The sequence below is a fragment of the Clostridium bowmanii genome (assembly GCF_018861315.1).
GTDB lineage: Bacteria > Bacillota > Clostridia > Clostridiales > Clostridiaceae > Clostridium_AD > Clostridium_AD bowmanii.
Window position 1 is genome coordinate 1 of record NZ_JAHLDL010000036.1, and the last position, 48,918, is coordinate 48,918.

The following is a 48,918-nucleotide window of genomic DNA, read 5'->3' on the forward strand; positions in this document are numbered from 1 at the left end:
ATAACCATTATCTGAGAAGATAATCAAAAAATCGTGTATTTATGCAATATACGGAAATTTTTCTCGGATAATCATATTTCTAGGATAATGACTAAAACAAAGACACCGTGTAATTCCTTCAACCTTTTCATATCCAGCATATGCATCACTTACGTGATAACCATGAAAACCTCCAAGGAACTTCTTTGCATGATCACCCGAACGGCTACTAGTATATTTATATAAAATTATGGGAGGGCCTTCACAGTTGCCACCTCTATGTATCCAAATGTAAGATTTGCTTGATGCCTTTTTCCCCTCCTCATGATTTACCTGCCAGGTTGTTTCATCACCCATGATAACACTGCATTTCAACAATTGCTCGTGCATTTTCTCATATAGAGGCATAAGCCAGTATTCAGAACTGCGTATCACCCAGTTCGCCATCATGTCTCTCTTAAGTTCAGCACCCATTCTTTTAAAATCTTTTTCCTGGCGATATAGTGGTACTGACATCATATACTTTTGATACATTACCCATGCTACGCATGAAGGCGATGCAAAAGAGTGCGAAAGCACAGGTGCTGGTACAGGCGCGCAGGATATAGAATCATATGGATTAGTATCATTTTTCCCACATTCAATGCATTTGTATACATATTGGACGTAGTCCTTCATTACTAACTTTGCTGGGATATATTCCATTTCAGATCTTACTGTTTTCTTTCCAATTATCTTAAGTTCACTGCCACAGATTTTACATATAGCTTCTTCAGCATTAAGTACACATTCAATTACCTCATGTGGCAGTGCTTTAATCAACTTGTCTCTGTCACCTTTTTTTCTTACAGGTCTCTTATGTTCTTTAATATTTATAACTTTATTTTCGGTTTTATCTAAGATTTCATCAATTAGTTCACCAAAAAGGAAACATTGCCCATATACCTGTGGTGTTTTCTCACTCGATGCTCCAAAGCGCTGTTTTGATGCATGTAACACTGCTTGAGTGAGAATCTCAACGTTGTGCTCCAATAAAATCACCTTTTCCTGCAGTGTTCTGTTTTCATTTTCAAGTTGTCTAATACGTTGATTTTTTTCATCAAAAGACTGCATTTAAAAGGCTCCTTTCCGGTTAATTTATTAACTATATTATACCAGAAAAACGGCTAGTTTACTAGCTTTATGATGATATTAAAAAATTATATTTTCAGTATTAACATCTTCTCTATGTACCTTTTTTTGATCAATTTGTAGCCCTTCCAAAAGCCACTCCATTTGACGCTTTGTTATATCTCTTATTTCCCCCTGATTCTTTGGCCACTGAAATTTCATATCATCAGAAAGGAATTTTGTAACCAGAATAAAGCCATTTCGATCCCAGCGTAATGCCCTAAGTGAATTATGGCGCTTATTGCAGAATAAGAAAACACTTTTACCAGAGTAAGGATCAAGTTTAAATTTTAATGAAACCAATGCAGAAAGTCCGTTTTGTTGCTTGCGAAAATCTGTTGCACCAAGAGCAATATATATGTGATCAGCCTCATCGGCTATATGATGTATCATAGTTCCTGCAGAACTTTCATTAGTCCTGCTAAAGAAGTTTGATTGAAATTGCTTGGAACTGTTACCTTTATATTTTTAATAAATATCTGGAAATGATTTGATTTATCTGAATTAGTTAATGCCTCGTCGGCATTTGAAAGGATTGGAGTGATTTCAGCAAATGTCATTTCGTTGTCCGGATTTTGTTTTTCACTTATTTTATGATTCCAATAATGATACTTACCTTTGCTAATTTCATTGTTTTTACACCATTCTGAAACTGACATTCCGCTTTTAGTTCTTTTATTAATTATTTGCTTCCAGAGAAGCAGGTCTTCAGCTGTAGATCTCAAAATAAAACCTCCCATCGATTACTTTATCAAAGTATACCAAATGGGAGGTTAATTTACATTACGGTGTTTGTTCCATCGCTTACCATCAAAAGAGATATTATGAACATACGGTTTAGTACCCCATAAAGAAAAACCCATCCATTTCAACCACTATCCAAACACAAAAGATAGCAAAGCCCTTAATAAAGTTTTCGCTATCTTTTATCTGTATACTAATCATATAGTAATTGCATGCTCAACATATTTTTTATACAATTCAATGTTCTTGTCTTTAAAGTAAGATAGTATTCTATTACTACAAACAAACTTTTCTTTTTCAATACCTATATACACAGAATAGCTACTCCAACGGTAATTTTCAGGCCTTTCAACCATTTTCGCTCTTACTGGGTTCAAATGTATATATCTACTTGTTTCTATAACATAAGAATCTTCTTCTATGAGTTCTGAGCCATATCTTGCCTGAAAAAGGTGTCCAACATACATATATTTATTATTAAAATACTTTGCGTAGAATCTATTGACCCTCATCATTAAATCCTTTATATGCTTATCCTTTGTTTGAACTTGAAGATGCACATGATTTGTCATTAAGCAATAACTTAGTATTTCATATTGATTTTCTAAAAATTTCACTGCTTCTTTTACGATTATAATATAAACTTGATAATCTTCATTATCTCTAAAAATATCACTACGTCTATTTCCTCTACATGTTATATGATACATTGCATTTGGATACCATTCTCTTAATTTTCGTGCGCGTTTTAATTTTTCTTTTTCCTCCATAGATATCTCCTATTTTTTTATTTATTAAAATTATATCCTTTTTAAATTGATATAATCATTCTTAAATAGTAAAAATATTCGACATAAACCACCAGATACCAGGTTACATTCCTCACACCCACTCAGTTTTGTTTAATAAACATCTGAAAGTTCCAATTGTATGCTTTCTTTTTTATCTGTGATTTTATTACTCTGCATCACATCTCCATTAGGTACATTTTTTGAAGGAAGCATAACTATAAACTTACTTCCCTTACCAAATACACTTTCAACATATATACTACCACCATGTAATTCTACAATTGCTTTAACTAAACTGAGTCCAATACCTGTACCTTCTGCATTTCTAGATAGCGATTTATCCACCTGTTTAAATCTATCAAAGATAACATCTAATTGATTTGCTTCAATACCAATGCCATCATCTTTAACTGATATTTGAACGAATTCATTCTTATCTTTAATATCTACTAATATTTCACCGCCCACATGCGAAAATTTTATGGCATTTGATATAATATTTAATACTATCCGCTCTACTTTTTCTGGGTCACAATTAATTATTTTTTCCTCTGTATCCGTATCGAAAATAATATTTAACCCTTTGATTTTAGTAAAATTAGTTACAGACATAACTATGTCCTCTACAACTTCCACTATGTTATTATTTGATAAATTCAATTCGAAAAAACCAGCTTCAATTTTTGATGAATCAACTATGTTATTAATAAGTTTCGATAATCTGAAGCAATTTTGCTTCATTGAATCAATATATTTAATAAAAGAATCCTTCCATTTTTCTAATGAATCACTATTACAATACATATTTAATAACTGAACTGTTGCATATATAACATTTAGAGGTGTTTTAAGTTCGTGGGATATGTTAACAATAAACTCTTCCTGTGATTTTAATGCTTTCTCCATAATTATATTAGACTTTATTTCAGCTGTAACATCTACTATTAAAATTAATATTTCTTGTAGTTTTCCATTTACTTCAAGCATTGGTTCAAAAATAATATTCCAATATATCTCATTCCCATTAACCAAATATTTTTTTCTATTCAAATACTTAGTTTTCTTTTCTTTTAACACTTCATTAACAATTTGGGAATATTCGGTTGTTTGGAATATTTCGAACAAATATTCTATCCTACTTCCATTTATTTCACTGATTGATTTGATATCAGATCTGAACAATTTAGCGATATTAAATGCATTTTTATTTAAATTCACAATTTTTAAATCTGGACACGATAATCTAACAACAGGCAAATCAAAAGTATCTACCATCCTGTTTAAGAATTCATACCTGCTTCTTATAGCTTCTTCATGTTTAAAATAGTCTGTCATGTCTCGGTTACAAAGTACCCCTAAAGTAAATTTTCCCTCACTGTCATAAATAGGTGTTCCACTAACATCTACTTGTAATGTTTTACCAGCAAGTTTTACTACCATCCTCATATTTTTGAATTTTTCACCCCTCATAATCCTACGAGATGGTGTATTTTCCGAGTCAAGTTTCCCTCCTAAAGCATCAAAAAGCTCAGCTTGTTTATACCAATCACTTGTCTTAACTGTGTGTTCATAAAAGGGCGAAAACATCTCTCTTTCTGATTTGTTATATAATATATATTTCTCATCATTATCAAAAATAGAAATACCATCAGCTATATTTTCTATGATAGCTTCTAATTCCTTTTTCTGTTCTTCGATTTTTCTAGACTGCTCAATTGTTTCAGTAATATCATGAAAACACGATACTACCATTGTTAAATCTCCATTCGTATTATAAATTGGAATTGAACTAATTTCCACAAAATACTCATTATTAGGCTGCCTTATAAACATCTTAACGTTTTTTACTATTTCACCTCTTAAAGCTCTAAGAGAAGGAAAATCTTCTAGTGATATTTCATTTCCTGCCATGTCAAATATTTTAGTGTTTTTAAAAGCACCCGCTAAATCATTTACTCTGTCCAATTGATAAACTAGTTTTATTGCTTCTGGATTTATCCTTATAATTTCACTTTTATTATCAACAATCATTACTCCCCCAGATAAGTTTTCAATTATACTAATAAGTTGTGTGTTTTGTTGCTGTAACTGTTCCTTCTGCTGCTGGATTATCTTGTTTTGTCGTTCTATACTTTGATTTTTTAAAACCCTTTCAGTAACTTCACAAGTGGTTACAAATATGTATTTAATCTTTCCGCCTTCGAATATAGGTGTTCGTATAGAATCCCAATAAGTTATTCCTCTCTCAAACTCATCAAATTTAAATTCTTTTGAATAGCTAGTCTTTTGTGTTTGAAGAAGAGTGTTCCAAATAACTTCAATTTGGCTTCCTGCAAATCCTGTTACAATTTCTCTAATAGATTTACCTATGCTATTTTCCTCTTTATTAAAAGATAAACCTTGAAAATTAAGATAACTTTCATTAGCTTTAAGCAATATTAAATCAGGTACACTGTAAACAGCTGCACCGGATATGTTTTCAATAAATGTTTGTTCTACAAAAATGAGCTTATCATTAAGCCTGGATTTTGATTTCTCAACAAAAACATATTCTTTTTGATTTGTTATTTCACTATTAATAAGAGTTATATTCACTTCTCTTGGTTCAAGGAATTTTGTAAATATAAACCCTGTATAATCACTATTGATATTATCAAGAAGTATTTGCGAACTAATTTTTAGCATATCTCCTATTTCTATAAGTGACTTACCTATCAATTCACCCAATGCATACCCTGTGAACTCAATAAATTCTTTATTAACATCTGTTATAATACTATCACGCGAATACAAATACGGTTCTATTATTGTGCTATTAAACTCATACTCCAAGATGGCACCTCCCACTATATATATATATATACCCAAATAGGTTTCATGCATAAAATATTGAGCATTACTAATAGACTGTTTTGGGCATCATTTCACATATATTATATTCTTTCCTTAATAAATAGTCTACATCCGAGTTGTAGCGCAACTATATATTAATATTTAGTGTGCTCTTTTTCGTCTTTAAATTACATATATAAACAAAGTTTTTTACACTACTTGTATTTAATGATTTATATTGGTAAAATAGTAATTAGCTTCTGATATTTAAGAAGAATATTTAAGCAAATTTGCACGATTATATGAGATTTCTCACGAAAAAAGTAGAATAATCTTTGTCCAAGCCTACTTTTCGGTCAAAGCTTATTATAATAAGCCACTTTCTTAAATAAAATAAAAGAAATGAGATGATGTTTAATAATGAAATTTTCAAAAAAATTACTATTAGTATTATCACTAATTGTACTAGTTTTATCATTTGCAGCTTGCAAAAAAAAAGTTGCTACTAAACCAGTAGCAGCCACAACACCAAAGCAAACGGAAAGTGTGACTAGCAAAAAAACAGAGGATACTACAAACCCTGTATCAGGATCCATTTCTGATAATCTATATAAATATGAGGTTTTAATAAATGGTATCAAATATTCACTTCCAACTTCATTTTCTACCTTTGGAAAAAATAAATGGGTTGGTACAGACTTTGATAAAAGTACATTAGAACCAAATCAGTATAAGCTAGAGTATCCCAAGAATGGTGAACAAACTATGATGATTCAGATAGCAAATTTTGGCATGGATGTTTCACCAGTGTCAAAATGCGATGTTGGTGGAATTAAAATAGACTCGTTAAATAAAAATCAAGCGACCATCTCCATTGCAAAAGGAATTACTATAGGCTCTACATATGCTCAAGTAATTGCAGCATATGGCAAAGCAACAGACGAATATAAATCAGATACAATAACTAAATTAACATATAAATCTGGTACATATTCAAATTATGAGATTTCATTTGATACTAATATGAAGAAGGTATATAGTATTGAACTAGAAAATTTAGTACAGCCTGAAAAAACTACATCTACATCTGCTGATACAAATCTTCCAGTAGCAGTTAAAAATTATAAAGCACCTTCAAGTGTAGGTACGGATTTATTCTCATTTCAAGTAAAATATGGTGGTAATCTTTATAAATTACCAATACCAATTGCTGAACTCGTAAAAAATGGTTGGGTACTTCAATCAGATAATAGTAAAGTGATTGCTGCAAAATCAAGTGCCGTGGGTGTGGAATTAAGAAAAGACAATCAGGTGCTAAGAACTCAGATTCAGAACTATAGTGACAAGGGCGAACCTTTAAAAAACTGTTTTGCTACTTATGTTGAATACTACAACAACGGTGCAGTGATTCATTTAGAATTGCCAAAAGGTATTTCAGAGAAATCCACCATGGCTCAAGTCACTGCAGCTTATGGTAAACCTACTGAAACAGAAAAAAGCTCAACCTTTACCTATTATACATATGGAAAAATATTTGAACAAGTTGTCTTTATGACTAAAGGTGGAAAAATCGAAAAAATCGAGGTACAATATTCACCAAAGACTTTAGATTAATGTAATACAAACAATTATTTTTTTTCCAAGTAAATAGAGTGTAAGCTAAATTAGCTTACACTCTATTTTATTATGTTATAAAAGTTTATTTTGCGGTATTGCTCTGAGCACTTTTCATAGCATCTTGAAGCTTTTGATTTATTGTATCAGCTTGCACCTGAGTAAAGTGAATATGCTGCCCCCTTTACTATCTTATCTGAACTGATCACTATTGATTGATAATCCTTTGTAGGTGTAACTGTGCCCACTGAGTTTCCTTTGCTGTCTTCTAATTTTATATTAAAGGTTCCTCCCTCAAGGGCTATAGAACCTTTTGAAGCATCTGTATCATTTTAGGCTTTAATTCCATCTCCAGCAGCTTCGATTGCTATAGTTCCAGCATTAACTGCCACTATGTCTTTTCCCATTTGCCACTAATTACATAGACCCCTGCTGCTGTTATAGTGATTTTACTATCTTTTACTGTTGCTCCCGTACCTTTCAAAGTAGCACTGGTTCCAGTTAGCAGTTTTTAGAAGTTTTATTAGCTCCAAAGTTTACAAATTTAAGTGCAAACATCATTATACAAAGAGATGCTGTAAATAAGATACCATATCCAAAAAGTCCCACCCCTACTGCAAGTCCCGATGAGGTTGTAAAAAGCACATAAGATATATCCTTTGAATCACCAGGGACACTTCTAAACCTAATAATCATCAAAGCACCTGCCAGGCTAAAAACTCTTGCAACATTACTGCCTACCAAAAATACAATTATAGCTACAACTGTGGGTATAATAAACAAAGTAAGAACGAAGTTCTGAGAAAATCCTCCTTTAGTAGAAATTTTCATATAAGTAAAACTTATTATTGCACCTAAGATAAATGATACAATTATGGTTAATATGGCATCTCTTAATAATATTTGTTTATTATTTAATGATAATTGTCTATTACTTAACAATAGATTCTCATATTCTTTTCCGTATTTAGAGAAGCTCATTTTATATATCTTGTATTCAGAAAGCAATTTTGTTAACCAAATTGGAATATTGTTTTCTGCTTTAACTTCCATTTGTAGTAGTAATATTTAAAAATTGTGTGAACATTATGGTCAATAATAATTGATAAATATTATTAGCTAATTACCGAAATAAGGCATAGAAATGGAGATCAATACCTCCTTTTCTATGCCTTATTTACGTAGTGCTGTTGTTTTAACATAACCCAGTTCACTTTTTAAGCAATTGGCGCAATAAACCGCCAAATAGATTCATAAGCTTTTTCCCACAAGCCCCTCTTGGCATAAGTTTCAATATCGAATATTGTACAGTCTTTGACATCATTTAAAAATGTATCACGACATTTAATTGCAAAATCATTATTATATATAAATACATTAACCTCATAATTAAGGCTAAAACTTCTAATATCAATATTTGCAGTGCCTACTGTAGAAACATGATCATCTATAACAAGTGTTTTTGCATGCAAAAAACCTGAATGCAAATATACCTTTACACCACACTCTAAGAGTCTCGAAACGTTTAATAGTGAAACAGCATAAATAGATTTTTTATCAGGTATACCAGGTAGCATGATTCTAACATCCACACCACACGCTGCAGCAAGCCTTAAGGATTCTAATATGGTTTTATCTGGAATAAAATATGGTGTCTGAATATATAAATACTTTTTTGCAGAAGTAATCATTTTAACATAACCATCTTTTATAGTGTCATTTTTAGTACTTGGTCCACTTGAAATTATTTGTACTCCTAAATTTCCTTCTTCAATTGGAGTATACATACTTTTTAATAACTTTTCATCAAACATCAGTTTAGCTTTATTCTTCTTTCTAAAGCTTTGATTTTGCAAAAATACCAAATCAGTCCAAAACCTTGTTTGAAGTGATAGTACACTGTTCCCGGTCAACCGTATATTTGTATCCCTCCAAGGTTTATTTATCTTTTTCAAGCCAAAATATTCGTCTCCCACATTAATTCCACCAGTATAAGCAATTTCCCCATCAACAATAACTATCTTCCTATGCAATCTATAATTGACAAACATAAAACTTTTTAACAATGAAGGCAAAAATCTGTATACGTGTCCCCCAGCTTCTTTTAAGCCATTAAACTCACTCTTATGAGTATGTAAAGAACCAATAGTGTCATATATTAGTGTTACTTCTACTCCCTTACTTGCCTTTTCTATTAAAATAGAAAGGAATTCACTACCAACATTATCTTTTGCTTTAAATATGTAATAGAGTACTTCAATACTTTTTGTAGCATTTTTAATATCTTCAAACATGCGAGAAAAATTTTGCTCTGCACTTATTAAAAGTTCTACATTGTTATTTTGAGTAAAATAACTCATTGCATTTTTTGAGTTCAATGTTATTAAATCTATGTACTTTTCAGTTTCTACTTCTTTAAATTGTATTTTATTTCTTGCGATATCATGAATTTGTTTATCAAGAGCTTTATTGTGCTTTTCTTCGATTTCATTCATACCATATTTTTTTGACATAACACGCATTCTGTATTTATTGCCAAAAAGGAAATATAAAATAACCCCCACATAAGGTAGAAAAAAGAATACTAAAAGCCAAGCAAATATAACTCTGGTATCACTTCGTTTAACAAAAATTAGTGTTAAAACAGATATAATATTAAATGCGTATATAAGTATTAAAACAATAGTAGATAAATTCATGTTACTCCCCTCTTGATAATATTTATTTTAATTAGAAATCCAAAGTTAAATAACTGTCTTGTTAAGAAAAATATTACATTACCTCATACGAATTAGCAAGTATAATTGTCAAAAAGTGTGACTTAACAGATTCGTTTATCCTCCTGTTAAGCCACTAATATCACTCAACTATCATTCCACTCCAATATGATTAAACTAATGTATTAATCATATTTATAATATGAAAAACTAAGATAAGTGTACATGCTCTAAATCAACGATATTAAAATGGTGGAATCTACTTTAAATCCTCTGGTTTTTAAAGGTGTAATTACTGTACTTTCTATAGTTATATGAAAATCCGGCTTATTAGAATAATAAATCCCCTCTGGTACAACTAGAGAAGTTGAAAATCCACTAATGAACTTTTTGCAACAAATTCGGGAATATTTTTTATTAATGTAAGCTATGCTATACTCCACAACTCCCATAATCAGTATTTTATAACCTGATAAGTAGACACCTTCCTCTGAAATCCCCTTAGGAGTAGTTAAAATTTTTGTTTTCATTACATTTACTTTAGTAGAAATGTTAACTATATTTTTATTGTGAACGCATGAATTACACATTTTAAATTCATTGGAAATATTAATTTGTTTGAACAGTCTATTTTCAACAGTTGTGAAGGTTACATTTGTTTTTATTGTAACTCTTATTGGGGCTTTTTCTAAATTATAGATATAATCATAAGTTATATACGCATGATTTTTAATTTTCATACATATTGTATGCTGTAAAACTAGCACCTTAAATGTTATAAGGCATGTAGAAAATGCTTCTAAAGTACCTACATAAAATCCACAGTTTGGATCTAGCTTTTTATTCCTAATCCTATTCACTTCTACAGAACTACATATGAACTTTTCGACACTGGGAACTAGGTCTCGAAAAAAAATATTGCTAACACAATACATGCTCTTGTTTATTATACAGATGCTATAAGTAAGAATATCGAATATGCAGGCAGTAGATTTATCGACTTTCTTTACTGCTACAACCGAATTTTCCATTATTACTGTTTTAACAATATTACTGAAGATGGTATTACATATTATAGGTCCAGAAGGTGATACCCTATAGTGAAAATCCACTCTACTTTGATTTATTACTTCCATATATTAATTATCCCTTAAGAATTATCTAAATATTGTATAAAAATGGCAGCATTAAAAAACAACATATTGTCGCTAAGGAGAGTGGCTGTAGCATCTTCAATCATGTATCTTAATTTAAGTATTCCATCTTCACTTGTACCTTCAGGTACTATTATGAACTCTGAGAAGGGAGCCTCTTCATCAACATCAAATAAATAGTCAAGTATATAGGGAATATAAAAGTACACAGTAAATGTTACAGTTCCCATAATTAAGAGCTTTTTACTAGATAGATGCTGTCCCTCTAGTGAAGTTCCTTTTATTGTATCTACTACTTTGCAATCACTTATATTGATACAAGCAACGGAATCACAGATAATAAATGGCTTACCATTATTTGTAGGAATACAAATACTTTTTCCCACGTTAAAATCAGTAAAAAATTGTGCTTTTTTACTATAATCCAATTCACTATAATCCAATAGTTTAATGGGCTCTAAAAATATATTATCTTTGCTAATCATTTTAATCAAACTTCCTCTTTTAATTGATATTAAAATAGTAGCTCATATTATTTTATTCTAAAAGTATATAATTGTTCTAGTAATTAATTAAAAAAATGGCTAGCATTGAATGTAACAATGCTAGCCATGATGCTTTTATATTAAATTATTACTTGTACTTTATAAACCACCGTTACTATCTCACCTGGTTTAATTGTATTAAGAGGAAATCCAGCTGCTGGGTTGTAGGTTGGCTGAGGTGTTCCATTTACAGTTACTGAGCCAATTACAAACACTGCATTTGCAGGTGTAGGGTCTAAGAAAATTACATTAGTAGCATCTACATTACCTATATTGGTAATTACAATAGTATAAGTGAGGTTTTCACCTATAGTAGCGTACGCCTTATCAACTGCTTTGGTTACACTTAGGTTACCAAGAGCAATATTCGTAGTGGTAATGTTCGAGAATGTGGTTTTGCTAAAAGGAGGTTCTTTAGGGTCTACAAGATACTTAAATGTTAAAGTGGCTTCATTAGTAACTTTACTGCTTGCCGGAACAGAAGTTACAGTTGCGGTAAATACAACATTTACCACCTTACCAATACCAATATCTCCAAGGCTAAAGCCCACTGTTGGGTTAAAATTAAGTTGTGGTACGTTATTCACCAATACCGAACCAGAATTAAAGGTTGCACCCACAGAAGGTGTATCATAAAACATAACATTACTAGCAATAGCATCACCTGAATTAATTGTATTAATTGTAAACGTTAGAACATCGCCTAATGTAGCAATAGATTTATCTACAAGTTTAGTAGCTGTAAGCTGACCTAATACAACACTCGTAGTTACGGTATTTGAGAAATTAGTTTTTATTATAGTAGATCCATTCGGATCAGTTTTGTAGCTGAACTGTACTTGTGAAGTATTTGAAACTAGTGGCGGCAATGGTAGTGAATCTATTTTTACATCAAATTCCACTATAACTACCTGAGCTGGTCCTAAATTATTTAGAGGAATTCCTATTGTAGGATCAAGTAGAGGATTCACTACACCATTAATCCTTACAGTTCCTTTAATAAATGACACTTCCTTTTGAAGGTTATCAGTAAATATTACATCAGATGCAGTAACGTTTCCAGTATCAGTTATTGTATTAGTATAAGTCAAAGTATCTAATACGTTAGCATATAATTTATTTACAGATTTAACTACAGATATATTGCCTACATTTACTAACGTGGAGACAGTATTTGAAGTAGCACTTATTTGATAATTAGGCCCTGTTGGGTCAATTTTATAAACACCATTAGCTGTAGCATAATTAGTGATTGTAGGCGGTACCGGTAATGATGTTATCGTGGCTGTAAACTTAATTGTTGAGGTATTTCCTGAAACTAAATCTGGAAGATTAAATCCAACTATTGGATTAAAAGTTGGCTGAGGAATGTCATCAACAACTACTGAACCAGCATTAAATGTGCCTCCATTCGAAAGAATATCAATAAAAAATAGTTGATTTACAGCTGTATTCCCATTACTTGTAACAACGATTGTATAGTTTAAGATGTTTCCTATTGTTGCATAGGTTAGATCAACTGTTTTTACTAATTGTAAACTAGCAAATCTTATATAGGTTAAAACTGTATTTGATTGTGTAGACTTAGTATAATCTTGACCATTTGGATCAATCTTGTAACTAAAAGTTACTAATGCATAATTTAGTACCGTAATCTGGGTAGGCACTTTTGTTACTGTTACCTTAAATGCTACTATTAGACTTCCCAAAGTAGAAATTGTCCCCAGACTGAATCCTATATTAGGGTCATAGTCAACGTAGCTTTGGCCATTTATAGTTACTGAACCGGTGTTAAATGTTACGTCTGATTGTAAATCATCTAAAAATGCTGCATTCAGAGCATCGACATCTCCAGTATTAGCTATGACCACAGTATAGGTTAATATATCATTTAATGTGGCATAAGTTTTATCTACTGATTTAGTAAGTGTCAATCGTCCCAAATTTGTTTGAGTAGTTACAGTATTACTATTCGTTTGATTAATAATGTCTGGTCCTAATGGATTTATTCTATAAGTGAATATTACATTTGCCGTATTTGCAATCAGTGATGGAACTGGAACAGATGTTACAATAGCTTTAAACCCAACCTTAACAGAATCACCAGCATTTATTGTACCTAAAGTAAAGGAATCAAATGGATCATACCCCGGCTTAATAACACCGTTTATTGTAACAGAATCTGGTACAAAGGTTGCCCCGGTAGGAATAACATCTCTAAAGTTTACTGATGCTACCGGCACATTTCCTGAATTTACTACATTAACAGTATAATCTAAAGTATCACCAGGCGTTGCATAGGCTAAACTTACCGCTTTAGTAACTGTGAGCTTACCTAAGTTTATTTGGGTTGCAACAGTATTACTCTGATCTGAGGCATTTATTAATGGGTCGCTAGGATCAACATAGTAACTGTAATTTACATTTGCAGTATTGTAAATAATTGAATTTAACGGAACAGATTTTACTGTTACAGTAAATGAAACAGTAGTTATTACAGCTTGTGGTATATCTGCTAAATTAAATCCTGTGTTAGGATTTAAATTTGGACTACTTACACCATTTATAACCACAGATCCACTGTTAAATAATGTATCTGACTTTATAATATCTTGGAAGAAAATATTTGAAGTTGGTACACTACCTACATTTTGAAGTGTGATAGTATAAGCCAACATATTTTCAAGTGTAGCATAAGCTTTATCAACAGATTTAGTAATAACAAGTTTTCCTAAATTAATGAAGGTTGTTACACTATTAGAGTTTGTAGTGATAGTTACTGTTGGATCTATTGGGGTAAGCTTATAACTAAAAGTTACTGCCGCAGTGTTAATAATAGTTCCGCTTGCAGGTAATGAATCTACCTTAATTGCAAAGCTAACTAGGTTTATTGCATTTGGAATTAAATCAGGTAATGGAAAACCTACATTTGGATCGTAACGATTTTGTATTACACCATTTACTAACACCGTTTCAGGAATAAATGAGCTACTACCTGGAACTAAATCTTTAAATACCATATTTGTTGCATTAACAGAACCTGTATTTTTTATACTCAATGTATATACTATGGTGTCGTTAACAGTAGAGTATACTTTACTTGCAAATTTTGTAACAGTAATTTCACCAACAGCAATATTGGTGAAAACAGTATTGGTAGTTATGCTTACTGGAATTAATGGTTGTAGTGGATCAACTCTATATTGATAGTCTATAGTTGCAAAATTGGGTACAACGTTATTTGTGGGCCTTGTTAGAACAGTGGCATTAAAAGAAACCGTAGTAGTTCCAAATGATGCTAAATCTGGTAATGAAAATCCTAGGTTTGGATTGACAAGCGGGCTAGGAGTCCCATTAATAATTACCGAGCCTGCATTAAATAAAATGTTACTGTTTAGTAAATCTGTAAAAACCACATTTAAAGCAGGTGTATTACCTTCGTTTATAAGAATAAAGGAGTAAGCTAATACATCCCCAATTTTTGCTAAAGTTTTATCTACTGCCTTAGTAGCAGAAACAATAGTATCATTTACGTTAACTGTGGTTTGATTAGAAGTTATTGTCTTTGTTGTTGGTGTACCTAATGGATCAACATAGTATGAGAAGGTTACAGAACCTGTATTTAGAAGTAATCCACTAGTTGGTATTGAATTTACCGTCACTGTGAATTCTATAGTTGTAAATTGACCAATTCCTATATCACTTAATAAAAAGCCAAAATTCGGGTTAAATAATGGCTGATTAATTCCATTTACAAACACGGAATCTGTATTAAATGAGGATTCAGTTTGAATAATATCTATGAAGGACATATTTTGTAACACAGTATTTGCTGTATTGGTTATTACAAAATTGTACTTTACAACATCTGTTACTCTTGCAAATGTTCTATTAGCAGCTTTAGTTATAGTTAAATTTCCTAAATTAATAAAGGTGGTTACGGTATTACTTGTTACATTCCCAATAATTACGATTCCTGATGGGTCTATATTATAGTCGTAATTTAGGAGTGAATTATTTGTTACAAAACCAGTAAGTGGAACACTACTAACAGTTACCTTAAATTCTACTGAAACTGACTGAGTTGGAATTATAGTGCCAAGTGTAAACCCAGTATTTGGATTCAAATTTGCCTGAGCTTGATCATTAATCTTTACAGACCCTAATATGAAAGTAGTATTTAATCGAGTTAAATCTGTAAAAAGTGTATTTATCAAATTAATATTACCAGTGTTCTTTATAACTGAAGTATAGGTTAAGGTATCACCAACCGTTGCATATAGTTTATCTACAGTTTTGGTATTTGTAACAGAAGCATTATTTATTGTGGTTGTTACAGTATTGCTTGTTATATTTCCTGTAATTTCTGTTCCGCTTGAGTTAATCTTATAACTGTAGGATAGTGTAGCACTATTAATTATAGTGTTTGGAGTTGGAAGACTTATTACAGTAACCTTAAAGGTTATAACTCTGATGCCACTAGGTGGTATACTATCTATGCTAAAACCAATATTCGGATTAAGGCCAGGTTTTGAAACATTATCAATCACTACAGAATTTGCATTAAAGATAGCTGCACTTGGAATTATATCTTTAAATATAACATTATTTAAATCCACAGTACCTGTATTAGTAGCTCGCAGTGTATAGGTTAATACGTCTCCTATTGTTGCAAACGCTAGATCCACTGCTTTTGTGAAAGTTATCGCAGCCACATTTACCACTGTAGTAACATTATTACTAGTTATTGTTTTGCTTATTGGTGGTGCCGAAGAATTAAATAGATAATCAAATATTACGGAACCGTTATTTATAAGAGTATTAGGTGATGGCACAAAATTTACTAGTGTATTAAAACTTAAAGAAACTACCTGACCTGCTGTAAGTGAGCCTAAAGCGAATCCAAGCTCTGGATTATAGATTGGTTTTGACAAGCCATTAATTATAACCGTACCTGGTATAAAACTAGCCCCTATAGGAATAACATCAAAAAAGTTTGTACTTGTAGCTGTTACATTACCTATATTGGATACATTAAAAGAATAAGTTAAAGTATCACCAAGGGTAGCATAAGTTTTATTTACATATTTTGTTACTTTTAAATCACCATTAACAATATTTGTTCTAACTTCATTTGATTTTGAACTATCTGTTATAACTTCGCCACTCGGACTTAGCTGATAAGTGTAAACCATATCTGCTGTATTTGCAATAACCCCTGAAGGTGGTACTGCAATTACACTTACACCAAATGATATTCTAAAAGTATCTCCTGGATTTAAATCACCAATAATAAACCCGGTTCTAACGTCATAACCTGGATAATTAATTCCATTTATAAAAACTGTCTCTGAATAGAATCTTAAATATGAAGACAAATCATCTGCAAATTTAACATTTCTTAAGGTTACAGTACCTGTATTTACAATATACGTAGAGTAAGACATAAAATCACCTACTACTCCATAATCTTTATCTACAGTCTTTGTAAAAGTAAAGCTCACAACATTAATTATAGTTTGAACTGTATTACCTGTTGCTGTTGTAGTGATGCTAACGCCATTTGGGTCTGGCTTATAAGAATAAACAAGCTCAGAATTATTAAGAACAACATTAGGAATTGGAACACTATTAACTAAGGCTTGGTACGTTACTACAATTGTGTTGCCCAGGCATATTGTTCCCACGCTAAACCCAACACTAGGATTTAAACCAGGTTGTATAACTCCATTTATAGCAACAGTACCGGGTATAAAAGAGGTTCCATTTTGTATTTTAGATAAAAATATAGTATTGAAGGCATCTATATTTCCTGAATTAGTTATCTCCACTGAGTAATATAAAATGTCCCCTATTGTAGCATAAGGTTTATCTACTGTTTCAATAATATCTACTTTCACAAAATTTGCTATTGTAGTTACTGTATTAGAATTTATTTCTGCATCAATCTCCGGTGAGCCTGGTTGAACTTGATATCTAAATGGCACGTTAGCAGTATTTTCTATAACTTTATTGGGATTTACAGCATTTAATAACATTTGATACTGAATATCAGTGGATTGCTGTGCTGGAATTGAATTTATAACGAAGCCAGTAAAAGGATTTAAAGTAGGTTTTGGTACACCATTTATGGTAACTGTTCCAGTTACAAATGTTTGACCATAAACAGGTGGCTCAATTACATTTACATTTGTAGCCGTTATATTACCTATATTCGTTAAATTTAAGTTATAGGTAACAATTTCACCTACCTTAGGGTAGTCGTTGCTAGTGCATCTTTTGGCAACAATATCTGTAAATTGTATTTGAATTGGCAATATATTACTTAATATAGTTCTTGTTATAGGGAAAGGAAAAGCGGGATTAATAGTAGTAAATGTAACTTTAGTTGAATTATCTACTATTGTTGATGGCGGTAATGATAAAATATCTACCGAAAATATTATTCTTATAGAACCACTAACAGGTAAATCAGAAAGTGAAAATCCGATATTAGGATCTAAGCTTGGATCTGATTTTCCATCTATAGATACAGTTCCTGTAACAAAAGAGCTATACTTACTTATAACATCTTGAAATAAAACACTTGTTACTGGGACCGTACCAGTATTTTTTATATCAATAGTATAATTTATTCTATCTCCAACTAATGCGGTTTGAGCAGAAGATATTTTTACTACGGATATTGTTGCTGTAATTACATCTATAGTTATAACTTTTGACGTTCCATAATTGGTTGTGGTAGGTGATCCTGATCCAGATACAAATGAATAATTGTAGTCTACATATCCTTTTATAGTTTTACTCACAGGAAGAGAGTTTACTCTTACTGAAAAAAGAACATTTGCTACTCCAGTTGGTTCAATGGTTCCAATGTTAACACCCTTTGCTATATCTGCTCCTGGACTTACCACCCCATTTACCGTGAAGGAATTTGGAATATAAGAACAGGCAGGATCCAATATGGTAGATAAAATAAAGTTATTTGCAGCACTTTTACCACTGTTGCTTACTTTTACTGAATATATTAATTGCTCTCCAACTTGGACTTTACTTGCGCTCTTTCCATCGGGGTCATAAATATTAAAATCTACAACTATATCTGGAGCTACTGCATTTACAGAAGTACCAGATTCAACAATCATAACACCATCAATAGCTCCACTTTCAGTTAACTGTATCGCTAACTGATTCTGATTTGTAACTAAAGAATTACTAAAGTTTATATTTGTTAGATCCCACTTATTTCTTCCCCCCGTAACTTGAGTAGGAACAAACCCATCATGATTCTTAGTTCCATTTGTACCACTAATATTAATAAGGCCTACATTAGCATCTATTGGATTGCAGATATTAATTTGTCCAGGAAAAAAGCTATTATAAGGATTGTTTGGAGAAGTTCCTGGATTTGGATTTGGGGCTCCAACAGGATTTCCCTCTACTGTTAAATTTGCAAATGAGGGACCAGTTTTTAAAGTTTCTACTCCTTTAAGAGGCTGTCCATTTGCACAAGCAAAAATTATATTACCCTTTAAATCATTTTCATCACTAGAAGTGGCAAATCCTGTAATTGTTGTTTGAAATGGATTACTGTTAGTAGCAGGTTCTATTCCAGATAAAAAAATTATTTTCTTTGGAACAAAAACATCATTTCTATATATAACAGTTAATGTCCACCCAGCTCTAGTAGATGATAAACCTACTGCTGGCAAACTAGTTGGAACAGCTGATACAGTATAGGTTCCACCTAAAGATGCCTTAATTATATTTGTTATATCTGTGCTTCTAAATCTATCAATATTACCAGATACATCTGTATAACTTTCTGTATTTTGTGGAGAAATTTGATTTACACCAAGAGGTGTAGTAAATGTTATAGGGTTATCTTGAATGCTTCTAACATCTAATGACCCTGGAACATCAGATTTAACAGTAGAATACCATATTAATTCTGCATAAAGTATTGTACTATCTCCCAGAATACTTATAGTCCCATTACTACCAGATGCTGCCCAATTTCTTGTAGTACCACCAGCGACTGTTATCATATCAGACGTGTTATCATCTATAGTTGTGGAGTTACCGCAAATTACTAAACTATTTCCAGTAGCATTTATAATGGCCTTATCAATGGCTGAAAAACGATTAATTAGTGTCAATCTTATTAGCCTCCTTATTATCATAGCAATGAAAGCATGATAAAAAAATAGTATTGAATAATTGATATTTATTCAATACTATTTTATGAGTGCTCTGCTAAATGGTGACAAGACAGAGAAATATCGAACAGTAACGAATATATGGGAATATATTATATTGTAGCAAAGACTATTATAAAATTAAGGGGAGATATTATGGCTTCAGACATTTTAAATGTTTCTATAGATAAAACTGTCAATGTTCCACTGATTTTAGGTGGTACAAATAGTTTTACAATAAGTATAAAAAATCTTAGTACAAATATTAAATTATATAATTTAACTATATTTATAACTACACCAGATGGATTAACAGTTAGTACTGCCTCTCAAAGCATCACATCCTCAGTAAAAAATCCTGATGGTGGGTATTCTTATTCCTGGGTAAATTTAAAAGATTTAGCACCTTTAGAAGTTAATTATACTTTTAATGTAACTGTAAAATCCGGAACAAAATTTATAAATGGCATAACTATTCCTTTTGGATATATTTTCAATGGATTTATTGTAAATTGTAAGGTAGATACTATGCCAAGGGGAATTTATGATATTGGAAATCAAAAAATTACAAACGGTGTTGTAATGAGCTTTAAATCAGTAAGATTTTATAGCACAATTGGAACTCCTTCAAAAGTGCTCAAAGGGGCAGGAACTTCTATATTATTAAATGACTACTCTAATGTATATACTGCAAATTGCAATTTAACTAACAATACTATTAGCACCTCCCTTGTAAATGTAACTATACTTCTTCCCGATGGTATAAGGTATATTGGTAATATATCTACTTCTGGTACTGATGCTAGTCTTTTTAAAAATCCTACTATTAGTACTGTGCTTATTAATAATAAATTATATACTCAAGTTTATTTTGGCGCGGTAGTATTATCATTAAGTAGTAATACTATAGTAAATTTTAATTATGCAGTATGGAAAAAATATAATGATAATACAGGAACTTTAATATATCACGGAACCACATTTAAACTTCTTATTACTATGATTTCTACGGAAGATAGTGTGAGTAATGATGTTAGTTTTAATGCTATGGACCTAATTATTACGACCTCGATAAATAAAGTTACAACGGATGTACAACAAAGTATACAATTTACCTATGTATATTCTGTATGTCAATATTATGATATTAAAAATATTTTAGTCAATTATCTATTGCCAGATGGAATTAGCTACGTATCTAGTTCCTCGCCACCTACCTCTGCCATAGAGAACCCTACTCTTAAGGGTTTTGAATTAATTTATAATTTCCCCTTAGCTATAAGTAACTCTCAAAATACTGTAACCATAAATGCTAAAGTAGATAGTTATTATAGATATAAGTTAAATGGCACTATACCATTACCGGTGGTTGCTTTTGATATCTTTAGAAGCATCGCAAATATTTCTGGAACTCTAATTCAACTTTTAAGCACCGTTACAGATAATGCATCTGCAAGTTGTAGTATAAGTATTGGTAAAATAACAAAAACCTTTTTAAAGGGCTACTACCAAAATGGTGTTGCAAAAACTTTTAACACTTTAGCACCAGGCGATTTAGCAGAATATAAATTAACCTACGATACTAGCACCTTAATAGCTATGCAAAAGCAAGTATTCTTAGATGATTTTTTCCCACTTTCAGCTGACCCTATAGATAATATTATATATTCCTTTACTGGATATAAACCCTTTGGACTTACTCCACTATTAACTGATCCTCATGGAGTAAGCTTTAATTATGGAGATGTTCCTGGAAAATCATTAATTACAATTACCTTCAAAGTTCCAATAAAAATACTAGGGTCGCCTAGCCAAAATAATAATCTATTTAAACTTAGTGGAAGTAATACGGAGGGGTCTGCTTATAGTAGTAGATCGCAAGTACTGATAAATATAGGAACTCCAAATATACAATTAACAAAAACAGTCACTGGTGCAAACCCATCTTCTATAAAAGCGGGAGAAATCTATTACTATACTGTTAAGATAACAAATACTAATACTTTAGCAGTAGAAACAGATGCTTTTAATTTTCAACTTACAGATAGTTTGTCCGAGTGGTTTACACTTAACCAAAGTTTTATTAATGTTACTGGAACAGGTAGCTATAAAACTCCTTATATAGATGCACTTGGTGTTCAACTATATATAAATAAATTGGCCCCAGGGCAAAGTTTAACATTAAATTATAATGTAACTATAAATAATAATCTTGCACCAGGCATTACTATTATAACAACGGCAGCAAATACAAATCCATACTCACAACTTGATGATCCAGCAAGTTATCAATATACAAATCAAAATAAAAGTGCTTTAGTCACTATACTTGCACCAACTATTACACTAACAAAATCAAATAATTCTTCTTTATTCAAGGTTAATTCAAGCATTACCTATACTATTATTATGACCATTCCACAAGGAACTTTAGTTTATGATGCTTATGTGAAAGATAACTTACCAAGTGGTGGGCAGAGTTATACAGGACCAGCATACAGAAATGGGATTGCGATAACTCCAACTGTGTCAGGAAATTCTGCGACTTTTCCTAGCGAAGGATTTATTGATGCTCTTAGCCAGGCAAAGACAATAACCTATATTTTAACTTGCAAAATCACAAATTCTAATAAATCCATTGGAGCTACAACCTCGCTTCAGACAAACAATTATCAAGTTCTATATAAGCAAAATTTAAGTGGAGCTTATATTACCATTAGTAAGAATCTTTCTGTGACAATAAATCACCCTAATATAGTTTTAAATTTAAGTGCAAAGGATCTCACTACTTCTATAATCTATACTCAAAACGGAAATATTAATACTACTTCTATTATGGAATTCACTTTAACATTTTTAAATAATAGTTCTATTTCGCTTGTAAATGGTAAAGTTGACATTCCATTAGGCAACAATTTTTTCTTTAATTCTATTAATACCACTCTTCTATGCACCGCAGCTTATGACAGTGTTAATAAAAAAATAGTTGTATCAATACCAATTTTAGATAAAAGTATTTCTGGTCTGATTTCTTTTACAGTCTCTCCCTTATCAAACCTTAAATCAGGTAGTACAATTACAACGCAAGCTGTGGCAGTGCAATACTATAATGACATCTCCACAAAATTTTATAGTGGTGAGAAGAGCGATGCACTTACTTTTAGTATTTCTCCTGGAGTATCACTTTTACCAACATCTAATAAGATAAATGATTCAACATCCTTCCAAGTAACTCAGCCGGGGTATACAGCCACTATAACAAATTTGTTTGAAAATACCGGTGGGGGATATGATGATTATACTTTAAAAATCAATTCGGTATCAATTTCATATACTCTTAGTATAAATAATGTTAAAGTAACAGATGTCTTAGCTAATACTCTCTATTCTGCTGATTTAGATATAATGAAGAACCTTGCACCGGGTACTATGAGAAGAATAACTATTACTTCAGTTATTCCGATAACCTCACCACTTGGGGCAAGATATGATTTTATAATAACAACACGTTCTAAAACTTCTCCATTTCCTGAAAAAACGGTATTAAATATTGATCCTAATTAAAATAGCTTAAAGTGCCTATCCTCACGTTCAAATCAAACAAAAGATTGACTTAACAGATACAATAAAATTAATAGTAACAGATAAAATAAATCCCTTACATAAAAAATAATGTAAGGGATTTATTAATTAACATTTTTAGAGGTTAACCTAATCATACATCCAGCATTTGCGATTTTTTGTTAAGCCCAAGCCTCCCATTCATATATTTCATAGTAAGCACCGTCAATATGATCATAGCAATTCCCATCACCATATGAGTCGTAAATATGTCTTCATGATCCTTTAATACCCCCATTAGCGGAAAGGCTATGGCTACTGACAAATTACAAGCTAAACTTTGAAAGGAAAGAACAGTTGCCCGTTTATCAGAGGGTATGTGTTTATTTAAATATTTAGTAGTAACCGGCCTATATATTCCTCTTGCAACCTGCTGAAATAATATTGCAAACACGCCAAACCATACCTTCGTTACCCCCATAAGTACAAAGGATATTATCATTAACACAGCCATAAAAGTTAAAGTTTTAGGTTTAGTTTTATCCATAATCCAGTGACTTCGCTTTGAAGCAAAGGCTGCAGTTATATTAAAAACAAAAAATATTATACCAAAATATCTTACAGGTATCTTTACAGCTTCCATATAAGGTTGATAATAAAAAAATGCTGTTCTATAAAAAATAAAAAACATCATAGTAAAAATTATTACTGCTTTAATTTTCTCATGAGATATTATAAATTTGCCACTTTCTTTTATTTGCTCCATATAATTTATACCGTATTTACCCACTTTACCTTCTATTGGGGGGTCTTTAAATCTTAACGTTATAATAATGGTTACTAACATAAACACTACTGAAATTAAAAACGGAAGATTTTTATTAACTTCATACACAAATCCAGCAATTATTGACCCTACTGCCTGTGCATAGAGTGCGAAAGATCTGGCTTTTCCTTCTATGCTTTGAAATTCCTTCTCTCTTCCCATTACTTTTAGAGAATCATATATTAGCGCGTTGTCGGCACCAGATTTGAAAGTTGCGCCTAAACTAAAAATAACTTCTGCTAATATAAACATAGTAAAACTTTTACCAACTACATAAAACCCAAGACTTATAGCCCATAGAAATGCTCCTATAAGTATACTTTCTTTTCGACCAATCTTATCTGCCATGGCTCCCGTTGGCACTTCGAATAAAACTACAGCTATGGCAGAAATAGATTGAAGTACCATTATTTCAGTAAATGATAACCCCTTTGCAATTAAAAATAGCACTAATATAGGACCTAATATTAATAATTCTGCAAAGGTTGAATAAAAATAATAAGTTTTTATATTTTTTGAATAATCCATTTCCCTACCCCCTTATTCCTTAAGATAGTGTTAACATTCTCTTACTTAATATAAAAAAAGCCCCGCAAAGAATCACTTAAAAGTGACTCCGCAAGGCTTAACTAATAGCTATACGTGTAGGATAAAAATTCCCTGTGCCGCTAACAATACATAGGCACACTCACCGTTTGAAATATTTTACCATATTAGGGTCTGTTTGTATAGTATTATAATAATTTTATAACTCTTCTACCTCTATAGCTTTAAAATAAGCTCTTCCTGAATCTAATCTACTAAATCCAAACATTCCGTATTTGAATTTATCATCCCTATGGCAAATTAACTCTTCCCCATTTATATAAAAGTATATTTTATCCTCTTTAACCAAAACTTCAAAATTATAACCCAAGTATCTATAAATATTTGTCCCCCAATTTGCTCTGCTAATATCTTACCATTTACTCTTTCTGACCCAGAGTATGGTACTTTAAAACCATTTTTTAAATTGAGATAAGCTGTATGTTCAGTGCTTACTCCATATCCGCCCCACCAAAACATACCTATTCCTTCTCTTGAATAATTAAGCCAAGCTCTTCCTACATCTTCTGACTCTAACTCTCTATCCTTCGCATCATCATATAAAGCTCTTAAAAAGAATACTGGTCCATTTACTTTAATACTTTATTAGCCTGCTTGGTTACATCTTCTCCACCGTTTTTATACCATTCAACTACAAATTTATCAAAATCACTAATAGGACGTTTTCCTGTTATTATATCCGCTGAATATTCTTTATACAGGTTGTTTATAGAATCCCATTTAATAGAAAGCTCTTCTGGCATTATGAAATTAATATCTTCAGTATAAAGCTTATTCACATCTTCTAGTGACTTAGTTCCAGCAGCTCCCAGTAGTGGTTTTGCGAGTTCTTTTCCTAATGCAATTTTTGAAGGCTCCCAAAATTTTGCATACCATTCTTGTGATTTTTCAGTTAACTGTATTTTATTATCTTTAATTACATAATGCTCCCCTTCAAAACCTAAACGATCTATCATTTGGCCTTTTTCACTAGCCATAAAATCTAAAATTTTAAAGGAAACCTCTTTATTTTTAGATGTAGAAGAAATAGCTATTCCTCTACTTTCTTTAGAAACATCTATAGGAAAATAACCTTGTGCCTTTCCCTTCGCTGCTGGTAAAACTGTAAGTCCTACCCCTGCATTCGCCTTTTTGATTTTACCTTCATATATATCTATAACCTTACCTGCTGTTCCAACTATTACACCCGACTGATTTTCATAAAAAGCCTTTTCCTTTGTGTCCCATTGTTTAGTTAAGTACTCTGGATCTAATATTCCTTCCTTATAAAGTTTATTATAAAAAGTCAACTTTTCTTTTTCATTGTTAGATACTTTATTATAAATATACTTACCATTTTCATCTTTTATCCAAGTAGATTTATTTCCAAAAGCTTGGTCGAATATTTCATCAAGCTCTAGGGAATTACCCGCAACTGTTAAAGCATAGGCTGGCGATCCTTTTCCACCTAAATTAGAAGCTTTTAATTCTTTTAAAAACGCATAGTAATTATCTATAGTAGGGTCTTCCATTAGCTTTTTAGATGTGGTTAATTTATCAAACCAATCACTTCTCATTACTGGAACTTTTGATGCAAGAGGTTTAATCCATAATAAATAAGGATAGTTTTCTAATCTCTTTTTACTTTGCGTCTCTAGATTAGATTTTATATACTTTGACTTTTCTATATATGGTGTTAAGTCCTCGAGTAATCCTTGCTGCGAAATCTGGAGATCTCCACCTTGAAAATATATAATATCTGGAATATCTTTACCAAGTAACATTAAGTTTAACTTTTCAGCATAGTTACCTGATGGCATTTCCACAAGTTGAATTTTAACTTTTGTCCCTTCCTCCGCCATAGCTTTTTCTATAAGCCCTACATATTTTTGAGATATAGGGTCTTTGGGACTTACATCTTTCATAACCATTCTTACCGTTGCTAGCTTAGTTGATTTATTTTGTTCTACGGAGTTACTAGTTTTTGATTTGCATGATACTAAACTCAGTACACTTATAATTGCAAGAATTGAAGCTAATGCCTTTTTCATTAAATCACCCCTAAGATTATTTTTTAACTACAATTTATTAATACTATTTTATAATAAAATACTATTTTATAATAAAAAAACTATTAATTAATATTACTTCTTTAATTAAACCTTTTATTCTTTAATTAAACCTTTTATTCTTTAATTCCTCCTTCCATTGTTCCCTTAGTGTAATTTTTAAGTATAAATGGATATATTAAAAGTATAGGAACCATTGCAATCATTATGGTTCCTGCTTGTAATGCCTGATAACTTAGCTGAGAAGCACTATCAAAAGATAGTAGACTATTAGCCCCCAGCATTGATGTGGTATCATTTAATACCACAAACTGTCTAAGCACTAGTTGTAATGGCCATTTAGCCGAATCATTTAAGTATATAGATGCTCTAAAGTATTCATTCCAATGAAATACCCCATAAAACAATCCTATAGTTGCAATAGACGACTTTGAAAGTGGAATTAATATTCTAAATAGAATAGTTAAATGCCCTGCACCATCTATCCTTGCTGCATCAATAAGTGCTTCTGGCACCTCTTCAAAAAATCTCATAAGTATAATTAAATAATATACATTTAGTGCCTTGTATAAAATTACCGAAGAATAAGTGTCTATTAGCCCTATTCTTTTAATTAGCAAATATTCTGGAATTAATCCAGGTTCAAATACCATAACTATTATTAAAATTATCATAAAGAACCTTTTACCCACAAGACCTGGCCTTGTAAGGGCATAAGCTGCCATTATTGTTAAGCCTAAATTTAATACTGTGCCTATTACTGTTACAAATACAGAATTAAAAAGACTTCTCATAATCTGCGGATTAGAAAGCAAAACTCTATAATTATCAAGAGAAAATCCTTTAGGCAAAATAGTAAGTCCTGTTACTTCTTTTGCGAGGTCAGGATCAGTAAGTGACAACGCAAATAAATTTAAAATTGGTACAAGCATTGATAGTGTAACAATAAACAATAATATATATATAATTATATGAACTAAGCTTTCTTTATTCTTCATCTTTTCCACCCTACCATAAGCCTTTCCCCGATATTTTTTTTGCTAAAAAGTGTGTGGTAAATATCAATATAATTCCAATTACGCCCTTAAATAAACTTGCTGCAGTAGCGAAAGCATACTGACCATTTATTAAGCCTATTCTATAAACATAGGTATCAAGAATATCGATTACACTTATAACAGAGTCATTCATAAAGTTAAATACTTGATCAAAGCCTGCATTCATAAAAAAACCTAAATTTAAAATAAATACTGTAATGATGGTAGTTGTAAGTTCTGGTATTGTAATATGTATCATCTCATCAAACCTAGATGCACCATCCATTTTTGCTGATTCATATAATGCCGGACTAATTCTCATTATTGCCGCTAAATATATTATTGAATCCCATCCAGCACTTCTCCACATTTCCGAAAAAACAAGTACCCATCTTATATACCCTTTGCTTGTCATAAAATCAATAGAGGGCATATTAAATATATTTAATATGTTATTTACTCCCCCACTTGTTGGTGATAATAATTTAATCCATATACCTGTAATTACAATCCATGATAGAAAATGAGGTAAATAAACCACTGATTGTACATATTTTTTAAATCTTTTTATTCTTATCTCACTTATAATCAAAGATAAAAGTATTGGTATTGGAAAGAAAAATACTATCTTCATAGTGCTTATTATTATAGTATTTTTGAGAACATTAAAAAAACTAGGGGAACCAAATAGCATTTTAAAATGCTTTAATCCTACAAAAACATTATCTCCTATAATCCTATAATCTTGAAACGCAAGTGACATACCAGCCAAAGGTACTAAATGAAAAATCATAAAATATACGAGTGGTAGCAACAGCATTAGATAAAGCACTTTGTCCTCTTTTATTTTTTTCCACTTTACTTTAAATTCGTTTTTATGCTTTTCTTTCTTTTCTAAATTTGTTTTTGTGCAGCCCAATTGATTCCTCCCTGATGCTATGAATTGTATTCCATGCTTGAATTATTATTTTAAAAGTTATATTTTAAAACCCTTATAGATTTAAGGATAATTTAACATATCTGTCCATATTTTATCATTCGTTTCATTATATTGGCAACCTTTTTTATAATTATTCCTTAAATTTGCGGAAAAACCTGTAGAACATTTAATTGCCCCACAGGTAAGATTATTTACTCCACTAACCTAACAGTTTATTTAAAGTATTAGGACCAACAATGCCATCAACTAAAAGTTTGTTTTTCACTTGAAAGTTCTTAACTGCCACAAGTGTAGAAGCTCCAAAAATGCCATCTGATCCGGACCTACCACATGGAAATCCTAAAGTAATAAGTCTTGTTTGTAACCATTTAACTAAATTGCTACTTGTATCTTTTTTAAGAATAACTTTAGCTATGACGCTGTTAGTTGAATCACTTCTAACCCCATCCACAACTAGCTTATTTCCGTTTTTATCTGTAACACCTGATAGATTGCAAGCCGCTTGAAAGCTTGCTATTACTGAATTACTGGCTATTACCATACCAACAACTGCTTTAATTATTGCATTTGCTATTAAATCAGCATTGTACATGGTCATATCTTTTTTACTATCTATAAATGCGCATTCTACAAGAACGCAAGGCATTCTAGTATTCTTTACAACAAATAAATGTGTTCCATCTTTTACACCTCTATTTTTATATCCAAGCGAAGCTATTTCATTACAAATTTTTGCAGCATAATTTTTAGCGGTTTGCGATATAACATAACATTCTACACCCTCACCACCACCTGCATTAAAATGAATACATAAATGCAAATCTGAATTTGATTGGTTTGCTTTATTACATCTGTATTGTAATGATTGTCCTACATTTGAAAATACTTGTCCATAGGGTGTGCAATCTACTATTTTAGTAGTTGTATTTTGTAGTTTCTGAATTATTTTCCCTACAACTTCTTTAGTTACAGAGTCCTCTCTTTTGATTCCGATTGCTCCACCATCTGGTATGCAATTATGCCCAGCATCTATTGAAATTTTCATATATAAACAGCTCCTAAATATATATTTTATTAATTTTCATAACTTTAAAAGATTTAATAAATTGCTATTTTCAAACACTATCTACTCTATTTTATGCAAAGCAGCTTATTTAGTTTACAATTGAACTTGAAACTTACCTGCTATAAACAATTTATCTTGGGTATTTATATCAAAAATCCATCTTTTGATGTAAATACCGTTTGGATTTACTATGCTTAATTTATCCCAAGATTTGATCACGTTTCTCAACTCATCAAAGCCAGTATTCCATAAGAAACATTAGTTTAAAATTGATACTGTAATTATGGTGGTGATTGTGAATTAAGAACTGTTAATTAACTTCTACATAATATATATGGAAGTATTTAATTGTTTTTAATTGGAGGATAATAGATGAAAAATGAAGTAAGTTTGTGTATGATTGTTAAGAACGAAGAAACCTACTTACTAAGATGCCTTAGTAGTATTAAGGATGTCGTTGATGAAATTATAATTGTTGACACCGGTTCTACAGATAAAACCGTTGAAATTGCTAAAAGCTTTGGGGCTAAGGTTCACTATTTTAAGTGGAATAATAATTTTAGCGATGCTAGAAATGAATCATTAAAATATGCCACTAAAGATTGGATATTAATTTTGGATGGAGATGATGAATTATATCCAGGCGATCAAGAGAATTTAAAAGATTTATTAACTAGGCAGTTGGATGAAAATGCAATATATTTTTTCGAAACCTTAAATTATTATGGAAGTACTATTGATGATAATTCAATTACTATAAATTTAAATCCAAGACTATATAAAAATAACCAGGGAACTCACTATGAGGGAGAAATTCATAATCAGTTAATATATTCAGCTAATAAATATAATGCTATTTACACCCTTATAAAAATCCACCACTTCGGTTATATGAATAAAAGCATAGACTCTAAAGATAAGAGGACTAGAAATATAAGTTTGTTAAAGCAGCAAATACAAAACGATCCAGATAATTATTTTGCACACTTCAATCTAGGCACTGAATACGCGGCATTAAATGATGATAAAACTGCTCTAGAACATTATTATAAATCCTATGAGAAATTCGAACCTCACAATGGATATAGTTTCTTATTGATTTTCAGAATAGTTTTTTTAAATTATAATATAAAAGATCACGATACAGCCTTTAAATTTATAAATATTGGTCTTGAGAACTACCCTAAATTTACTGACTTATATTTTCTAAAATCCCTTATCTTAAAAAATATGAATATGCCTACCCTTCAGATAAAAGCCTTGGAGAAATGTATTGAACTTGGAGAAGCACCCTCTGAATTAAAGTGTTTATATGGAGTTGGAAGTTTCAAAGCATTCTATGAACTTGGTAATGCTTATTTAAAACTCAATGATTATGACGCTGCATACAATTATTATATTGAAGCAATGAAATCAAATCCTGATTTTATTAACCCACTATTCCTTATTGGTCATATATTAAAAAATAAAAATACACCTTTCGATGATTTTAAGCGAATTATAGAAGAGTTCTTTTCTGATTACCCCAAAGCAAATATCATTATAGCAAATTTATTTTACACTGAAGGCTTTTATAAAACAGCATTAGAATACGTGGGCAAATGTGAACTAGCTGGAATTATTCCAGAAGACCTCATGATGCTTAAAGCTAAATGTCTTGTAATGTCTGGTGGCTTTAATGAATGTATTAAAATGAACAGTATAGTCCAATTTAATTCTTCTTATCTATATTTTTCTATGTACAAAGTTATAAGCAGCATATTAACTAATAATTATGATATTGCACTAACTTTATTAAGTAATTTTAAAGAAGCTGATTTATCAGGTTATGATAAAAAACTATTAAAAGTATACATGGAATTTTTAAAGTTATATACAAAAGAGCCCTCCTCAGTTTTATCTGAAGAAGAAAATGACCAGGAATATCTTGCTATCATTATGGAAATCTGTGAAATATTGCTCATAAACAATAAATTCGAAGAACTTGAACTAGCCGTAAACTTACTAAATTTAATAGATAATAAATTTGTACTGCTTAATCTTGGAAAACTCTATTATAGCTATGGGTATGTTGAACTTGCTAAAAAAGAAATAATAAGATCAATTAAAGAATTTGAAGTATATGATGGCGAAGGCTTGGAGATATTAATGAGTTAAATAAATACTTTATACTATATAAATATATAAAAAAGAAACAGCTAGAAATGGCTGTTTCTTTTTTATATATTTATATTGTTTTCCTTGATATGAATAAATCCGCCTCTAATAAGCATTTCCTTAGCTTCATTGTATCCTAATACATAGTCATTAGATGAATATTCTTTTTTATTTAGAGATTTTAAATTTAATTTTTTATAATACTCTTTTAAATCCTCTATATTTATTTGAGGTAGAATAACAAAATAGTCTTTATCATAAATATATGAATTATCTACTTCATACTTAGATATTAATACTTCATGCAGCTTTTCACCAGGTCTTTTCCCTATTATTTTAATGTTACATTGTTCATTCCCAAATTCATCCAGTATAATCCTCGCGATATCTATTATCTTATAACCAGGCATTTTCATTACAAAAGTTTCCCCACCTATGCTGCTTTTAATTGCTTTGAATATTAAACCTATTGCCTGCTTTAAAGTTAGGAAGTATCTTGTCATTTCTATATCTGTAATTGTAATTTCTTTACATCTTTTTACTTGATCTATAAAATATGGTACGACACTTCCATTTGTACCTAGAACATTTCCAGCTCTTATGCAAACAAATTTTGTTTTGTCAGTTATAGTGTTTGCATGAATTATTAGCTTCTCACCAATAGCCTTTGTCATTCCATAAACGTTCATTGGTTCAACAGCCTTATCTGTAGAAACATCTATCACTTTAACAGCCTTATTTTCAATTGCCGCTCTAATAAGGTTTTTAACACCTGTAATATTGGTTTTGATTGCTTCATAGGGCTGTTCTTCGCAAATAGGTACATGTTTTAAGGCAGCCAAATGGAAAATATACTCTGCATCTCTTGTGGCTTGTTGTATTGATTCGTAATCCCTTATGTCACCAATGATAAATTTCAACTTAGGGTTATTAAATTTGCGTTGCATATTAACTTGGCTTAATTCACTTCTTGAATATATAATAATTTCCTTAGGATTCATTTCTAAAAGTTGAGTTGTGAGCTCATTTCCCCAAGAACCTGTTCCTCCTGTAATTAAAATAGTTTTGTTTTCAAACATATAAATTCCCTCCACAGGTATTGAAAAAATATTGTGAATATAGTTGTCTGTTTTCTACCATCCAATCTCTTAATTCACTAAGCATTTCTTTATAATCAGGCAAATCTACAGAAAAATCTTCTCTAGTACTTATGAGAGATTTGTCATTTTCAATTTGTTCAGAACTTTTAATTAATATAGATTTATCAAATACAGAATTAAGAAGCTTTAATAGCTCATATTTACTAATAGGAACTTTAGAGGTCAAATTATATAATCCATTTAAATTATTTTCTATCATGAGATCCAGACACTTGCCCAATTGCAATGTAGTAACTCCTGACCATATAACTTTGGAATATCCTATAGCAGTATCATTTTGTTTCATAAACCAATGAAATAATCCCGTACCATTATGCTTTAGCTCTGGTCCTATTATTGAAGTTCGGACGGTTAAGTCTTTATTATTATTTATTTCACCCAATATTTTTGTTTTCGCATACAAATCTTTTCCATCAGGTACAAAGGCTTCATCATAATTACCTTTGTCACCCGAAAAAACGCAATCAGTACTTATCTGAATAAGCCTAATATTAGTATTTTTAAATTGTTCTTCTAAATATCTTGGGAAGTAGGAGTTAATAAATATTGTATTAGATGGGTCATCTTCAGCATTTTTATTTAGGATTCCAATAGAATTAATTATGATATCAGGCTTAAGGCCTGCAATAATTTTTTTCAACGAGTCCAAATCATGAATGTCTAAGAGTATAGACTTTTCTTCCAATTTAACAGTATGACATATATCATATACTTCATATTTTTGTAATAGGGTTTTAAAATAACTACTAATCATATGTCCAGCCATACCCGTTGCACCTAGAACTACAATTTTTTTCACATCGCATCACCCACCTAATTAGATAATATGAAATTTACAACTTTAGTGGAAACATTATTGTCAATATAACCATCTGGATAACTCCACCAAATATTTGCTTTTGCCATAAGTCTCGAACACATAATAATTTTCTCGTAATTAACACCTGAAACCACATTACTTCCACATTCAACGGTTTCCTGTCTTTCAGTTGAATCTCTAATTGTAATTGTAGGTATTTGAAATATGCAGCATTCCTCTTGCACCGTGCCACTATCTGTTAACACAAGGGCACCATTCTTTTCAATCTTAATGAAATCAAAAAAACCAAAAGGTTCATTATAGATTATATTCTTATTAACATTTATAAATCCAAATTCATCTATTTTGCTTTTAGTTCTTGGATGAATGCTAAAGATTATTTTACATTTAAACTCCTTTTGAACTGAGTCAATAGCTTTTAGTATTATTTCTAGCCGTTCTTTCACATCTACATTTTCCGCTCGATGAATGGTGGCTAATATATATCTGCCCTTTTCTAAGTTTAAATCCCTTAAAATATTACTTTTTTCAATATTTTCATCATAATATCTTAGTACTTCAAATATTGGGTTACCTGATAGGAATATTTTTTCTTTTGAGATGCCATCTTTTAACAAATTTTCTCTACTTCCTGAAGTGTAAGGCAGAGCATAAGTTGAAACTGCATCTATTATCCTACGATTTTTCTCCTCTGGAACCTTTAAATCAAAACATCTATTACCTGCTTCCATATGAAATACCGGTATGCCAAGTCTCTCCGCTATAATTGCAGATAAACCACTATTTGTATCCCCAAGTATTAGTATTTTATCAGGCTTTTCACTTAATATAACTTCTTCTACTAGTTGTAGTAATTTCCCCACTTGCATTCCAAAACTATCCCCTGGTACTTGTAAATAATAATCCGGTTTTCTTATGTTAAGTTCCTGAAAAAATATATCATTTAGTAGGGAAGAATAATTTTGTCCTGTATGAACTAAAACGTGATCACAGTTCTTATCTAATTTTTTTATGATTAATGATAGTCTTATTATTTCTGGTCTAGTCCCAAGAATCGTCATTATTTTCATGGTTAAATCACCCCTAAGTCTTTAACTTCTTCTATATATTTACCATATAATTCTTGTAGTTTAAAAAGTTCACTTAGAAAAATTATTCCTCCATTTAAACCTTCATCAATATACTTCATTCCCTCTTTTGCAAATACATAGCAATATTTCATTAATTCCCTCTTAGTGACATTGCCCTTTACATATTGAGGTATAGCATTCATATTTACATGATTTTCAATTTGGTCATAATAAAATTGTGCTATCACAAGATTTTTTAATTGATCTCTATTTTGAAATTCATCCCATGGAATCTCTGTGGCATATACTTCTTCATTAAAATTTTTAATGATATAATCAAAAATCGAAACCGCCGAGTTTATTCTCTTTTGTAGATTATGGGATAGATTATTGGAATGAATTCTATAATTTATTACTGAATCATCAATTTTGCCATAATTCCAATTATATTTAATAAACTGTAGTGTATTTAGTGTATCTGCGGAAAAATCGTTATTTCTATATACAATCCAATTTATGTTATTATCTTTAAAAAAGCTCAATCTATAAAGACAATTCATGGGAATTACACCAGAAGCAGATTTAAAGATGTGCTCAACAACTTTATTTTGTGAGTAAACCTTATAATCCCACTGATTAATTTTAATATTGTCTTCATTAACTATATTAAGGTTACTATATACATAATCCTTGCTAGGGTTTTTTTCTAAATAATCTACGAACTTGTATATAGCATCAATATCTGGAAAATCATCACAAGCAATCCATTGAAAATATTTTCCTTTTGCAAAATTAATAATTTCTTGAATTCCTTTTGACGCTCCACCAGAGTTCTCACTATGATAAATCGCTGATATATTTTTATATTTCTCTTCATATTTTTTGATTGTCTTATCTGAACCATCCGTGGAATAATCATCAATAACTAAAATTTCTATATTTTTATAGGTTTGGTTTATAAAACAATCTAAACATTTTGATAGATATTGTTTACCGTTATAATTTGTAATCCCAATAGTAACTAACGGCTGCTCAACCATTGTAATTTCTTTATCTTCTATTAAAACTGAAAACAGTGACTTTAACTTTTCTATTTGATAATGAAGTTCATACCCATCTTTAACAAAAGCATAATATTCTTTAGAATTATACTCATCGTTAGTTATCATATCAACAGCATCATTGATTGAGTTCCAGATTAAAGCTTGCGGATATATGGATTTTGCACCAACGAAATTATGGATTATAGGCTTTATACCCTTTATCATAGCTTGCATAACACTCATGTTTTGTGATTCTAAAATACTTGTACATAGCACATAATTTTTATCTTCTAGCCATTTATCCAGGTTATCCTGCCAGCCCTCAAAGATTACATTATTTTCTAACCCAAACTCTTTTATCATTTGATTAAAATACAAAACATCTCTTTGGTCTTGAAACTTTCCAGCAATAAATAATTTATAATGATTATTTTTATTAAAAATATTTTTAAAAGCATGTAATAATAGCATAGGTCCTTTTTTGTAATTTATATAACCCACATAAGAAATATTAAATCCTGGTCTTCTCTCTGCGAAAGTCCAGTTTTTCTCCTCAATACCATTAGGAATTACTATTGTCTTTTTTTCATCTATGCTAAAATTCTCAACAACAAAATTCTTAATATGTTCTGCCACAAATATGATTTTATCCACGTTTTCCCAAGCAACATTTGCTGGGTAATCTGTAAATGCCTCGTAACTGTGCATTCTACATATAATTTTCTTTTGCCTTGCAATATTAGTTTTACTTCCATAGGATATTAGTTCATCACACCACTCAAACCAGCATATATCAGCTAATTCCATTCCTTCATCAATTTGTTTGAAATCTGTTACAATTATTTTTCTAGTTAAATACTCATCTGATAATGCATCAATAATGCCTGCTAAAAAACTATCTAATCCTTGCTTTACAAAAAAAATAATGGTTTTCTTATCACTTACATTAGAACTCAGTTTTATATTGCATGTATTCTCCACTAGATTATTCCTCCTATCACTAGACCTTTTAAATAACTAACTTTCCTAAAAAAAATACTCTATACCTTGTAAGATCCATAAAAATCTAATGTTTCAACATCACCTACCTTTTCCTTTGGAATAATAGCTATATTATAGGTTTTATCTATATGAAGGGGTTTACCGCTTAATAAGTTATTATATTCATCAGCAACATAATAATTATCTGTATGATCAATACCACTTCTGTTTACTCCAATATTAATTATAGCCTCATATTGTGAATCCTCTGCTACCGTGCCTATAACTCGAACTTGTCTTTTAGTAGCTCCTACAGGATTACAATTAGCATTTTTGAACTCATTGTCTGTAACCACTTTTATAAAGGGAACAAGATAGGTGTCCTTAGATATAGAAGAACCAAATTCTGCAATAATACTATTATTTTTAGAGATTATTGATATACCTGTGTTATTGAGTTTATTATTTATCCATAACGAAACAAAGTAAGTTACGTTCACAGTTACAGCTACATTTGTGATTATTGGATAAAAATCTCTTTTCATTTTAACATTTACTTTTGGACGATTATTAAAAGTTGTATAAGTGCTAAAATAGTCCTTAAGTGGATATATAGAAAACATTTTCTTGCTATCATCATAAAAATTATTCATTTTAAACAATACAAGCTCTGCATTTAAAATGCGTATATTGCTAGGAAGGGCTGAAATATCAAAATATAAATAACTAATATAGCTACACATCTCATCATTACCTACAAATATAGAATCTCCATTTATATTTTCATTAGGAAATTTATTTGTTACCGTAAGACTTTTAGTAGCAGGTATTATTATACTTTGCAAATTTACCACCCCCTCTTAAGGCCTGAACTTAAAGCATGGAGCCAATTATGGCTCCATGAAGAATTTGAACTAGATAGGATTAAACATTAGGAGTGTATGACCAAGCTTGAGTTGCAGCCAAAATAGTATCTGATCCTAAAATCTTTGGCACAATTGATAAAGTATAAGAAGTATTAACTACTTGACTTGTAGCACCTGCTGTATTATCATAGGTTATTGTTCTATAAAATGAACGGTTTCTACTTGCAGTAGAAGCGTTAGTAACGTTAAGGCTAATTGTTAAATATCCAAGACTATATGCAGCAACAGTTCCTGTAACTGCAACAGCGCGAGGTGAACTAGTCTTAGGAGTATCAAAATTTAGTGTTAAGGCCATAAAAGGATTCATCTCCATAAATTTATTTTTAGGATTTCTAATCCTAATCTAATATATGAACTTATACATAAAATGTACCTAATAATCATATAACTTTAACTTTACTTTTGTAAAAAACAGAGACTGACAACCCTGTTGTCAATCTCCACACTCAATCACATTCTTCTGAAACTTAGCTACATACTCGTATGCTAAGAAATGTCCTTTCATTTCAGCACCTACAATACTACATACACTATTTAATAACTTATCATCTTCTTGTGTTAATTCATTAAAATAATGAAATACAAATGGGTTAGTATATCCACACTCCTGGAAAATTTTATATATATCTACTAAAGTAAAAAACTTATTACTATTTCTATTTAAAATTGAATTTTCACTATACATAAAACTTCCTCTTAATAGCTCTTTTATAACTGAATAATGCATTAAGTTAGGAATAGTTGCAATTACATACCCTCCAGGCTTTAAGAATCTTTTTACTCCATTTAATAGTGTCCAAGGATCTTTACTTAATTGAAGTCTATTTCCAAGAATTATATAGTCAAAAAAGTTATTCTTATCCTTCTTAAAGTTCATGCTATAATTCACTTCAAAATCCTCTGTAATTAGCTCTAGAACTTTTCCACCTATCCTTGCTACATATTCATTTGTCTCTAAACCATATATTTCTACATTTGGATACATATATTTTAATTTAACTAATGTAGCCCCTAGTCCACAATCAAACTCAAGAATATTAAATTGTTTTTCTTTCGGTTCATTTATACGTTGTATTACGTCAAATTTCAATGTGCTACATAAGTTAGAATTAAAGCCCCACTTGTCCTCAAATTTTTTACTATTCGTGGTTAGGAGCTCATTAAATTTAGAATGATCTTTATTAAAAGATGAACTACCAAAATGGTGTATGAAGCTATCATTACAAAGCATTAGCTTATATCCTGATTCTATAATTCTCATGCATAGATCATCATCCTCAAAATTTCCAGGTGTAAACCTTTCATCCATAATGCCAATGTTGTTAAGCACATTTCTCTTTATAATCATGCAAAATGCCACAAGCCTGGTCTTCTCCTCCCATTTTTCTGGGTTTGACACATTATTAGCATCTGCAAAGGCAATCATATTATTAATATCGTTGTAAGGCACACTTATTGACTGATAATTAGAACAATTATTAGTTATAGAGGCCGTTGCACCAACTTTATCATCACTGTAAAGACAAGTCTTAAGATTATCAAGCCACCTTGGAGTAACTACAGTATCATTATTTAAAAGCAAAATATCATTATCTTTTTCGCTAGCAGCTATCCCAATATTACATCCCTTTGGAAACCCTACATTTTCATCGTTTAAAATAACCACAATATCCTTTTGATCTTTAAGCCATTCTCTTGTTCCATCAGTAGAATTATTATCCACTACAATTATTTCATAAGTATTTTCCGCAGTATATTTCCTTATGCTATCAACACAACTCTTATTATAAGTTAAGTTATTATAAGTTAAGATTATTATTGAAGTCTTTCTATTTTCATTCATTAATCTATCCCTTCCCTACCACTTAGTAAAAACAAATTATACTTCAATTACATATTATTCTTGCTTTCAAAAAATGTGCTATGCTATTTATAACTGCATTCATAACTAATAAGATTGCACCTTATGGAGCTAAAAATGATTAGCTTACTTCCAATTACATTTTAGATTTTTTTTATAATTATGCTTCTTATTTAAAGAAGATGCATAATATATACTGTAGATTTTTCTTAGGAGGTTTATATGGTAACTATAAGTTTATGTATGATTGTAAAAAATGAGGAAGATGTTTTAGGTAGATGTCTGGACTGTGTTTCAGATATTGTTGACGAAATAATCATAGTAGATACTGGTTCTACCGATAATACAAAAGAGATTGCACAAAAATATACAGACAAAGTATTTGATTTCAAGTGGATAAATGATTTTTCTGCTGCTAGAAATTTTTCTTTTTCTAAAGCAACAATGGATTATACTCTTTGGCTAGATGCTGATGATATAATTCTGGAAGAAGACATAGAAAAATTTAAAAGCCTTAAACAAAGTTTAACTCTAGACGTAGATAACGTTATGATGATGTATAACGTCGGTTTCGATGGTAATGGAAAAGTAACCTTATCATATTTTAGAGAACGCCTATCAAAAAGAATAAATAATTGTCAATGGATGGAGCCTGTACACGAATGTCTAATAATGATTGGCAACAGCATAAACACGGATATTTGTATAACCCATAGAAAAGAACATGCAGCAGTTGCTGGTAGAAATATTTCTATTTACAAGGCCCTACTATCTGATGGAAAATCACTATCTCCAAGAGGCTTATTCTATTATGCTAGAGAATTACATCAAAATAATTTTATTGACGAAGCTATAATTTATTTTAATAAATTTTTAGACACAGAAAAAGGTTGGTTAGAGGATAATATTAGTTCGTGTTTTGACCTTTCTAAGTGTTATGCCATTAAAGGCGATAAGAAAAGCATGCTAAAAATACTTCTCAAAAGTTTAGAATATGATACTCCAAGGGCGGAAATATGTTGTAATATAGGAACTTATTATTTTGAGGCTTTAGATTATAATAGGGCTATTTTCTGGTATAAACTCGCCTCAGACCTTATTAAACCAGTAAATAGCTGGGGTTTTATATCTCACGATTTTTGGGGTTATATACCCAATATACAGCTTTCTGTCTGCTATGACAGGTTAGGCGATAGAGAATCGTCCATTAAATATAATAATAAGGCTGCAGAATATAAACCTGACTCTCCAGCAGTAATTGCAAATAGAGTCTACTTTGAAGGAACTAAATAATAAATTATTATATTTAATATAAATCATAAAATGGAGGTAAAATTAATGGGAGAACCTGCCATACTTAGTGATAGTCCACTAGCAAAGTTGTTTTGTGGTTTTGGTCCTAGTTCTACAATTCAAGAAGATTATAAAATAAGTAATTTCACTTATACTCATATCGGTACTGGCACGTTTATAAAGGATAATTGTTGGCTCAATATCTGTTCGTATGAGAATAATGTTTCGCCTAAAATTGTTATAGGTGATGGGTGCCAAATAGGAAGCAGGTTTACATTTTCAATTGCTAATAAAGGTATTATAGAAAAAAATGTTATAATTGCCCCTAATGTATATATATCAGATTGTAGTCACAATTACGAAAGCATCGGTATTCCAATTATGCATCAAGGAATAACTTCAACAACAAATGAAATATTAATTGGAGAGAATTCATGGATAGGTGTAAATGCCTCAATTGTCGGTGATGTTCATATTGGACGCGGCTGCGTAATTGCTGCTAACAGTTTTGTTACAAAAAATGTTCCAGATTACAGCATTGTAGCTGGAAGTCCTGCTATAATAATTAAAATGTACGATACTATCACTCAAAAATGGATTAGGACTCGAAGTGATATTGAAATAAAGAAAGTACTCGCGGATAGAAAAAATAATCCATTAATCTCAATTTGCATCCCAACCTACAATAGAGCCATCCAATTAGAAAAGTGTTTGAATTCTATATATAGTCAAATTGGAAATGATAGCTTATTTGAAGTGTTTGTTACTAATAATAATTCAACAGACAATTCAGAAGATATAATTAATAAGTTTTTGAATTTATATGATAATTTAACTTATAATAAAAATAAAACTAACATTGGTCCGGATAAAAATATTGCTTTAACTATAGAAAAATCAAAAGGAATATATTTCATCCTACATGGGGATGATGATTATTTCAAAGAAAACACAATATATCCACTAATGGATGTTATTAATAAAAACACTGCATCTTCTCTGCTATTTATAAATGTTCTTAGTAATAAAAATGACGTCGTTATATATAATGGAATTGATGAATTTCTGCAAGCAACTTCAATAGCTGCAAGCTTTATTTCTTCTATAATAATAAAAAGAGAAGCCTTTAATAAAATTGAAGAACCTTTCAAATACGTTGATACCAGCTTTAATCAAATATATTTGCAATATAATATTCTTCTAGATAACCCTACATTTACTTTAATAAATCGTTCTATCTTTAATTATGAAGGTACGAATCCTAGTGGATATAACTTTGGTAAGGTATTTATAAAAAATTATTTAGATATTTTATATTATTTTATTCCATATGGACTTAATCAAAATCTTATAAGTCGAGATAAACTGCAAATATTACAAACAACTTTGCTACCTTGGTATAGACGTATCATTGAAAATAAAATAGATATTGATACGGAAAACTATGATGATTATTTTATAGAATACTATAAAGATGAACCTTATTTTAATGATACGCTTAAATTGTTTAACGATATTAAAGATGCTGCTAAAGTTTTATAAAAATATACTTCCCATATATTTTCAATTACCAGAAAAAGCTTACCATGTATTTTTACAGGTAAGCTTTTTCTAATTATATAATTTTATTTAAAAAAGCTATCTATACTTTCTATCATATAGTCTAATTTTTCCTTTGTTATACCTGGATAAACTCCCAGGAAAAATGTTCTATAAAGAACACCATCTGTATATTTTAAATTTCCTGATATTCTGTAATTTATATCCTTGTACCCTGGTTGTTTTAAAATATTTCCAGCAAATAGCATTCTTGTTTCTATAAGCTTTGTTTCAAGATAAGTAACAAAATCCTTTTTAGAAAACCTTGCAGTTTCTCTTATTGTGATTGGTATTGCAAACCAAGATGGTTCAGCTTTAGGCAGCGCTCTTGGCAAAACAAACACATCTTCATGTTTTTTAAAACATTCATATAATCTTGTGAAATTATTTTTCCTTGCCTTTGAAAACTCCGGAAGTTTTTTTAGTTGCTGGGTTCCCATTGCACATTGCATATCTAATGGTTTTAAATTATATCCTATATTGCTAAAAACATATTTGTGATCATACCCATCTGGCAGACCCTCGAATTTAAAATCAAATCTATGGCCACAGGCACCATTACCACTTGCTTCACCAGTTTGACAAAAACATGCCTTTCCCCAATCTCTTATAGAAAGTGCCGCTCTGTATAACTCTTGTGAATTTGTGCATATTGCTCCGCCTTCACCCATGGTAATATGATGAGCTGCATAAAAACTGAACGTTGAGAAATCTCCAAAGGTTCCACAAGGCTTTCCATCATAGATTGAATCTAGTGCATCACAAGTATCTTCCACTACATATAAGTTATGCCTTCTTGCTATATCCATTATCTTATCCATCTCAGCAGGATTACCTAAAGTATGAGCAAAAATTATAGCTCTTGTTTTGCCAGTTATTGCACTTTCTATTTTTGAAGCATCAATATTATATGTGTCTTCTTCTATATCAACAAATATAGGAATTAACCCATTTTGAATTATTGGATTTAGTGTTGTTGGGAAAGCCATTGCAGTAGTTATTACTTCATCCCCAGGCTTCATTGGATTTTTTATTGTTTTGCAGCAGAGTGCAGAAACTGCAATTAAATTAGACGATGAACCTGAATTTGTTACTAAACATTGCTTTATTCCAAGATATCTAGAAAAGTTATCGCAAAATTCTCTGCCTTTAGCCCCTAGTGTAAGCCAAAAATCTAATGCTGAATCTACAACCGCTATCATTTCATTCTCATCGAATACGCGACCTGCATAATTTACTTTTGTTTGTCCCGGTATGAAACTTTTATTTTCTTCGCGAAGCTTATATAGTTCTTTTACACTGCCCAAAATTTCATTTCTTATTGCCTTTTCATCTTTGATATTTGCCACCCCCCTATTAAGACTTATACATATCAATTATCATGTTTTCTTCTAGTTCCTTTCTATCCAAAAGAGGTTCTTGGTCTTCTATTGGCCTCCCCATACCCAATTTGGGAGTTACATAAGTTATACTTTTAAGTTCTACCTCAATAACATAGCTTTCATCATCATTTAACTTTTCCTTTAATTGATTCATCTGACTTTCATCACTTACCTTAAATGATTTAATACCATAAGCCTCACTTATTTTTGCAAAATTAGGAGCAGAATATCCATCTATAGTTCCATAATAATTTGACTGAAAATACATTTCTTGAAAATGTCTAATCATACCTAATGCATTATTGTTCATTATAATGATTTTTATAGGTATTTTTTCCCGGGCTATAGTTTGTAGTTCTTGAATATTCATTTGAATGCCACCATCACCTGTAATTGCAACTATTTTAGAATTAGATCTAGCATAAAAGGCTCCTATAGCTGATGGTAGCCCAAACCCCATTGCTCCCATTCCACCTGCGTTTAATAATCTTTGATTTTTTTTCAGCTTAAGTGACTGAGATGCCCAAATCTGGTTTTGACCTATATCTAAACATACTATAGAATTTGGATGTAGCATTTCACTTATTTTATTCATGAAATCATTAGGGTCTATTTCGTTTATATTCTTATGAGATTGAAATGACGGGTACATTTTTTTATAATTGTTTATTTTGCATATCCAAGAACTAAAATCAAATTTATAATGGCAATCTTTTAAACTTTGATTTAAATTATCAATAAATAAATCTAAATCACACTCTATACTTAAATCTTCTTTAATCTTAATATTAAGCTCATTTCTATCTATATCTACATGAACTATTTTAGCTTCTCTAGCAAAACTATCAGTTATAGAACTTGTCTGCCTTGTTGTTAGTCTCGAACCTAGTACTATTAGTAAATCACAATTAGCCACTGCCAAATTTGAATACCTAGTTCCATAAGCGCCCATATAACCAACATAACATTTGTGCTCATTATTTACGCTGTCTATTCCCATTAACGTGCTTACTACAGGAATACCCGTAAGTTCTATAAGTTTTTCTAGTTTTTCCTCTGCCTTTGCAAGCCTAATGCCTCCACCCGCCAGTATCACAGGCCTTTTGCTCTTTTTTATTAACTCTATTAAGCTTTGAACATCTTCTATATTTACCTCAATCTGTATTTTTCTTTTGTATTCTTCGCAGTCATAAAAACCTACTAGATCATCTGGATTAATTTCTGCCCTTTGCACGTTCATAGGCAAATCTATTAAAACAGGTCCAGGTCTACCAGATTTTGCAATATAAAATGCCTTTTCTAAAAAATATTTTATTCGTTCCGCCTCTGTAATCATAATTGCATACTTAGTTATAGGTTTTACTATACTTACTATATCCGTTTCCTGAAATCCTTCTTGTCTTATTTCCTTATTACGTTTGTATTCGTAGGTATTAACTTGACCTGTTATATACAAACAAGGAATGGAGTCAAAATATGCACTCCCTATTCCTGTTATTAGATTTGTTGCTCCTGGTCCACTAGTAGCTGTGCATACTCCTATATTTCCACTAACTCTTGCATAACCTTCCGCTGCAAAAGCTGAGGCCTGCTCATGGTGATTTGATATGAATTTAATTCCCTCTATTTTATATATTGAATCAACAAAATGCGTTACAGCTCCACCTTGATAGCCAAACACTGTTGTAACTCCATTATCCTTTAGAAAAGTTGCCACATAATCTGATAGCTTCATTTTACTTATCACCTACCTATAAAATTCCAGATTATTTCTAAACCAATTTATTGTTTTATTTATACCCTCGCCTATTTCCACCTTTGGCTTCCAGTTTAGTTTTTCATAGACTTTTTTATTATCACTAACCCACATAGCTGGCTCATACTGCCTCTCTAAATTGTTTGTCCAATGGATTATATTTCCTTTCCCAATTAAACTCACTATATTATTTGCAATGTCTTCAATTGTATATTGTATTCCATTTCCAATATTAAATATCTCTCCTTGTGAGTTTTCAAGCCTGCTAACAGCTAAATAAGCTTCAACTACATCATCTATAAATATAAAGTCTCTCATGGAATGCTTTTGTGATAATTTGATCTCTTGTTCTCTAAGGCAGGCGGTAATAACTGTAGGAATTAATCTCGTTTTAGCATCATAATATCCATAGGGTGAAAATAACCTAAGAGTTACCATTGGTATTTTATTCATGCTTGCATAGGTACTGCATAAGATTGTCGCCGCTGCCTTACTTGCCCCATACATGTTATTAGGTTCAACTTTCATGTCTTCGCTCATTGGCTCAAATTTTTCTCCATATTCAGAGGAGCTACTAGTATTTACAAACATTTCAATACCTTTTTTAGAGAATTCTCTAAATATATTCCAAGTTGCAATCACATTAGTATTTATTACCTCCTCTAATTTACTTTGGTAATAATACCCACCATAAGTTGCTAAATGAAATACTTGATCTATACTTATAGTGCTAGCGAGTTTTGCTATTTTTTGACTATCTAGTAAATCTATATTGTGAATTTCTAAATGCTTTATTATATCTTGAAGTCTCCATAAATTAGTGGTATCTCTTGTTATAATATGAATCTTATAATTCTCTGATAGTAGTCTTCTAACCAAACAAGAACCTACAAAACCACTAGCGCCTGTTATTAATACTTTTTTACACATATCAATTACCTCTTATATCTCTATTTTGCAATAACTTTCTATTTGACTTATGCATAGATCATATGTGTCCTTATTTTTAAAATTTTTATACCAATCTACTGTGAGTTTTAATGCTTGTTCTATATTAAATTTTGGCGACCAATTTAGATAGGTTTTAGCCTTGGTACAATCAAGTATTAACAAATTTGCTTCGTGGGGAGCATTTTCAACTGAATTATCTATACATTTTCCATATCCCCATTCAGCAATGATTCTGTCTACAACACTTGATACGGTAACTATAGACTCACTACTTGGTCCAAAGTTCCAACCACTACAATAACTCACACCATCCTCAAACATTTTAGAAGCAAGCAATAAATATCCGCCTAATGGCTCAATTACATGTTGCCAAGGTCTAACTGCCCCTTGGTTTCTAATTTTAATATCTTTATTTTTGTTTATTGCTCTTATGCAATCCGGAATTATTCTATCAACAGACCAGTCCCCACCACCAATTACGTTTCCTGCACGTACTGTTGCAATAGCTTTACCATGATGATTATAATCTTTAGGATTAATAAAGGAATTTCTATAGGAATCTATAAGGATTTCAGCACAACCCTTACTAGAACTATATGGGTCATATCCTCCCATTGGGTCATCTTCTCTATACCCCCATATCTGCTCTATATTTTTATAGCACTTATCTGTAGTTACCATAATAGCAGTCGAAACTATTGCTGAATTTTTAATACATTCCAGCACATTTAAAGTTCCCATTACATTTATTTCATAGGTTTCTATGGGATTTTCATAGGACCTTTTTACTAGTGCCTGGGCTGCTAAATGAAAAACAATATCTGGCTTATATATATTAAAAACTTCTAAAAGTTTTTTATAATCTCTAATATCTCCTCGTATATCTATGATTTTATTCTTTAACCCGCTAACAACAAAGTTGTCATCCCCTGTATAGGGGTCTAGTCCATATCCTATAACTATAGCTCCCAACTTATGGAGCCAAATTGAAAGCCATGATCCTTTAAAACCTGTGTGTCCAGTAATTAATACTCTCTTATTTTTATAAAAGCCATTGAATAAATCTACTCCCCGCTTCTCCATAGATGCTCTCCTTTGTCCCATAATTTATTTACAGTTTCTACATCTTTGAAGGTATCTATAGCAGTCCAGAAACCATTATGCTCATACATCGCAAGCTGTTTATCTTTTGCAAGATTTCTTATAGGTTCTTGTTCAAAAAAACAGTCTTCACTCCCCAGATATTTAAATATATCTTTATTAAATACCATAAATCCGCCGTTTATTCTATCATTTAAAATAGGCTTCTCTTTAAAGGAATTAACAATTCCATCTTTAACCTCCATAACACCAAAAGTTGAAATGGGATTTACACCGGTAAGTGTTCCAATTTTGCCCTTTTTCCTATGGAATTCTAGGAGTTCTAGGATATTTACGTCACTTAATCCATCTCCGTAGGTAAACATAAATTCCTTATCATCTATATATTTTTCTACTTGCTTTAGCCTTCCACCGGTCATAGTTTCAATTCCTGTGTTGATAATTGTAATGTTCCAATTTTCTTCTTCCTTTGTATGATATTCTATTTTTCTGTCGCCATTAAAATGTAGCGTAAAGTCATTATTTCTCCAGTACATATCCATGAAATACTGCTTTATCATTTCTCCCTTATATCCAACGCATAAAATAAAATCATTAAATCCATAACTTGAATAACTTTTCATTATATGCCATAAAATCGGTTTACCACCAATCTCAACTAAAGGCTTAGGCCGATATTCTGTTTCTTCGCGCATACGTGTTCCTTTGCCACCACAAAGTATTACTACTTTCATTAAATTTCACCACCATAATTAATTCTAGAATGTTTTTTATATTTCTCTATACCTTATGTACTCTGCAAATAGGAGGTGCATAAATATGTGGAAGTTTTTATATAATTTTATTACATAACTATACTCCCTCGCCTAAGTAATTCACTTTAAGAATATATGTATTAATTTGTAACTTATATTCCGCTGAATGAATTTAGAAACTAATTATTTACTTAAAAGATATTTATTTACAATTATTTACAAAAAGGAATTTTTA

32 protein-coding genes and 1 pseudogene are annotated in these 48,918 nt (G+C 30.9%); 5 read left to right on the forward strand and 28 right to left on the reverse strand.

Annotation, left to right across the window (positions count from 1 at the left end):
* Positions 1-78: 78 nt before the first annotated feature.
* The 5 genes and pseudogenes from tnpC to KPL51_RS19015 all read right to left on the reverse strand — a co-directional run.
* Positions 79-1,092, reverse strand: a pseudogene (gene tnpC, locus KPL51_RS18995) (IS66 family transposase); the annotation flags it as partial.
* Positions 1,093-1,170: 78 nt separating this feature from the next.
* Positions 1,171-1,542: an IS66 family insertion sequence element accessory protein TnpB gene (gene tnpB, locus KPL51_RS19000; protein WP_216165028.1), complete on the reverse strand. Its 372-nt coding sequence runs from the start codon at positions 1,540-1,542 to the stop codon at positions 1,171-1,173.
* Positions 1,539-1,874 (reverse strand): IS66 family insertion sequence element accessory protein TnpA, encoded by a 336-nt coding sequence (gene tnpA / locus KPL51_RS19005; RefSeq protein ID WP_216165031.1) that lies wholly within the window; start codon positions 1,872-1,874, stop codon positions 1,539-1,541. The genes tnpB and tnpA overlap by 4 nt, the downstream gene beginning before the upstream one ends.
* A 216-nt stretch (positions 1,875-2,090) precedes the next feature.
* On the reverse strand, positions 2,091-2,663 hold the full coding sequence (locus KPL51_RS19010) for a transposase (protein WP_216165034.1): 573 nt from the start codon (positions 2,661-2,663) through the stop codon (positions 2,091-2,093).
* 132 nt (positions 2,664-2,795) lie between these two features.
* Positions 2,796-5,516: an ATP-binding protein gene (locus KPL51_RS19015; protein ID WP_216165037.1), complete on the reverse strand. Its 2,721-nt coding sequence runs from the start codon at positions 5,514-5,516 to the stop codon at positions 2,796-2,798.
* Positions 5,517-5,936: 420 nt separating this feature from the next.
* Between KPL51_RS19015 and KPL51_RS19020 the strand changes: the two genes are divergently transcribed.
* On the forward strand, positions 5,937-7,130 hold the full coding sequence (locus KPL51_RS19020; protein WP_216165040.1) for a hypothetical protein: 1,194 nt from the start codon (positions 5,937-5,939) through the stop codon (positions 7,128-7,130).
* 501 nt (positions 7,131-7,631) lie between these two features.
* On the opposite strand, the gene KPL51_RS19025 is transcribed toward KPL51_RS19020, so the two are convergent.
* The 5 genes from KPL51_RS19025 to KPL51_RS19045 all read right to left on the reverse strand — a co-directional run bounded on the left by KPL51_RS19025 (position 7,632) and on the right by KPL51_RS19045 (position 19,705).
* On the reverse strand, positions 7,632-8,183 hold the full coding sequence (locus KPL51_RS19025) for a DUF4956 domain-containing protein (protein WP_224854536.1): 552 nt from the start codon (positions 8,181-8,183) through the stop codon (positions 7,632-7,634).
* A gap of 164 nt (positions 8,184-8,347) precedes the next feature.
* Positions 8,348-9,829 carry a cardiolipin synthase gene (cls, locus tag KPL51_RS19030; RefSeq protein ID WP_216165046.1) on the reverse strand — a complete coding sequence of 494 codons (1,482 nt, stop codon included), beginning with the start codon at positions 9,827-9,829 and terminating at the stop codon, positions 8,348-8,350.
* Between the two features lie 248 nt (positions 9,830-10,077).
* Positions 10,078-10,983, reverse strand: coding sequence for a hypothetical protein (locus tag KPL51_RS19035; RefSeq protein ID WP_216165049.1), 906 nt, complete (start codon positions 10,981-10,983; stop codon positions 10,078-10,080).
* Between the two features lie 14 nt (positions 10,984-10,997).
* Entirely contained in the window at positions 10,998-11,486 is a 489-nt protein-coding gene (locus tag KPL51_RS19040; RefSeq protein ID WP_216165052.1) for a DUF3794 domain-containing protein, read from the reverse strand.
* Between the two features lie 140 nt (positions 11,487-11,626).
* Positions 11,627-19,705, reverse strand: a complete 8,079-nt coding sequence (locus KPL51_RS19045; protein WP_216165055.1) for a DUF11 domain-containing protein — start codon at positions 19,703-19,705, stop codon at positions 11,627-11,629.
* A 195-nt stretch (positions 19,706-19,900) separates the two neighbouring features.
* Here KPL51_RS19045 and KPL51_RS19050 point away from each other — a divergent pair, with 195 nt between their 5' ends.
* A complete protein-coding gene (locus tag KPL51_RS19050; protein ID WP_216165058.1) occupies positions 19,901-23,308 on the forward strand; it encodes an isopeptide-forming domain-containing fimbrial protein in 3,408 nt (1,135 codons plus the stop codon).
* A 151-nt stretch (positions 23,309-23,459) separates the two neighbouring features.
* Here KPL51_RS19050 and KPL51_RS19055 read toward each other — a convergent pair whose 3' ends face one another.
* The 6 genes from KPL51_RS19055 to KPL51_RS19080 form a co-directional block, all read right to left on the reverse strand.
* Positions 23,460-24,659 (reverse strand): MFS transporter, encoded by a 1,200-nt coding sequence (locus KPL51_RS19055; protein WP_216165063.1) that lies wholly within the window; start codon positions 24,657-24,659, stop codon positions 23,460-23,462.
* A gap of 333 nt (positions 24,660-24,992) precedes the next feature.
* Positions 24,993-25,196, reverse strand: a complete 204-nt coding sequence (locus tag KPL51_RS23715) for a hypothetical protein (RefSeq protein ID WP_224854533.1) — start codon at positions 25,194-25,196, stop codon at positions 24,993-24,995.
* 110 nt (positions 25,197-25,306) lie between these two features.
* The gene (locus tag KPL51_RS19065) at positions 25,307-26,767 is read right to left on the reverse strand and encodes an extracellular solute-binding protein (protein ID WP_224854530.1); all 1,461 of its coding nucleotides are present in this window, start codon (positions 26,765-26,767) and stop codon (positions 25,307-25,309) included.
* 134 nt (positions 26,768-26,901) lie between these two features.
* On the reverse strand, positions 26,902-27,783 hold the full coding sequence (locus KPL51_RS19070) for a carbohydrate ABC transporter permease (RefSeq protein WP_216165066.1): 882 nt from the start codon (positions 27,781-27,783) through the stop codon (positions 26,902-26,904).
* A gap of 10 nt (positions 27,784-27,793) precedes the next feature.
* On the reverse strand, positions 27,794-28,741 hold the full coding sequence (locus KPL51_RS19075) for an ABC transporter permease (RefSeq protein ID WP_224854527.1): 948 nt from the start codon (positions 28,739-28,741) through the stop codon (positions 27,794-27,796).
* A 220-nt stretch (positions 28,742-28,961) separates the two neighbouring features.
* Entirely contained in the window at positions 28,962-29,807 is an 846-nt protein-coding gene (locus tag KPL51_RS19080; protein ID WP_216165069.1) for an N-acetylmuramoyl-L-alanine amidase, read from the reverse strand.
* 393 nt (positions 29,808-30,200) lie between these two features.
* On the opposite strand from KPL51_RS19080, the gene KPL51_RS19085 reads away from it, so the two are divergent.
* The gene (locus KPL51_RS19085) at positions 30,201-31,985 is read left to right on the forward strand and encodes a tetratricopeptide repeat-containing glycosyltransferase family 2 protein (RefSeq protein WP_216165072.1); all 1,785 of its coding nucleotides are present in this window, start codon (positions 30,201-30,203) and stop codon (positions 31,983-31,985) included.
* 62 nt (positions 31,986-32,047) lie between these two features.
* Here the strand turns inward: KPL51_RS19085 and KPL51_RS19090 are convergent, their stop codons facing one another.
* The 7 genes from KPL51_RS19090 to KPL51_RS19120 all read right to left on the reverse strand — a co-directional run bounded on the left by KPL51_RS19090 (position 32,048) and on the right by KPL51_RS19120 (position 39,828).
* Positions 32,048-33,064 carry an SDR family NAD(P)-dependent oxidoreductase gene (locus tag KPL51_RS19090; protein ID WP_216165075.1) on the reverse strand — a complete coding sequence of 339 codons (1,017 nt, stop codon included), beginning with the start codon at positions 33,062-33,064 and terminating at the stop codon, positions 32,048-32,050.
* Complete coding sequence (locus KPL51_RS19095) at positions 33,057-33,944, reverse strand: dTDP-4-dehydrorhamnose reductase family protein (RefSeq protein WP_216165078.1); 888 nt, start codon at positions 33,942-33,944, stop codon at positions 33,057-33,059. Before KPL51_RS19095 ends, KPL51_RS19090 begins: the two co-directional genes overlap by 8 nt.
* A gap of 14 nt (positions 33,945-33,958) precedes the next feature.
* A complete protein-coding gene (wecB, locus tag KPL51_RS19100) occupies positions 33,959-35,035 on the reverse strand; it encodes a non-hydrolyzing UDP-N-acetylglucosamine 2-epimerase (RefSeq protein WP_216165081.1) in 1,077 nt (358 codons plus the stop codon).
* Between the two features lie 2 nt (positions 35,036-35,037).
* Positions 35,038-37,059 carry a glycosyltransferase gene (locus KPL51_RS19105; RefSeq protein ID WP_216165086.1) on the reverse strand — a complete coding sequence of 674 codons (2,022 nt, stop codon included), beginning with the start codon at positions 37,057-37,059 and terminating at the stop codon, positions 35,038-35,040.
* A 59-nt stretch (positions 37,060-37,118) separates the two neighbouring features.
* Positions 37,119-37,904, reverse strand: a complete 786-nt coding sequence (locus KPL51_RS19110) for a DNRLRE domain-containing protein (protein WP_216165089.1) — start codon at positions 37,902-37,904, stop codon at positions 37,119-37,121.
* Between the two features lie 79 nt (positions 37,905-37,983).
* The gene (locus KPL51_RS19115) at positions 37,984-38,280 is read right to left on the reverse strand and encodes a hypothetical protein (protein WP_216165093.1); all 297 of its coding nucleotides are present in this window, start codon (positions 38,278-38,280) and stop codon (positions 37,984-37,986) included.
* Between the two features lie 138 nt (positions 38,281-38,418).
* Positions 38,419-39,828 carry a glycosyltransferase gene (locus KPL51_RS19120; RefSeq protein WP_216165096.1) on the reverse strand — a complete coding sequence of 470 codons (1,410 nt, stop codon included), beginning with the start codon at positions 39,826-39,828 and terminating at the stop codon, positions 38,419-38,421.
* Between the two features lie 240 nt (positions 39,829-40,068).
* On the opposite strand from KPL51_RS19120, the gene KPL51_RS19125 reads away from it, so the two are divergent.
* Both KPL51_RS19125 and KPL51_RS19130 read left to right on the forward strand, forming a co-directional pair.
* Positions 40,069-41,139: a tetratricopeptide repeat-containing glycosyltransferase family 2 protein gene (locus KPL51_RS19125; protein ID WP_216165099.1), complete on the forward strand. Its 1,071-nt coding sequence runs from the start codon at positions 40,069-40,071 to the stop codon at positions 41,137-41,139.
* 45 nt (positions 41,140-41,184) lie between these two features.
* The gene (locus tag KPL51_RS19130) at positions 41,185-42,681 is read left to right on the forward strand and encodes a glycosyltransferase (RefSeq protein WP_216165102.1); all 1,497 of its coding nucleotides are present in this window, start codon (positions 41,185-41,187) and stop codon (positions 42,679-42,681) included.
* Between the two features lie 83 nt (positions 42,682-42,764).
* On the opposite strand, the gene rfbH is transcribed toward KPL51_RS19130, so the two are convergent.
* From rfbH to rfbF, 5 genes are read right to left on the reverse strand one after another with little or no spacing between them, the layout of a single operon-like run.
* A complete protein-coding gene (gene rfbH / locus KPL51_RS19135) occupies positions 42,765-44,087 on the reverse strand; it encodes a lipopolysaccharide biosynthesis protein RfbH (protein ID WP_224854524.1) in 1,323 nt (440 codons plus the stop codon).
* A 7-nt stretch (positions 44,088-44,094) separates the two neighbouring features.
* Positions 44,095-45,855 (reverse strand): thiamine pyrophosphate-binding protein, encoded by a 1,761-nt coding sequence (locus KPL51_RS19140; protein WP_216165104.1) that lies wholly within the window; start codon positions 45,853-45,855, stop codon positions 44,095-44,097.
* Positions 45,856-45,867: 12 nt separating this feature from the next.
* The gene (locus KPL51_RS19145) at positions 45,868-46,806 is read right to left on the reverse strand and encodes an NAD-dependent epimerase/dehydratase family protein (RefSeq protein ID WP_216165108.1); all 939 of its coding nucleotides are present in this window, start codon (positions 46,804-46,806) and stop codon (positions 45,868-45,870) included.
* A gap of 12 nt (positions 46,807-46,818) precedes the next feature.
* Complete coding sequence (gene rfbG / locus KPL51_RS19150; RefSeq protein ID WP_216165111.1) at positions 46,819-47,910, reverse strand: CDP-glucose 4,6-dehydratase; 1,092 nt, start codon at positions 47,908-47,910, stop codon at positions 46,819-46,821.
* Positions 47,892-48,662: a glucose-1-phosphate cytidylyltransferase gene (gene rfbF / locus KPL51_RS19155; protein ID WP_216165114.1), complete on the reverse strand. Its 771-nt coding sequence runs from the start codon at positions 48,660-48,662 to the stop codon at positions 47,892-47,894. The genes rfbG and rfbF overlap by 19 nt, the downstream gene beginning before the upstream one ends.
* Positions 48,663-48,918 lie beyond the last annotated feature (256 nt).

Coding starts and splice junctions, on each gene's coding strand:
- tnpB (WP_216165028.1), bottom strand. CDS start 1,542: ATGATACATCATATAGCCGATGAGGCTGATCACATATATATTGCTCTT.
- KPL51_RS19010 (WP_216165034.1), bottom strand. CDS start 2,663: ATGGAGGAAAAAGAAAAATTAAAACGCGCACGAAAATTAAGAGAATGG.
- KPL51_RS19020 (WP_216165040.1), top strand. CDS start 5,937: ATGAAATTTTCAAAAAAATTACTATTAGTATTATCACTAATTGTACTA.
- KPL51_RS19025 (WP_224854536.1), bottom strand. CDS start 8,183: ATGGAAGTTAAAGCAGAAAACAATATTCCAATTTGGTTAACAAAATTG.
- cls (WP_216165046.1), bottom strand. CDS start 9,829: ATGAATTTATCTACTATTGTTTTAATACTTATATACGCATTTAATATT.
- KPL51_RS19035 (WP_216165049.1), bottom strand. CDS start 10,983: ATGGAAGTAATAAATCAAAGTAGAGTGGATTTTCACTATAGGGTATCA.
- KPL51_RS19040 (WP_216165052.1), bottom strand. CDS start 11,486: ATGATTAGCAAAGATAATATATTTTTAGAGCCCATTAAACTATTGGAT.
- KPL51_RS19050 (WP_216165058.1), top strand. CDS start 19,901: ATGGCTTCAGACATTTTAAATGTTTCTATAGATAAAACTGTCAATGTT.
- KPL51_RS19055 (WP_216165063.1), bottom strand. CDS start 24,659: ATGGATTATTCAAAAAATATAAAAACTTATTATTTTTATTCAACCTTT.
- KPL51_RS23715 (WP_224854533.1), bottom strand. CDS start 25,196: ATGTTTTGGTGGGGCGGATATGGAGTAAGCACTGAACATACAGCTTAT.
- KPL51_RS19065 (WP_224854530.1), bottom strand. CDS start 26,767: ATGAAAAAGGCATTAGCTTCAATTCTTGCAATTATAAGTGTACTGAGT.
- KPL51_RS19070 (WP_216165066.1), bottom strand. CDS start 27,783: ATGAAGAATAAAGAAAGCTTAGTTCATATAATTATATATATATTATTG.
- KPL51_RS19080 (WP_216165069.1), bottom strand. CDS start 29,807: ATGAAAATTTCAATAGATGCTGGGCATAATTGCATACCAGATGGTGGA.
- KPL51_RS19085 (WP_216165072.1), top strand. CDS start 30,201: ATGAAAAATGAAGTAAGTTTGTGTATGATTGTTAAGAACGAAGAAACC.
- KPL51_RS19090 (WP_216165075.1), bottom strand. CDS start 33,064: ATGTTTGAAAACAAAACTATTTTAATTACAGGAGGAACAGGTTCTTGG.
- wecB (WP_216165081.1), bottom strand. CDS start 35,035: ATGAAAATAATGACGATTCTTGGGACTAGACCAGAAATAATAAGACTA.
- KPL51_RS19115 (WP_216165093.1), bottom strand. CDS start 38,280: ATGGCCTTAACACTAAATTTTGATACTCCTAAGACTAGTTCACCTCGC.
- KPL51_RS19120 (WP_216165096.1), bottom strand. CDS start 39,828: ATGAATGAAAATAGAAAGACTTCAATAATAATCTTAACTTATAATAAC.
- KPL51_RS19125 (WP_216165099.1), top strand. CDS start 40,069: ATGGTAACTATAAGTTTATGTATGATTGTAAAAAATGAGGAAGATGTT.
- KPL51_RS19130 (WP_216165102.1), top strand. CDS start 41,185: ATGGGAGAACCTGCCATACTTAGTGATAGTCCACTAGCAAAGTTGTTT.
- KPL51_RS19140 (WP_216165104.1), bottom strand. CDS start 45,855: ATGAAGCTATCAGATTATGTGGCAACTTTTCTAAAGGATAATGGAGTT.
- KPL51_RS19145 (WP_216165108.1), bottom strand. CDS start 46,806: ATGTGTAAAAAAGTATTAATAACAGGCGCTAGTGGTTTTGTAGGTTCT.
- rfbG (WP_216165111.1), bottom strand. CDS start 47,910: ATGGAGAAGCGGGGAGTAGATTTATTCAATGGCTTTTATAAAAATAAG.
- rfbF (WP_216165114.1), bottom strand. CDS start 48,662: ATGAAAGTAGTAATACTTTGTGGTGGCAAAGGAACACGTATGCGCGAA.